Annotated in this window: 43 protein-coding genes; all 43 read left to right on the forward strand. The window is 67.6% G+C overall.

Going from position 1 to position 44,468, the window contains the following annotated elements:
- On the forward strand, positions 1 to 871 hold an 871-nt coding region (locus AC5P78_RS20105; RefSeq protein ID WP_495217344.1), incomplete at its 5' end, for a flagellin.
- Between the two features lie 440 nt (positions 872 to 1,311).
- The gene (gene fliD, locus AC5P78_RS20110) at positions 1,312 to 2,730 is read left to right on the forward strand and encodes a flagellar filament capping protein FliD (RefSeq protein ID WP_043033573.1); all 1,419 of its coding nucleotides are present in this window, start codon (positions 1,312 to 1,314) and stop codon (positions 2,728 to 2,730) included.
- Positions 2,731 to 2,858: 128 nt separating this feature from the next.
- Entirely contained in the window at positions 2,859 to 3,275 is a 417-nt protein-coding gene (gene fliS / locus AC5P78_RS20115; RefSeq protein ID WP_049448908.1) for a flagellar export chaperone FliS, read from the forward strand.
- Positions 3,272 to 3,565, forward strand: a complete 294-nt coding sequence (locus AC5P78_RS20120) for a hypothetical protein (RefSeq protein WP_005413263.1) — start codon at positions 3,272 to 3,274, stop codon at positions 3,563 to 3,565. The genes fliS and AC5P78_RS20120 overlap by 4 nt, the downstream gene beginning before the upstream one ends.
- Positions 3,562 to 4,140: a PilZ domain-containing protein gene (locus tag AC5P78_RS20125; RefSeq protein WP_495217345.1), complete on the forward strand. Its 579-nt coding sequence runs from the start codon at positions 3,562 to 3,564 to the stop codon at positions 4,138 to 4,140. The genes AC5P78_RS20120 and AC5P78_RS20125 overlap by 4 nt, the downstream gene beginning before the upstream one ends.
- Positions 4,141 to 4,232: 92 nt before the next feature.
- Positions 4,233 to 4,865 (forward strand): response regulator, encoded by a 633-nt coding sequence (locus tag AC5P78_RS20130; RefSeq protein ID WP_005413261.1) that lies wholly within the window; start codon positions 4,233 to 4,235, stop codon positions 4,863 to 4,865.
- A 438-nt stretch (positions 4,866 to 5,303) separates the two neighbouring features.
- Positions 5,304 to 6,713 (forward strand): RNA polymerase factor sigma-54, encoded by a 1,410-nt coding sequence (gene rpoN, locus AC5P78_RS20135; protein WP_065184137.1) that lies wholly within the window; start codon positions 5,304 to 5,306, stop codon positions 6,711 to 6,713.
- Between the two features lie 14 nt (positions 6,714 to 6,727).
- Complete coding sequence (locus AC5P78_RS20140) at positions 6,728 to 7,105, forward strand: response regulator (protein WP_005409556.1); 378 nt, start codon at positions 6,728 to 6,730, stop codon at positions 7,103 to 7,105.
- On the forward strand, positions 7,102 to 8,607 hold the full coding sequence (locus tag AC5P78_RS20145; protein ID WP_012480113.1) for a sigma-54 dependent transcriptional regulator: 1,506 nt from the start codon (positions 7,102 to 7,104) through the stop codon (positions 8,605 to 8,607). The genes AC5P78_RS20140 and AC5P78_RS20145 overlap by 4 nt, the downstream gene beginning before the upstream one ends.
- 140 nt (positions 8,608 to 8,747) lie before the next feature.
- Positions 8,748 to 9,227 (forward strand): hypothetical protein, encoded by a 480-nt coding sequence (locus tag AC5P78_RS20150; RefSeq protein ID WP_012480112.1) that lies wholly within the window; start codon positions 8,748 to 8,750, stop codon positions 9,225 to 9,227.
- Positions 9,228 to 9,404: 177 nt separating this feature from the next.
- Positions 9,405 to 9,821 carry a hypothetical protein gene (locus AC5P78_RS20155; RefSeq protein ID WP_044570072.1) on the forward strand — a complete coding sequence of 139 codons (417 nt, stop codon included), beginning with the start codon at positions 9,405 to 9,407 and terminating at the stop codon, positions 9,819 to 9,821.
- Positions 9,822 to 10,297: 476 nt separating this feature from the next.
- A complete protein-coding gene (gene fliE, locus AC5P78_RS20160; RefSeq protein ID WP_005409552.1) occupies positions 10,298 to 10,663 on the forward strand; it encodes a flagellar hook-basal body complex protein FliE in 366 nt (121 codons plus the stop codon).
- A gap of 13 nt (positions 10,664 to 10,676) precedes the next feature.
- The gene (gene fliF / locus AC5P78_RS20165) at positions 10,677 to 12,323 is read left to right on the forward strand and encodes a flagellar basal-body MS-ring/collar protein FliF (RefSeq protein WP_012480110.1); all 1,647 of its coding nucleotides are present in this window, start codon (positions 10,677 to 10,679) and stop codon (positions 12,321 to 12,323) included.
- 7 nt (positions 12,324 to 12,330) lie between these two features.
- Positions 12,331 to 13,317, forward strand: a complete 987-nt coding sequence (gene fliG / locus AC5P78_RS20170; protein WP_024958226.1) for a flagellar motor switch protein FliG — start codon at positions 12,331 to 12,333, stop codon at positions 13,315 to 13,317.
- On the forward strand, positions 13,314 to 13,955 hold the full coding sequence (locus AC5P78_RS20175) for a FliH/SctL family protein (protein ID WP_012480109.1): 642 nt from the start codon (positions 13,314 to 13,316) through the stop codon (positions 13,953 to 13,955). The genes fliG and AC5P78_RS20175 overlap by 4 nt, the downstream gene beginning before the upstream one ends.
- Positions 13,952 to 15,337 (forward strand): FliI/YscN family ATPase, encoded by a 1,386-nt coding sequence (locus tag AC5P78_RS20180; protein ID WP_138970236.1) that lies wholly within the window; start codon positions 13,952 to 13,954, stop codon positions 15,335 to 15,337. Before AC5P78_RS20175 ends, AC5P78_RS20180 begins: the two co-directional genes overlap by 4 nt.
- A 3-nt stretch (positions 15,338 to 15,340) precedes the next feature.
- On the forward strand, positions 15,341 to 15,808 hold the full coding sequence (gene fliJ / locus AC5P78_RS20185) for a flagellar export protein FliJ (protein WP_005413256.1): 468 nt from the start codon (positions 15,341 to 15,343) through the stop codon (positions 15,806 to 15,808).
- On the forward strand, positions 15,808 to 16,965 hold the full coding sequence (locus AC5P78_RS20190) for a flagellar hook-length control protein FliK (protein WP_138970237.1): 1,158 nt from the start codon (positions 15,808 to 15,810) through the stop codon (positions 16,963 to 16,965). Before fliJ ends, AC5P78_RS20190 begins: the two co-directional genes overlap by 1 nt.
- A 222-nt stretch (positions 16,966 to 17,187) precedes the next feature.
- Positions 17,188 to 17,703 carry a flagellar basal body-associated FliL family protein gene (locus AC5P78_RS20195; RefSeq protein WP_062606966.1) on the forward strand — a complete coding sequence of 172 codons (516 nt, stop codon included), beginning with the start codon at positions 17,188 to 17,190 and terminating at the stop codon, positions 17,701 to 17,703.
- A gap of 10 nt (positions 17,704 to 17,713) precedes the next feature.
- The gene (gene fliM / locus AC5P78_RS20200) at positions 17,714 to 18,718 is read left to right on the forward strand and encodes a flagellar motor switch protein FliM (protein ID WP_005409544.1); all 1,005 of its coding nucleotides are present in this window, start codon (positions 17,714 to 17,716) and stop codon (positions 18,716 to 18,718) included.
- Complete coding sequence (gene fliN / locus AC5P78_RS20205; RefSeq protein WP_005409543.1) at positions 18,715 to 19,050, forward strand: flagellar motor switch protein FliN; 336 nt, start codon at positions 18,715 to 18,717, stop codon at positions 19,048 to 19,050. The genes fliM and fliN overlap by 4 nt, the downstream gene beginning before the upstream one ends.
- The gene (gene fliO / locus AC5P78_RS20210; protein WP_005409542.1) at positions 19,047 to 19,466 is read left to right on the forward strand and encodes a flagellar biosynthetic protein FliO; all 420 of its coding nucleotides are present in this window, start codon (positions 19,047 to 19,049) and stop codon (positions 19,464 to 19,466) included. The genes fliN and fliO overlap by 4 nt, the downstream gene beginning before the upstream one ends.
- 1 nt (position 19,467) lies before the next feature.
- Complete coding sequence (gene fliP / locus AC5P78_RS20215) at positions 19,468 to 20,247, forward strand: flagellar type III secretion system pore protein FliP (protein ID WP_049404621.1); 780 nt, start codon at positions 19,468 to 19,470, stop codon at positions 20,245 to 20,247.
- Between the two features lie 82 nt (positions 20,248 to 20,329).
- Positions 20,330 to 20,599, forward strand: a complete 270-nt coding sequence (locus tag AC5P78_RS20220) for a flagellar biosynthetic protein FliQ (RefSeq protein WP_005413254.1) — start codon at positions 20,330 to 20,332, stop codon at positions 20,597 to 20,599.
- A gap of 13 nt (positions 20,600 to 20,612) precedes the next feature.
- The gene (gene fliR / locus AC5P78_RS20225) at positions 20,613 to 21,404 is read left to right on the forward strand and encodes a flagellar biosynthetic protein FliR (protein WP_005409539.1); all 792 of its coding nucleotides are present in this window, start codon (positions 20,613 to 20,615) and stop codon (positions 21,402 to 21,404) included.
- A 164-nt stretch (positions 21,405 to 21,568) separates the two neighbouring features.
- Positions 21,569 to 23,704, forward strand: a complete 2,136-nt coding sequence (locus tag AC5P78_RS20230; protein WP_138970238.1) for a putative bifunctional diguanylate cyclase/phosphodiesterase — start codon at positions 21,569 to 21,571, stop codon at positions 23,702 to 23,704.
- A 116-nt stretch (positions 23,705 to 23,820) separates the two neighbouring features.
- Complete coding sequence (locus AC5P78_RS20235) at positions 23,821 to 26,070, forward strand: CocE/NonD family hydrolase (protein ID WP_138970239.1); 2,250 nt, start codon at positions 23,821 to 23,823, stop codon at positions 26,068 to 26,070.
- 85 nt (positions 26,071 to 26,155) lie between these two features.
- Positions 26,156 to 27,286, forward strand: coding sequence for a flagellar biosynthesis protein FlhB (gene flhB, locus AC5P78_RS20240; RefSeq protein WP_099561911.1), 1,131 nt, complete (start codon positions 26,156 to 26,158; stop codon positions 27,284 to 27,286).
- Positions 27,287 to 27,330: 44 nt separating this feature from the next.
- Complete coding sequence (gene flhA, locus AC5P78_RS20245) at positions 27,331 to 29,391, forward strand: flagellar biosynthesis protein FlhA (protein WP_169449112.1); 2,061 nt, start codon at positions 27,331 to 27,333, stop codon at positions 29,389 to 29,391.
- A gap of 145 nt (positions 29,392 to 29,536) precedes the next feature.
- Positions 29,537 to 31,153, forward strand: coding sequence for a flagellar biosynthesis GTPase FlhF (gene flhF / locus AC5P78_RS20250; RefSeq protein WP_099561910.1), 1,617 nt, complete (start codon positions 29,537 to 29,539; stop codon positions 31,151 to 31,153).
- A complete protein-coding gene (locus AC5P78_RS20255; RefSeq protein ID WP_005409532.1) occupies positions 31,140 to 32,027 on the forward strand; it encodes a MinD/ParA family ATP-binding protein in 888 nt (295 codons plus the stop codon). The genes flhF and AC5P78_RS20255 overlap by 14 nt, the downstream gene beginning before the upstream one ends.
- Positions 32,024 to 32,767, forward strand: coding sequence for an RNA polymerase sigma factor FliA (locus AC5P78_RS20260; RefSeq protein ID WP_005413248.1), 744 nt, complete (start codon positions 32,024 to 32,026; stop codon positions 32,765 to 32,767). Before AC5P78_RS20255 ends, AC5P78_RS20260 begins: the two co-directional genes overlap by 4 nt.
- Before the next feature lie 57 nt (positions 32,768 to 32,824).
- Positions 32,825 to 33,217 carry a chemotaxis response regulator CheY gene (cheY, locus tag AC5P78_RS20265; protein WP_005413247.1) on the forward strand — a complete coding sequence of 131 codons (393 nt, stop codon included), beginning with the start codon at positions 32,825 to 32,827 and terminating at the stop codon, positions 33,215 to 33,217.
- A complete protein-coding gene (locus tag AC5P78_RS20270) occupies positions 33,217 to 33,822 on the forward strand; it encodes a protein phosphatase CheZ (protein ID WP_012480099.1) in 606 nt (201 codons plus the stop codon). Before cheY ends, AC5P78_RS20270 begins: the two co-directional genes overlap by 1 nt.
- Positions 33,823 to 33,824: 2 nt before the next feature.
- Entirely contained in the window at positions 33,825 to 35,654 is a 1,830-nt protein-coding gene (locus tag AC5P78_RS20275; protein WP_043035731.1) for a chemotaxis protein CheA, read from the forward strand.
- A gap of 101 nt (positions 35,655 to 35,755) precedes the next feature.
- On the forward strand, positions 35,756 to 36,496 hold the full coding sequence (locus AC5P78_RS20280) for a flagellar motor protein (RefSeq protein ID WP_005409527.1): 741 nt from the start codon (positions 35,756 to 35,758) through the stop codon (positions 36,494 to 36,496).
- Position 36,497: 1 nt separating this feature from the next.
- Positions 36,498 to 37,514, forward strand: a complete 1,017-nt coding sequence (motD, locus tag AC5P78_RS20285) for a flagellar motor protein MotD (RefSeq protein WP_138970240.1) — start codon at positions 36,498 to 36,500, stop codon at positions 37,512 to 37,514.
- Between the two features lie 4 nt (positions 37,515 to 37,518).
- On the forward strand, positions 37,519 to 38,301 hold the full coding sequence (locus AC5P78_RS20290; RefSeq protein ID WP_099484538.1) for a ParA family protein: 783 nt from the start codon (positions 37,519 to 37,521) through the stop codon (positions 38,299 to 38,301).
- On the forward strand, positions 38,298 to 39,512 hold the full coding sequence (locus AC5P78_RS20295) for a chemotaxis protein CheW (protein WP_065183654.1): 1,215 nt from the start codon (positions 38,298 to 38,300) through the stop codon (positions 39,510 to 39,512). The genes AC5P78_RS20290 and AC5P78_RS20295 overlap by 4 nt, the downstream gene beginning before the upstream one ends.
- Positions 39,513 to 39,798: 286 nt before the next feature.
- Positions 39,799 to 40,107 carry an STAS domain-containing protein gene (locus tag AC5P78_RS20300; RefSeq protein WP_005409522.1) on the forward strand — a complete coding sequence of 103 codons (309 nt, stop codon included), beginning with the start codon at positions 39,799 to 39,801 and terminating at the stop codon, positions 40,105 to 40,107.
- Complete coding sequence (locus AC5P78_RS20305; RefSeq protein WP_005409521.1) at positions 40,104 to 40,469, forward strand: response regulator; 366 nt, start codon at positions 40,104 to 40,106, stop codon at positions 40,467 to 40,469. The genes AC5P78_RS20300 and AC5P78_RS20305 overlap by 4 nt, the downstream gene beginning before the upstream one ends.
- 45 nt (positions 40,470 to 40,514) lie before the next feature.
- The gene (locus AC5P78_RS20310) at positions 40,515 to 42,506 is read left to right on the forward strand and encodes a chemotaxis protein CheA (RefSeq protein ID WP_005409520.1); all 1,992 of its coding nucleotides are present in this window, start codon (positions 40,515 to 40,517) and stop codon (positions 42,504 to 42,506) included.
- Positions 42,507 to 42,875: 369 nt separating this feature from the next.
- A partial coding sequence (locus tag AC5P78_RS20315; protein ID WP_495217347.1) for a HAMP domain-containing methyl-accepting chemotaxis protein occupies positions 42,876 to 44,468 on the forward strand: 1,593 nt, incomplete at its 3' end.

A 44,468-nucleotide genomic window follows, 5' to 3' on the forward strand; every position in this document is an offset into this window, starting at 1 on the left:
CCAGCTGGTCAGCGAAATCGACCGCGTCGCCAAGCAGTCGGACTTCAACGGCACCAAGCTGCTGGACGGCTCGTTCTCCAGCCAGCTGTTCCAGGTCGGCGCCAATGCCGGCCAGGCCATTGCCATCGACAAGACCATCGATGCCAAGGCCAATGCCCTGGGTGGTGCGATGTTCGATTCGGTCAGCTTCACCATCGCCGCTCCGGCAGACGGCGCAACCGGCGTGAAGGTCAGCGGCATGACCATCACCAACGGTGCAGGTTCGGCAATCAGCATCGCCGACATCGACGTGGCCGCCCAGGGCGGTGCCGATGGCACCAAGACCCAGGACGCCGCCACCAAGGCCATGGTCGCTGCGATCAATGCCAAGATCGGTGAGACCGGCGTCCTGGCCGAGGTCGACGCTGCCGGTGGTGGCAAGATCAACCTGAGCTCGGTCAAGGACAGCGTCGACAAGAATGGCGCCTTCCTCGGTATCGCCGTGGAAACCGGCACCTGGACCGGCATCGCCACCGGCCCGGGCGACATCACCGCCAGCACCACCGCAGTGGCCAAGAGCTTCGCCGACAAGATCGACGTGTCCACCGTGAAGGGCGCGCAGCAGGCGATGGAAGTGGTCGACAAGGCCCTGGGCGCGATCAACAGCACCCGCGCTGACCTCGGCGCCGTGCAGAACCGCTTCACCTCGGTGGTGGCCAACCTGCAGACCTCGTCGGAAAACCTGTCGGCTTCGCGCAGCCGCATCAAGGACACCGACTTCGCCAAGGAAACCGCAGAGCTGACCCGCACCCAGATCCTGCAGCAGGCCGGTACGGCCATGCTGGCCCAGGCCAACCAGGTGCCGCAGGGCGTGCTCAGCCTGCTGCGCTGATCCACGGCAAGAAGGCGCCGCTACCGTCGGGTCGAACCGACGGTAGCGGCAACCGGGAAGCCACGATGCACGAAGGCGCGGGCCATGCCCGGCCCGGGATCACTCCCGAACCGGCTTGGCATCGCCCGCTCCTGCGGACCTCTCTTTCAGCGCTGTACCTTTGACTGTACGTACCGGGCGGCTTCGTCTCCCCCCGATTGTCAGTAGCCTGATCCCTCCCCTGCATTGGGGGAGGGCTTTTTGCAGACTCCCGGCAGCCCGCGGTGAACCTACCCGCACCCTGCCCCAGCCTTCCTGCAACCCGCGTGCCAGAACCTGCGCCAGACCATTGGCACGGCACGTGCATCAACGAAGTCCTCAAGACCCAGCGGCGCAGGCCGCTATTTTCGTTGACGACGGGCCACCGCACGACGGCCAGGCCCGGATACCAGGAGAATCACATGGCAAGCTTTGGATACGGTGGCATTGGCTCGGGGCTCAACATCTCGGACATCGTCAACCAGCTGGTCGCAGCCGACCGCAAGCCCGCCGACAACGCGCTGAACCTGCAGCAGTCCAAGGCCAAGATGCAGCTGTCGTCGATCGGCACTGTCACTTCGGCCTTCGACAAGCTGAAGACCGCACTGACCGCACTGAAGGCCACCACGGCCTTCGATACCCGCACGGTGACCGCCACCGGCAAGGCACAGCCCGCCAACACCGACGACGTGCTGACGGCCTCGGTGGCACTGTACGACCTGGGCACGACCAAGGCAGCGGCCTCCAATGGCACGCATCAGGTGGAGGTGAAATCCCTTGCCACCGCGCACAAGCTGATTGCCAATACCTCGGTGGGGAAGACCGACACCTTCGGCGCCGGAACCTTGACGCTGACCGTTGGCGTTGGCGACAAGGCAAAGACGATGAAGGTCGAGGTGGAAGCCGGCGATACGCTGACCACCGTGCGCAACAAGATCGACGCCGCAGGCCGGAAGGAAGGCGTGCAGGCGACCCTGATCGCCTCGGGCGACAACCAGTACCTGTCGATCGCCCAGGAAAAGACCGGCGCCGCCAATGCCATCAAGCTCGAATACGGCGGCAGCGACCCGAAACTGACCGCACTGGTGGGCAGCCTCCAGGAAAACACCGCGGCAGCCGATGCCGAGCTGACCATCGATGGCGTCACGGTGGTCAGCGCCAGCAACACCGTGGCCGACGCCGTGCCGGGGTTGACCCTGAACCTCAAGGTCAAAGGCAAGAGCACCGTCGTGATCAGCACCGATACCACTGCAGCCACCAAGGTGATGCAGGAGTTCGTGACCGCCTACAACGCAGCCATCGCGGCGATCAACACCGAGACCAAGTACGACGCCAAGACCAAGGAAGCCGCCACGCTGACCGGCGACGCGCAGATGCGTGGTGCCTCCAGCCAGTTGCGCTCGGTGATGTCGGGCGTGCTGAAGGAGCTGTCCGCCGATGGCCTGGACCCGAAGACGCTGGGACTGCAGACGCGCGGCTATCCCAACGCCGACGGCAGCCTGGTGCTGGACGCCACCAAGTTTGCCGCCGCGCTGGCCAGCCAGCCCGAGAAGATCCGCTCGGCGATCACCGGCGACACCGGTGGTGCCGGCACGCTGTACACCATGGTCGACGGCTACGTCAGCACCACGGTCGGCAAGGAAGGCGCCTTCGTCGCCCGCACCAAGGGCCTCAACACCACGCTGGACAACATCGACAAGCGCCGCAAGGACCTCGACACGCGCATGAAGAACGTGGAAGAGCGCTACAAGAAGCAGTTCATCGCGCTGGACAGCCTGATGGGCAAGTTGCAGCAGAGCAATACGTCGCTGCAGCAGCAGCTGGCACAGCTGAACCGCTAAAGGACTGCGTGCAACGCTCAAGTTTGGCGTGTAACGCACCGATAACGGACGCAACAGCAATCAACGCCGCACCGCCGGCAACGGTCCCCACGACCCGCCGGCGGCACCCCGCGCAAGGAGAATCACGAATGTACGGTTCCAGCCGTCAATATGCCGAGCAGTACCGCCAGGTGGGAGTGACCAGTGCGGTCGCCGATGCCGATCCGCACAAGCTGGTGGCGATGCTGCTGGCCGGCGCGCTGGAGCGCGTGCGGCGCGCCCTGGCCAGCCTCGAGCGTGGCGACCAGGCCGGCAAGGGCAAGGCGATCGGCGAGGTCTGCGCGATCGTCGGCCACCTCAATGGCTCGCTGGATCATGAGGCTGGCGGTGAAATCGCCGGGAACCTGTCGGCACTCTACGACTACGTGCTGCAGCGCCTGACCGAGGCCAACCTGCACAACGACCGTGCCGCCCTCGATGAGTCCCTGCAGTTGCTGGGCGAGATCGACAGCGCCTGGAATGCGATCCCGATGGAACAGCGCCGCCCGGCTGCGGTGGCCCCATGAGCCTGCACGAACTGCACGCCCAGCTGGACGCCTTCGAAAAGGCCCTGGGCGAAGACGCCCTCGACCAGGCCGACAGCCTGCTCGACGGTCACGACAGCACGCTGCATGCCCTGCTCAGCCAGCCGCTGACCTCGGACGACCACGCACCGCTCAGTGCGCTGTTCGAGCGCCAGCAGAACCTGCTGGGCCTGCTGCGCCAGCGTCGCGATGCGGTGGCAGCACTGATGAATGACGGCCAGCGCTCTCTTCGCGCGGCCCATGCCTACCTGCAGGCAGAATCGCTGGCATGACCCAACTGCCGACAACGTCACTGCACCATCCCGCCGAAAGCGAGCTGTTCGACGAAACGCTCAGCTGCGAGCTGGCACTGCCCGCCGAATTCCAGGCAGGCAGTGGCACCGGCCGTACCGGCAGTGCCGAGGGCCTGCTGCGCAGCCTGGCGCTGGTTGAAGACAGCCGCGTTGACGAGCATGACGACCGCAATGAAGCCAGCCTGCAATTGCAGCGGCTGGAGGCGAAGCTGGATCTGGCGATGGTGTTGCTTGGCCGCCTGGTCCACCAGCAGGGCCAGGAACTGACCCTGCGCCCGGTGCGCTGGTCGCGCCGTGGCATCCGCCTGCAACTGGGCCCGCGCAGTGGCGCCAGCCCCGGCCAGGCGGGCCTGGTCCGTCTGCAGCCCAGTGATTGGCTGCCCGACCATATCGACCTGCCGGTGGAAGTGATTGCCGAAGCGGCCGATGGCGGCGGCGGCCACTATCTGTGGCTGCGCTTCCAGCGCCTTGGCGATGGCCTGGAAATGGCCATGGAGCGCCACCTGTTCCGCCTGCACCGGCGCCAGGTGGCCGAGGCACGCCGGGCGCGCTGAAACCTGCCACCATCACGCTTGGCGGGCAAGCCTTGGCGCGCCCGTTCAGCTAAGTTAAGGTGGACTCCCCTACACGGACCTGCTGCGTGCCTGTGCGAGTTCTCATCGTCGACGATCACACCCTGGTCCGCGCCGGCCTGGCGCGGCTGCTGCAGGGGTTTGCCGACGTGCAGCTGGTTGCAGAGGCCAGCAACGCCGAACAGGCGCTGCAGCTGGCCCTGCAGCACGCCCCGGACGTGGTCCTGATGGACCTGTCATTGCCTGGCCGTACGGGTCTGGAAGCGCTCAGCGATATCCGGCTGCGCGCGCCCGGTACCCGGGTTGTGATGATGACCATGCACGACGACGCCGCGCACGTGCGCGATGCGCTGGATCGGGGCGCGGTCGGGTTCGTGGTCAAGGATGCGGCGCCGCAGGAACTGGAGCTGGCGCTTCGCGCGGCGCATGCCGGCCAGGTGTTCCTGAGCCCGCAGATCTCCGCCAAGATGCTGGCACCGATGCTCGGCCGCGAGAAACCCACCGGCATCGCCGCGCTGTCGCCGCGCCAGCGCGAGATCCTGCGCCGCATCGGCAAGGGCGAGAGCAACAAGGAAATCGCCGCCGACCTCGGCATCAGCGTCAAGACAGTGGAAACCCACCGCGCACGCATGATGGAGTCACTGGGCTGCCGTCGCGCCAACGATCTGCTGCTGTTGGCCGCGCGCCATCAGCACGAGCTGGAGTAAGCGCCAGCCTCGGCGTGACGAAGCGATGGCTGGGTAGAGTGGGCTGCTGGTAGAGTCGACTGTCAGTCGACTTGCGCGCGGAGCGCGGAACTTTTCCTTGGTCTGATCGGAGAGCAGTCGACTGACAGTCGACTCTACCGGTGATCGTCTCTATCGACAGCCGACGCAGCCAACCCGCACCCGGCGTCGAATTCCCGTCATCCCGACACTCCCCGACAGGAATCCGTACACGGTGCAGCCCGATCAATCCCGGCCTTGCACCGGAAATCAGCAACTTAGCAGCGATCATCGTCAACATTCCGCACCGCTGTAGGGAATATCCCTACACGCCGTCAGGAAATTCACGAAGCTCCTCAGGAACCCCCCGATTCCGCCACCGCCGGATCAAAAGCAAGATGCGTTCCACAAGGCGCCGGGGAGCGGCGCCGGGGAACTACGATGAAGGCTGCACTCTCGACCCAGCTGGGCCAACAACTTCACCTCACCCCGCAGCTGCTGCAGTCGATCCGGCTGCTGCAGCTTGATGGCCTGCACCTGGAACAGGAAATCCAGCGCCTGCTGGACTCCAATCCCCTGCTGGAAATCGAAGAACCCGAAGCACCGGCCGCCGACGCCACCGACGTTGCCACCCCGACGCTGGAAACCGCCGCGTTCGACGAGCTGCCCGAGTCGTCGATGTGGGACGTGGCCGGCGCCAGCTGGCAGGACGGCGACGACGACCGCATGGCGCGCATCGCCGCCGGCGAATCCACCGACCCGCAGCTGCGCGTGCTGCAGCGCCTGTCGCTGGACATGGATGATCGCCAGCTGGCAGTGGCCGCATTCTGGCTGGACCACTGCGACGAGGCTGGCTACCTGCAGGCGCCACTGGGCCAGCTGCAGCTGCTGGCCAGCGCCCAGTTCGACATCGACGCCGACGGCGTCGAAGCCATCCGCCAGCAGCTGCTGCACGGTGAACCGGCCGGCATGGCCGCCCAGGACCTGCGCGAGGGCCTGCAGGCGCAGCTGCGCAGCCTGCACGGCGCGGTGCCCGCCCGCCACCTGGCCACGCGCATCCTGGACGGCGCACTCGATGCGCTGGCCGCACATGATTACCCCGCCCTCGCCCGCCAGCACGACGCCGAGATCGACGACGTGCGCGAAGCGGTACGCCTGATCCTGTCGCTGCAGCCACGCCCAGGCGACAGCCTGCTGCCGGAACGCAATGCCGTCGTGGTTCCGGATGTGGTTGCCTGGCACGCCGATGGCCAGTGGAAAGTGGCATTGAACCCGGCCACCAGTCGCCGCGTCTCCATCAACAGCCAGTACGAACAGGCGCTGGCAGAGACCAGTGAGGCCGCCCCGGCACTGCGCGAGATGCTGCAGGAAGCGCGCTGGTTCAGCCGCGGCCTGTCGATGCGCTACGACACCCTGCTGCGCACCGCGCGGGTAATCGTCGAGCGCCAGGCCGCGTTCCTGGTGCGTGGCGAGGAAGCCATGGCACCGCTGACCCTGAAGGAAGTGGCCGAGGAAATCGGCATGCACGAGTCCACCGTCTCGCGCATCACCACCGGCAAGTTCCTGCAGACCCCGCGCGGCACCTTCGAACTGAAGCATTTCTTCGCCGTCCGACTGGAAGGCGCCAGCGTCTCCGGGCAGGCGGTCAAGGCCATGGTCCGCCGCCTGATCGACGCCGAACCGGCCGGTCGGCCACTGGCCGATGAGGCGATCGCCGGCCTGTTGTCACGCCAGGGGGTGAACATTGCCCGCCGAACCGTCGCAAAATACCGGGAACAACTGGACATCGCCCCGGCCCGTGAACGGCGCCGGCTCGGCGCCAGGCAACCACAGCTGGCCCGGGTGGGCTGAAAAGGATGTTGCACATGAACAAGCTTACCGTCCTGCTGGTCGATGACCACGAGGGCTTCATCAACGCGGCAATGCGCCACTTCCGCAAGATCGACTGGCTGCAGATCGTCGGCAGCGCCGGCAACGGCCTGGAAGCGATCGAGCGTTCGGAAACGTTGCGCCCGCAGGTCGTATTGATGGATCTGGCAATGCCTGAGATGGGCGGCCTGCAGGCCACCCGCCTGATCAAGTCGCAGGACGACGCACCGTACATCGTGATCGCCAGCCACTTCGACGACGCTGAGCACCGCGAGCACGCGCTGCGTGCTGGTGCCGATAATTTCGTCAGCAAGCTGTCCTACATCCAGGAAGTCATGCCGATCCTGGAAGGCCTCAGGGAGGAACAGTCGTGAGCGAATCGCGCATCCTTGTGCTGGACAACGACGCCGTGCGTGCAGAGCGCACCGTTGCCCTGCTGGAGTTCATGGACTTCAACCCGCGCTGGGTCTCCGACGCGGCCGACTTCGATCTGGGCCGGCAGCGCCAGAACGATTGGATGGCAGTGATCGTCGGCAGTCTGGACGACAACGCCGCCAGCGCCGCACTCTACAACTGGCTGGGCGGCAGCAGCCTGCCACCGCCGGTACTGCTGGCCGACGGTGATGCCGCAGCCTTCGCGCAGCAGCACGGCCTGCACGAAGCCAACATCTGGCCGCTGGAGACGCCGCTGCGCCACGCGCAGATGGAAGCCCTGCTGCGCCGCGCCAGCCTCAAGCGCCTGGATGCCGAGCACCAGGCCGGTGCGGCGCAGGAGCAGGGACCGACCGGCAACGGCCCGGCGGTCACCGCGCTGCGCACCATGATCGAGCAGGTCGCCGCGTTCGACACCACCGTGCTGGTGCTGGGCGAATCCGGCACCGGCAAGGAAGTGGTGTCGCGCGCCATCCACCAGCGCTCGCCGCGCCGTGATGGCCCGTTCGTGGCGATCAACTGCGGCGCCATTCCGGCCGACCTGCTGGAAAGCGAACTGTTCGGTCACGAAAAGGGTGCCTTCACCGGCGCATTGACCGCGCGCAAGGGCCGCTTCGAGATGGCCGAAGGCGGCACCCTGCTGCTGGACGAAATTGGCGACATGAGCCTGCCGATGCAGGTGAAGCTGCTGCGCGTGCTGCAGGAACGCAGCTTCGAGCGCGTCGGTGGCAACCAGACCATCCGCTGCAACGTGCGTGTCGTGGCCGCGACCCACCGTGATCTGGAAACCCGCATCGCCGAAGGCAAGTTCCGTGAGGATCTGTTCTACCGCCTCAACGTGTTCCCGATTGAAGTACCCGCGCTGCGCGAGCGTCGCGAGGACCTGCCGGCACTGGTGGAAACCATCGCCGCACAGCTGGCGCGCACCGGCCGTGGCGAAGTGCGCTTCACCCCGGAAGCCCTGCAGGCACTGGCGGGCTACGAATGGCCGGGCAACGTGCGCGAGCTGACCAACCTGGTCGAGCGCCTGGCCGTGCTGCATCCGGGTGGATCGGTGCGCGTACAGGACCTGCCGGCCCGCTACCGTGGCGATGCCGCGCTGGCCGCCGTCGCTACGCCGGCGCCGGCACAGCCCGCCACCAGCGAAGAGCGACTGGACCTGCGCAGCTTCTCGTTCCACACGCCCGGCAGCGGCAACCAGCCGGCGCTGGAGCACGGCATCGCTGTCAATCGCCCGGCGGCACCGGCCGCCCTGCCCGACGAAGGCATGGACCTGCGCAACCACATGGCCAACATCGAACTGGGCCTGATCAACGAAGCACTGGAACGCACCCAGGGCGTGGTCGCCCACGCCGCCCAGCTGCTCGGCCTGCGCCGCACCACCCTGGTGGAAAAGCTGCGCAAGTACGGCATCGAACGCGAGCAGGCCGAACTGGCCGGCTGAAGCGCGCTACCAGCATGAAGGGGGCACGAACGCCTGGGCTTGCCCGGGCGTTCGTGTTTTTGAGATTTACAACTTTTCCCAATGCGTTCTGCTTCGTTACGCAATAGCCTCAAGGGTTGTGATTTCGACCAGGGAATGCCATGAACGGGACCTTCGAAGATTCCATGCAGGAAATACTGGAATCAATGCTGAGCGTTTGCCTGGAGTACGGAGAGCATCGCGTGGATGGGGTCTACCTGTACGGTGCAGCGGAAGATGGGACGTCATCTGCAGACGTCTTCTATGACATTGGCGGTCACCTCTACAGGACCAACCAGTTGAACGACGCTCCCGCGGCCGGAAGTGGTCAGCCGTTTGACCTTTCCGATTCCCGTGGCAGCGCCCTGCTGGATTTTCTCTTGGACGATCTTGATCGCCTACTTGAACTTCATAAGAATCATGATCGAGAACCCCCTACCCAGCTGAAGGCGCACTTCGACGCCGTTACGGAAAAGCTGAGCGTCAAGTTCAGCCACGATCTCCATTTCTCCAATACCGAAGATCTCCTGCCTTCCGATATGTTCGAAGCGTGGCTGCAGGAAGTGAAGGAACGCTCCTCAAATGCCCGAGGCAACGGTTAACCCGAAGCCCATGCGAGGCGTCGAATGCGAGCACGCCGCGCCGACCAGCTGAACGAACTCGCAGGGGTCAAAGTGCCACCTGCGGTAGGGAGCCGAAACTCCCGCGTTTACAAGTCTTCCTAAAGACAGCAGCGCCGAACTGCGGTGCATTGGCAAGGACATCCCAAGGAGGTCCACATGCATCGCTTGATCCTGCTCGCCGTCCTGCTCTGCCCGGCCCTGGCCACCGCGGCCAACTGCATCCTGCCCGCCACGCTCGACCAGCGCCAGTTCACCAACCTCAGCGACCCGCTGTACGCCCCGGACAACCCCAATGCCGGACGCATGGTCCAGGTCAGCTTCGCCGGCAGCCAGTACGTGCTCGACATCCTCGGCACCGACCTGCGCATCGGCGGCAGCTACCGCTACCAGCGCCTGGCCCCGCATATCGCGGAACTCCACATGACCGAGGCCCACCCGGCCGGCCCCGCCCACTACACCCTGCTGCTGACCTGCCAGAGCGACCGCCAGGGTCGCTTCATCTACACCCAGCACGACGGACCCATTGCCCCGCGCCAGCGCCAGAATTCCGGCCGATGGACCCTGCAGCCCTAGGCCAGAAAACCGACGCCGGTTAAATGGCGCCACGACCGGAGTCAGAGCCGGTTGCGTTGCAACGGGATCCGACCCCGTGCCGACCAACGGTCGGCACCCACCATCATCAGAAGCACCATCAGAAGCACCATCAGCAGCAGGTTCCAACAGATCGCGGCCCACTGTCGAAGGCGGGGTGGGTCCGGTTGCGGGGGTGTCCGCGGCATGGATGCCGCGGCCAAGCCCCCAAGGACGGGTTTACGGCGTCCCCCGTAACCGGACCCAGCCCGCCAACCATCAGTAGCCCCGCTTTTGCTGTTGCTTCGGCCGTTGCCGCTGAGGTTGCCGGCCAGCGGCCGGCACTACCGCGGGGAGCGGGGTGCAACCCCGCACGCACATCCAACCTCCTCACTTCACTGAATCGAAAACCGGTTTCGGCACGGCACTTGCACTGGCTACAGCAGACAACCCCATCCCTGTTTCTGGAACCGTTGCAGATGTCCCACTCCGTCACTTCGATCCTTTCGCAGATCCGCTCCTATCAGACCCAGATGGGACAGCCGGCGCTCAACCCGCTGGGCGAAACGCCTCGCAGCAACGCCCTGCCGGGCACGGTGCTGGATGCACCGCAGGCCCAGCCGGCCAGCTTCACCGAAACCCTGCGTGGTGCGATTGCCGGCGTCAACGATGCGCAACAGAAATCCGGCGCCCTCGCCAAGGCCTTCGAAATGGGCGACCCCAGCGCCGACCTCGCCAAGGTGATGGTCGCCTCGCAGCAGTCCCAGATCGCCTTCCGCGCCACCGTGGAAGTCCGCAACCGTCTCGTCCAGGCTTACCAGGACGTGATGAACATGCCGCTGTAAGGAATAGAGACGCATGGCACTGACGCTCTCCAAGGACAGCCTGAACGCCGAAAAGGCCGGGCAATGGTTCGACCGCCTGCAGAGCCTGCAGATCACCCGTCGGCTGGGCCTGATGGCGATGATCGCGGTGGCGGTGGCGGCAGGCCTGTCCGTGTTCTTCTGGTCGCAGAAGCCGGGCATGGTCCCGCTGTACACCGGCCTGGACCAGAAGGCCACCGCTGAAGCGACCGACCTGCTGCGCGCCGCGCAGATTCCGTTCGCGCTCGACCCGGCCACCGGTGGCATCACCGTGCCGGAAAAGAACCTGCACGACGCCCGCCTGAAGCTGGCCGGTTCCGGCCTGACCGACAGTGGCAAGCTCGGCTTCGAGCTGATGGAACGCGACCCGGGCTTCGGCGTCAGCCAGTTCGTCGAAAGCGCGCGCTACCAGCACGCGCTGGAAACCGAACTGTCGCGCACCATCAACACGCTGCGCCCGGTGCGCGATTCGCGCGTGCACCTGGCCATTCCCAAGCCCAGCGCCTTCACCCGCCAGCGCGACGTAGCCAGTGCCTCGGTCACCCTGGAACTGCGTGGTGGCCAGCAGCTGGAACGCAGCCAGGTGGATGCCATCGTGCACATGGTTGCGGCCAGCATCCCGGATCTCGCGCCGGAGCGGGTGACCGTGGTCGACCAGAGTGGGCGCATGCTCAGCATCACCGACCCGAACAGCGAGGCGGCGGTCAACGCTGCCCAGTTCGAGCAGGTGCGCCGCCAGGAAACCTCGTTCAACCAGCGCATCCGCGAGCTGCTGGAACCGATGACCGGCCCTGGCCGCGTCAACCCGGAAGTGAGCGTGGACATGGATTTCTCGGTGACCGAGGAGGCCCGCGAGCTTTACAACGGTGAGCCGCAGAAGCTGCGCAGCGAGCAGATGAGCGAGAACACCACCAGCACCCCTGGCCCGCAGGGTGTGCCGGGTGCGACCAGCAACAGCCCGCCGGGCCAGCAGGCTGCACCGGCCACCGCGCAGACCCCGACCGAAAGCAGCAAGAACGCCACCCGCAACTACGAGCTGGACCGCACCCTGCAGCACACCCGCCAGCCGGCAGGCCGCATCAAGCGCGTCTCGGTGGCGGTGCTGGTGGACAACGTGCCGCGCGCCGGCGCCAACGGCAAGATGAGCCCGCAGCCGCTGTCGGCCGCCGAACTGACCCGCGTCGAAGCGCTGGTCAAGCAGGCCGTCGGCTTCAACGCCGAGCGTGGCGATACCGTGTCGGTGATGAATGCCCCGTTCGTGCGGGATACCACGCCGGTCGAAGGCCCGGCCTGGTGGGAGCTGCCGTGGGTGCACGATGCCGGCCGCATGCTGCTCGGCGCGGTGGTGGTGCTGGCGCTGCTGTTCGGTGTGCTGCGCCCGGCACTGCGTGCGATCACCGGCCAGAACAAGAAGAACGACGAACCGGCACTGGAACCGCACACCGCGGATGTGCAGCTGGTCGATGACGATGGCATGCCGCTGCCGGCGCTGGGCGCCGACCGGGCCAGCCTGGCCGGACCAGACGCACTGGCCCTGCCGGTGGATTCTTATGAGGAACGACTGCGGATGGCGCGTGAAGCCGTGAAGACCGACTCCAAGCGCGTGGCCCAGGTGGTCAAGGGCTGGGTGGCCAATGACTGAGGCACAACTGACCGGCGTACAGCGCGCGGCCGTGCTGCTGCTGTCCCTGGGTGAGCTGGATGCGGCCGAAGTGCTGCGCCACATGGAACCCAAGGAAGTGCAGAAGATCGGCATCGCCATGGCCACCATGACCGACATCACCCGCGAGCAGGTGGAACGGGTGATGGACCAGTTCGGCCAGGAGCTGGGCTCGAAGACCTCGCTGGGCGTGGGCTCGGACGACTACATCCGCAACATGCTGGTGCAGGCGCTGGGCAGCGAGAAGGCCGGCAACCTGATCGACCGCATCCTGCTCGGCCGCAACACCACCGGCCTGGACGCGCTGAAGTGGATGGACCCGCGTGCGGTGGCCGACCTGGTGCGCAACGAGCACCCGCAGATCATCGCCATCGTGATGGCGCACCTGGAAACCGACCAGGCCGCCGACGCGCTGAAACTGCTGCCGGACCGTACCCGCGTGGACGTGCTGCTGCGCATCGCCACCCTCGACGGCATTCCGCCGAACGCACTCAATGAACTCAACGAGATCATGGAGCGCCAGTTCGCCGGCAACCAGAACCTGAAATCGTCCAACATCGGCGGCGTGCAGTGCGCGGCCAACATCCTGAACTTCATGGACAGCGGCCAGGACCAGGCGATCCTGGGAGAAATCGCCCGCATCGATGCGCCGTTGAGCAACCGCATCCAGGACCTGATGTTCGTGTTCGACGATCTGGTCGACCTGGATGACCGCGAAATGCAGCTGGTGCTGCGCGAAGTGAGCGGCGAGCGCCTGGGCCTGGCCCTGCGCGGTGCCGACATCAAGGTGCGCGACAAGATCACCCGCAACATGTCGCAGCGCGCGGCCGAAATCCTGCTGGAAGACATGGAAGCTCGTGGCCCGGTGCGCCTGTCCGACGTGGAAGGCGCACAGCGCGAGATCCTGGCCATCGTCAAGCGCATGGCCGATGAAGGCACCGTCACCATCGGTGGCAGCGCGGAGGCCATGCTGTGAGCAACGTCGTGCGCTGGCTTGCCCCGGACCTGCTGGCCCAGCCCGAACCGGTGCTGGAGCAGGAGGATGGGTTCGAACTCACCGAGCCGGACCCGGAGCACGAGCCGGAGCCGCCGCTGCAGCTGCCGACCCTGGAGGAAATCCAGGCCATCCAGGACAGCGCCGAGAAGGAAGGCTTCCAGCACGGCCATGCCGAAGGTTACGGCCAGGGCCAGGCCGAAGTGCGTCGCCTCGCCGCGCAGATCGAAGGCATCCTCGACAACTTCAGCCGACCGCTGGTGCGGCTGGAGAACGAAGTGGTCGGCGCACTGGGCGAACTGGCGGTACGCATCGCCGGTGCGCTGGTCGGCCGCGCCTATGAAGCTGACCCGGCACTGCTGGCACAGCTGGTCGGTGAGGCCATCGACGCGGTGGGTGGCAGCACCCGCGAGGTCGAAGTGCGACTGCATCCCGATGACATCGCCGCCCTCGCCCCGCTGTTGAGCCTGCCGCCACAACAGCGCCTGGTGCCAGACACCAGCCTCAGCCGCGGCGATCTACGCGTGCACGCCGAAGCCGTGCGCATCGACGGCACCCTGGAAGCCCGCCTGCGCGGCGCGCTGGACGCGGTGATCCGCCAGACCGGAGCCAATGCATGAACCCCGATCCGCAGCCGACGCCGCCACCGGCCGACTGGGCCATGGCCCGCAACCTGCGCCTGGCCCGTCGCCTCGATGGACTGCGCGTGGATACCGCCCATGGCCGTGGCCTGATCCGCGAAGGCGTGCTGCGCCGCGCGGTCGGACTGACCCTGGAAGCCGTCGGCTGCGAGGCGCCGCTGGGTGCCAGCTGCAAGGTGGAAGTGGTCGACGGCGGCTGGGTCGATGCCGAAGTGGTCGGCTTCGCCGGCGAGCGCACTTACCTAATGCCCAGTGCCGAGCTGCATGGCCTGTTGCCCAACGCCCGCGTGGTGCCGTCGGCGCGCCGCGGTGGCGTGGAAGTGGGCGAAGGCCTGCTTGGCCGCGTCATCGACAGCGATGGCGTGCCGCTGGACGGCAAGGGCCCGATCCGCGCCGAAGGCCATGTCGGCATGGCCGGCGTGTCGATCAATCCACTGGCGCGTGAACCGATCACCCAGCCGCTGGACGTGGGCGTGCGCGCGATCAACGCGCTGCTGCCGATCGGCCGCGGCCAGCGTGTCGGCCTGTTCGCCGGCTCCGGCGTCGGCAAGTCGACGCTGCTGGGCATGATGACCCGCTACACCGCCGCCGACGTGATCGTGGTCGGCCTGATCGGTGAACGTGGCCGCGAAGTGCGCGATTTCGTCGAGACCACGCTGGGCGAGGAAGGCCTGCGCCGCGCCGTGGTAGTGGCCAGTCCCGCCGACCGGCCGCCGCTGGCGCGCCTGCACGGTGCCTACCGCGCTACCGCCATCGCCGAATGGTTCCGCGACCAGGGACTGAACGTGCTGCTGCTGATGGACTCGCTGACCCGCTTTGCCCAGGCGCAGCGCGAGATCGGCCTGTCGGTGGGCGAGCCGCCGACCACCCGCGGCTACCCGCCGTCGGTGTTCGCCAAGCTGCCGGCACTGGTCGAACGCGCCGGCAATGGCGCCAAGGGCCGTGGCTCGATCACTGCGTTCTACACGGTGCTGACCGAAGGCGATGATCCGCAGGACCCGATCGCCGATGCGGCGCGCGCGATCCTCGACGGCCACATCCTGCTCTCGCGGCGCGTGGCCGACAGCGGCCTGTACCCGGCCATCGACGTCGAATCGTCGGTCAGCCGCGTGGTCACGGAAATCGCCGACGAGCCGTGGCGCCTGCGCATCCGCAAATTGAAGCGACTGGTCTCGGCCTACTCGGCCAACCGTGACCTGATCGCCATCGGTGCCTACCAGCGCGGCCATGACGCGGCCACCGACGAAGCCCTGGAACGCTGGCCGGAAATCATGGAGTTCCTCGGCCAGGACGTTGCCAAGGCCGCAGATCTCCCGCACAGCCAGGCGGCGCTGCAGCGCCTGGTGGAACAAGAGAGTTAAGCCATGAACCAGTCCAAGCGCATTGATCCCCTGCTCAAGCGGGCCCAGGAACACGAGGACGCGGTCGCCCGCGACCTGGCCGAACGCCAGCGCGTGCTCGATACCCATCTATCGCGACTGGACGAACTGCGCCGCTACGCCGAGGAGTACGCCAACGCACAGATGGCCGCCACCAGCCCGGCGCAGCTGCTGAACCGACGCGCTTTCCTCGACCGGTTGGACAGTGCCGTCGAACAGCAGCAGGCCACGGTCAATGGCAACCGCGAAAAGGTGGAAGCCGAGCGCGCCCGGCTGATCCTGGCCAGCCGTGACAAGGCCGTGCTGGAACAGCTTGCCGCCAGCTACCGCGCGCAGGAAAAAGTGGTGACCGACCGCCGCGACCAGCGCGAGATGGACGATATCGGTGCGCGCCGCGCGCGCCTGGTCCAGGCCGAAGACCAGGACGGCACCGAGCAGGGAGGTCGCTCGTGATGCCCTCCCCACTCGCCGGCAGCGCCAACCCTGCCACGCCGGCCACCAGCAACAGTGCGGCGCGCGCCCCGCGCAGCGAAGGCGGAAAGGACTTCAGCCAGCTGCTGCAGGATGGCGCGCCCTCTGCACCCGCCCCTGCCGGCAGCGCCACCACGCCGTCGCCATCCACGTCGAGCCAGCCGTCGACCACTGACAGCAGTGGCCAGGCACCAGGCGAACGTAGCGACGCCGAAGCGGTAACCGCTGAAGCGCCGCCGCTGCCGCCCGTTGCCGTGACCCCGGCTGCACCCGCTACCGACAAGGACAAGCCCGCCGCGACCGAAGACGCCCCTTGGCCGCCGCTCGGTCTGGCCGGCCTGGTGCTGGCGATGCCGACGCCCGTGGATGCGGCCGCTGCCCTGCCGACCACCGCTGCACCGTCGCAGGCCAGCGACAGCAGCGCACTGCCCGTTGCCCCTGCCGCGAATCCGGCACTGCCTGCAACTGCCCCAGCAGCGGCCGCCGCAGCGACGGCCGACGGCAAACCGGCGGCGACCAGCGCGGGCGATGCCAGCGCGCTGCCACTGCCGGAGATGATCCTGCCCGGCAAGCGCAGCGAGCGCGGCGAAGGCAGTGACGTGGCCGCCGTTGGCGACCGCGCCAGTGCACCACTGCTGCATGCACCGGCGGGGGCCGCCGTACAGGACCTGAAGGCGGCGCTCGCCACCGGCAACGCGATCTTCAATGGCGAACCCACACCGAAGCCGGTGCTGGGTGACGACGGCTTCGACCAGGCCATTGGCGCACGCCTGGGCTGGCTGGCCGACCAGAAAATCGGCCACGCCCATATCCGCCTGAGCCCGGACGACATGGGCCCGGTGGATGTTCGCCTGCAGTTGAACGGCGACAAGGTGCATGCCAGCTTCAGCAGCCCGCACGTGGATGTGCGGCAGGCGCTGGAAAGCAGCCTGCCGCGCCTGCGCGAGCTGCTGGGCGAACAGGGCTTCCAGCTGGCACACGCTGATGTTGGCCACCAGGCCCCGGGGGGCGACGGCAATGCGTCGGGAGCATCTGGCAACGGTGGGACCGCCGGTGACGGAGAACCGTCGCCCGGCGACACCAACGTGTCGTCCGCGCAGCTGATCCGCCAGCGCGGGTTGCTGGACGCCTACGCCTGACTGGCGTGCCAACCAAGGTTGGCACCCACCAGGGCGGGGCGGTTGGCGCCTATCAGGACACCGGGGCAATGGAGCCGCACCGGCCAGTATCGCGTTGGTGGGTGCGGAGCTTGCTCCGCACGGCCCCACCGCCCCCCGACGGAATTCCGTCGCACCCCTCTGCCCCGCCTTCGGCACACCCCTTGCATATCCCGGTGAAGCAACCCTCAGGAGCTTCACCCCGTGGCCGCAGCCGCTGACAAAACCAAGAAGACAGCCGAGAAGGACAAGGCCGCCAAGCCGCGTAGTCCGATCCTGATCACCGCGCTGGTGGCCGTACTGGCCGCCGCTGCCGCCGGTGGCGGCGTCTGGTTCTTCACCCAGTCCAAGCACGAAGACAAGGCCGCGCAGGCCCCGAAGAAGACCGCGACCCCGGCACCGGCCCAGTATTTCGCGCTGGACCCGGCCTTCGTGGTCAACCTCAACGGCCCGGTCGATGGCCCGCGCTACCTGCAGCTGGAAGTGCAGCTGATGACCCGCGACCCGTCCGCGCTGGAAGCGATCAAGACCCATGCACCCGCCATCCGCGCACGCCTGCTGATGCTGTTCTCGCAGGTCAGCCCGGACCAGATCGCCGATGTCGCCGGCAAGCAGAAGCTGCAGGCTGCGTCGCTGGCCGAAGTGCAGAAAGTGCTCAAGGCCGAGACCGGCAGCAATGGTGCCGACGACCTGCTGTTCACCAGCTTCGTGACCCAGTAAGGGCCCACCGATGAATGATCTGTTGTCCCAGGACGAGATCGATGCCCTGCTCCACGGCGTGGACAGTGGCGCGGTCGAAACCGATCCGGAACCGCCGTCAGGCGAAGCGCGCTCGTACGACTTCGCCAGCCAGGACCGCATCATCCGCGGTCGCATGCCAACCCTGGAAATGGTCCACGAGCGTTTCGCGCGCCTGTGGCGGATCGGCCTGTTCAACCTGATCCGTCGCTCGGCCGAGCTGTCGGTGCGCGGCATCGAGCTGATCAAGTTCAACGACTACATGCACTCGCTGTATGTGCCGACCAACCTGAACCTGATCCGCTTCAAGCCGCTGCGCGGTACCGGCCTGATCGTGTTCGAGCCGACCCTGGTGTTCGCCATCGTCGACAACTTCTTCGGTGGCGACGGGCGCTACCCCACCCGCATCGAAGGCCGCGAGTTCACCGCCACCGAAATGCGGGTGATCCACCTGCTGCTGAAGCAGACCTTCGCCGACCTGCGCGAGGCCTGGGCACCGGTGATGGACGTCGACTTCGAGTACATCAACTCGGAGATCAACCCGCACTTCGCCAACATCGTGACGCCGCGCGAATACGTGGTGGTGTGCCGCCTGCACGTCGAACTCGATGGCGGCGGTGGCGACATCCACGTCACCCTGCCGTATTCGATGCTGGAGCCGATCCGCGAGCTGCTCGACGCCGGCATCCAGAGCGACCGCAACGACCGCGACGAGAGCTGGGGCAAGACCCTGCGTGAACAGCTCAACATCGCCGAAGTCACCCTGTCCAGCGTACTGGCCAGCAAGCGCATGACCCTGCGTGACCTGACCCAGCTGAAGGTCGGCGACATCCTGCCGATCGAGCTGAGCCCGCAGGTGCCGGTGTGCGTGGAGAACATCCCGGTGTTCACCGGCGAGTTCGGCATCGCCAACGGCATGAACGCCGTGAAGATCACCGCTACCCATCCGCCGGGCACCCGCCCGCGCGTACCCGTCATCCAGGAAGACCCGCAATGAACGATATCGACGCCCTCGAACCCACTCCGGCCCAGTTCAGCAGCCTGCAGGCCGATGAGGCGAACGGCCCGGACCTGAACCTGGACGTGATCCTCGACGTACCGGTGACGCTGTCGCTGGAAGTCGGTCGCGCGCGCCTGCCGATCCGCAACCTGCTGCAGCTCAACCAGGGTTCGGTGGTGGAACTGGAACGTGGTGCCGGCGAGTCGCTGGATGTGTTCGTCAACGGCACCCTGATCGCCCATGGCGAAGTGGTGGTGATCAATGACCGCTTCGGCGTGCGCCTGACCGATGTGGTCAGCCCGAGCGAGCGGATCCGGAGACTGCGTTGAGCCTGCTGGCCTCCACCCTGCTGGCGGTCGGCAAGACCGCCGCTCCGGCCGGCCCGCAGATCGGCCAGCACGCAGCCGCCGCACCGAGCCTGTTCGGCGCGGTGCTGGCGCTGCTGGCAGTGCTGGCGCTGGTCATCGGCCTCGGCTGGCTGCTCAAGCGCCTGCCCGGCAGTGGTTTCCGCCCGGCCGAAGGCATGAAGGTGGTGGCCAGCCTGAGTGTCGGTGCCAAGGAGCGCGTGGTGGTGGTCGAGGTCAACGGCCAGCAGCTGCTGCTGGGCGTCACCGCCGGCGGCATCAACACCCTGCACACCCTGCCCGAACCGCTGCCGCCGCCCGCGCCCGTGCGCGTGCCGGACTTCAAGAATCTTCCGAATTTCGCCCAGCTGCTGCAGCAGCGGCTGCGCAAGGACCCCTGACATGCGTGTCGCCCGTACCCGTCTTGCCACCCTGATGCCGTGGCTGCTGATGCTCGCCCTGTGCCTGTTGCCGGCACTGGCCTTCGCTGCACCCGGCGCACCGACCACGCCACTGCCGGACATCAACGTCGGCAAGATCGGAGGTGCGCCGGTCAGCCTGCCGCTGCAGACCCTGCTGCTGATGACGGCGATCACCCTGATCCCGTCGATGTTGCTGGTGCTGACCTCGTTCACCCGCATCATCATCGTGCTGGGCCTGCTGCGCCAGGCGCTGGGTACCGGGCAGACCCCGTCCAACCAGGTGCTGCTGGGCCTGGCCCTGTTCCTCACCGCGATGGTGATGATGCCGACCTGGGACAAGGCCTGGAGCACCGGCATGGCGCCGTACCTCAATGGCGAGATCGACTTCCAGACCGCCTGGACGCTGACCACCACGCCGTTGCGCGGCTTCATGCTGGCGCAGATCCGGGAGACCGACCTGATGACCTTCGCCGGCATCGCCGGGCACGGCACCTACGCCAGCCCCGACGCCATCCCGTTCCCGGTACTGGTCGCATCGTTCGTCACCAGCGAACTGAAGACCGCCTTCGAAATCGGCTTCCTGATCTTCATCCCGTTCGTGATCATCGACCTGGTCGTGGCCAGCGTGCTGATGTCGATGGGCATGATGATGCTGTCGCCGATGCTGGTGTCGGCACCGTTCAAGATCCTGCTGTTCGTGCTGGTGGATGGCTGGGTGCTGACCGTGGGTACGTTGGCGGCGAGCTTCAATCCGGCGTGATTGAGAGGCAGTCGGGCATGGCTCGGCTCTACAGAAGCACAGTCGAGCGCGGCTCGACTCCACACAAGCAGATGGACCCCGAATGTCTCCCGAACTTGCCTTGACCGAACTGCGTGGCGGCCTGATCACCGTGTTGTGGGTGGCCGGCCCGCTGCTGCTCACCGTGCTGGTGGTGGGCGTTGTGGTGGGCGTGGTGCAGGCCGCGACCCAGCTCAACGAACCGACCATCGCCTTCGTTGCCAAGGCGGCGGCACTGACCGCGGTGCTGTTCGCGCTCGGCAGCCTCCTGATCGGCCACCTGGTTGAATTCACCACGCTGCTGTTCCAGCGCATTCCACACCTGATCGGCTAGGACACGCGCCTCGATGGACGCCGCCACCCAGATGGCTGCCGACGGCCTGCAGGCCTTCGGCATGATCGGCACCGTGCTGTGGACCATGCTGCGCATCGGCGCGGTGGCCATGGCCATGCCCATGGTCGGCACCCGCGCGGTGCCGGCACGGATCCGCGTGATCCTGGCCGGTACCCTTGCCATCGCGTTGGCACCGCTGCTGCCGCCGGTTCCGGACTGGACCGGCTTCGATGCTGCCACCGTACTGACCATCGCCCGCGAGCTGGCCATCGGCGTGTCCATCGGCTTCCTGCTGCGGCTGGTGTTCGAGGCCGGCGCGATGGCCGGCGAACTGATCGCCCAGGGCACCGGCCTGGCCTTTGCGCAGATGAGCGACCCGCTTCGTGGCGGCACCTCCGGCGTGATCGGGCAGTGGTTCTACCTGCTGTTCGGCCTGCTGTTCTTCACTGCCAACGGCCATCTGGCGCTGATCTCGCTGGTGGTGGACAGCTACCGGGCGCTGCCGATCGGCGCGCCGCTGCCGGACCCGCACGCCTTCTTCAGCATCGCTCCGACCTTCCTGCTGACCGTGCTGCGCGGCGCACTGACCCTGGCCATTCCACTGACCGTGGCGATGCTGGCGGTGAACCTGGCCTTCGGCGTGCTGGCGCGTGCAGCCCCGGCACTGAATCCGATCCAGCTGGGCCTGCCGGTCTCACTGCTGCTGGGCCTGTTCCTGCTGGCCCTGCTGGCCGGGGAAATGGGCCCGCCGGTACAGCGCCTGTTCGATGCCGCCTTCCAGGCTGCGGACGCGGTCACACACTGACCCGATCATCACGTTTTACTGCTTGCCCTTCCCCCGGGTCTGCGCGCTAGAGTGAATGCGCGGCAACCGGGGGGATGCCGCACGTGGCCGCCGCCCTGCGTCGGCCTGCCTCATGCATGCCCCACCGTGGTTTCCGTCGACAGGCAGGTCCGGGAGACTGACGAATGCTGGTAGGCACGTACAACCCGTGGCTGGTGGCGATCTCGTTGCTGGTTGCCGTGATGGCGTCATACACCGCGCTGGCGATGGCCGGGCGCACGGTCACCGCACCCGGCAAGGGCGCGGCCTGGTGGTGGCGCCTCGGTGGTGGCTTCGCCATGGGCCTGGGCATCTGGTCGATGCACTTCATCGGCATGCTCGCCTTCGACCTGCCCATTCCGCTCGGTTACGACCTGCCGATCACCCTGCTCTCCCTGGCCCTGGCCATCGCCTCATCGGTGTTCGCGCTGTGGCTGGTTTCGCTGCGCACCCTGCCGCACCCACGCCTGGCCGGCGGGGCATTGCTGATGGGTACCGGTATTGCCGGCATGCACTACGTCGGCATGGCGGCGATGCGCATGCAACCCGGCATCGACTATGACCCGGGCTGGCTGCTGTTCTCGCTGATCGTGGCGGTCGCCGCCTCATGGACTGCGTTGTATGTGGCATTCCGCCTGCGCGCGCAGCGCACCCGCATCGGTGATCGCCTGGCAGCCGCTGGCCTGCTCGGGCTGGCCATTGTCGGCATGCATTACACCGGCATGGCCGCTGCACGCTTTCCGGAAGGCAGCATCTGCGGCGCGGCGGTCGGCGATGGCCTGCAGAACGAGTGGCTGGCGATGCTGGTAGTGGTGCTGACGGTCGCGATCCTCGCGGTGGTGCTGGTGGTGTCCTGGCTGGACCAGCGGGTGGAGGCGCAGCTGCTGCGGCTGCGCAATTCCATGCTGAGCACTTCGTTGACCGATGCGCAGCAGGAACTGACCCAGGCCGCACTGCATGATCCGCTCACCCGCCTGCCCAACCGCCTGCTGTTGCAGCGCCGCATCGTGCAGGCACTGGCCGAGGCCGAACAGGGCGGCAGCCGCTTCGCGGTGATGTTCATGGACCTGGACGGCTTCAAGCAGGTCAACGATGCCTATGGCCACCAGGCGGGTGACGCATTGCTGGTGGCGGTGGCCGAGCGCACCCGCCAGCTGCTGCGCCCGCATGACATGCTGGCGCGCCTGGGCGGCGATGAGTTCGTGCTGGTGGTGCGCATCGAGCACGATGAGGATCTGCCAACCCTCGCCCGGCGCATCCTGCAGGCGGTCGGCAGTGGGCCGTTGCTGCCGGACAACGAACTGCAGGTAACCGCCAGCATCGGCGTGGCGATCTGCCCGGATCACGCCGCCAGCGAGCGGCAGCTGATGGCCTTTGCCGACGCGGCGATGTACCAGGCCAAGGAATCCGGGCGCAACGCCTTCGTGCTGTTCGCCGACTGGATGAATGACAGCGCCGAACAACAGTTCCGGCTGCTGGCCGACCTGCGCCGGGCCATCGGCAGCGAGCAGCTGTTCCTGCACTACCAGCCCAAGATCCGCGTGGCCACGCAGAAGGTGGCCGGTGCCGAAGCATTGATCCGCTGGCACCACCCGGAGCATGGCCTGATTCCGCCCGATCGGTTCATCCGCCTGGCCGAGCGCAGTGGTGCGATCAACGAGATCGGGCGCTGGGCGCTGGACCAGGCCTGCCTGCAGCTGCGGCGCTGGCACGATGCCGGTCACGAAGGCTGGTCGATGTCGGTGAACCTGTCGCCGGTGCAGTTCAGTTCGCCGCACCTGCTGCAGGATGTGCGCGCGGTGATCGAACGCCACAACATCGCCCCGCGCCACCTGGTGCTGGAAATCACCGAAAGCACGGTGATGCGCGATACCGACACCAGCCTGCGCCTGCTGCAGGCGCTGTCGGCGCTGGGCGTAGGCATCTCCATCGATGACTTCGGCACCGGCTATTCCAGCCTGCTGTACCTGAAGCGGCTGCCAGCCACCGAGATCAAGATCGACCATGCGTTCGTGCGCGACCTGGAACACAGTGCAGAGGACGTGGTGATCGTCTCGGCGATCGTGGCGCTGGGCCATGCGCTGGACATGGACATCGTCGCCGAGGGCGTGGAGACCGCCGCCCAGCGCGCCTACCTGGAGCGCCTGGGCTGCGACTACCTGCAGGGCTACCTGCTGGGACGGCCGGTCGATGCGGCGCGCTTCATGCAGCTGCACGACCTGCCCCGGCCGCGGGTGGAACTGGCGCAGAGCCCGCCGCCCAGTGACAACGCGCCCCTGTAGCGCCGAGCCTGCGCTCGGCTCCCGCCGGACACGGCCCGGCGCTACCATTGGTTGGCCTTCGGTAGATCCACGCCATGCGTGGATGGGCCGTTCCACCCTCATCCAAGGAAGCGCCCGTGGCCCTACGCACCACTCTTGCTGGCCTGTTGCTGGCCCTTGCTGTTGGCCACGCTGCTGCCGCTGATCTGCCGTGGTCATTGCCAGCCGATGCTTCCCCGGCCCAGGTCGACGCTGCCCTGCAGGCCCTTGGCCAGGGCGTGCTGAAGTCGCCCAGCCTGACCGATGCACAGCGCGGCCACGCGTTGGTGGCGATGGGCCAGACGGCCGAAGCGCGGCGATCGATCCAGCAGGCACGCGCATCGCTTGCAAGCGACGGCGACACCGCGGCGATGCTGCGCTGGCTGCCGATGCTGCTGCTCGTCACCGCCGGCGAGCAGGACGCAGCGGAGTATGCGCGCGCCTTCCACGCCACCTTCGCCGCCCTCGACGACGTTGCCGCGGTGCAGGCCGGTGCCGCACTCTCGGTTGAGCCAGCCCCGGTGCGCGCCCAGCTGGAGCAGGCCGTCGCGGCACAGGCGGGGGCGACGACCATTGCCGAGGCTGTCGCTTTGGAACTGCTGCGTCTGCGGGCAGTACTGCGTGCGCAGACCCTGGCCGCTGCCCTGGCCCCTCCGCTGGTCGCGGAGGAAGAGCAGCGCCGCTTCGCCATCGACGACGCATTGCGCATCCCCGTTGGCGATGGCGTCGTGCTGTCGGCGCAGCTGGCCCGCCCTCGCGCCGCATCGGCGCCCCTGCCTGCGGCCATGCTGTTCACCATCTACACCGATCCACCCAAGAACCGGCAGAAGATGCTGCTGGCCGCCGCGCATGGCTACGCCGGCATCGTGGTCGATGCGCGCGGCAAGGGCCAGGGCAGCGGCACCATCGCCCCCTACGAGCATGACGGCGCGGACGCCAACGCGGCCATCGACTGGATCAGCCGCCAGCCATGGAGCGATGGCCGGGTGGCCATGTATGGCGGCAGCTACGAGGGCTTTACTGCCTGGGCGGCGGCGCGCCATCACCATCCCGCATTGAAGACCATCGTGCCCTACGTTGCCGCCATCCCCGGCCAGGGCCTGCCGATGGAGAACAACGTGTTCCTGAGTGCCAACTACGGTTGGGCGTTCTATGTGGCCAATGGCCCGATGCTGGACAACGACACCTACAACCAGAACGAACGCTGGTCACAGCTGCCCCGCCGCTGGTATGCCTCCGGCCGCCCTTACCGGCAGATCGACCAGATCGACGGCACGCCCAACCCCTGGCTGCAGCGCTGGCTCGATCACCCGACGTACGATGCCTACTGGCAGTCGATGGTTCCCTATGGCGACCAGTTCGACGACATCCGCATCCCGGTGCTGACCATCACCGGGTACTACGACGACGGCCAGATCTCGGCACTGCAGTACTTCAAGGACCACCTGCGGCACCGCCCCGTTGCCGACCATGCCCTGCTGATCGGCCCCTACGACCACCGCGGTGCGCAGTCGGCGCTCAAGCCGATGCAGCTACGTGGCCATGAGCTGGATCCTGTCGCGCAGTTCGACACGCCCGCACTGACCTTCCAGTGGCTGGACCATATGCTGCGCGGCGCCCCTCGCCCGGCGCTGGTGCCCGACCGCGTAAACTACCAGCTGATGGGCGCCAACCGCTGGGGGCATGCGGCAACACTGGACGCCGCCGCGGGTGCCCATCGCCGCTACCACCTGTCGGCCGCACCCGCTTCGCCCGATGGCTACCACCGCCTGCAGGAACAGCCGCCAGCGCCGGGCCAGCTGGAGCAGACCGTGGACATGGCCGACCGCAACGAAATGCGGCACGGCTACTACCCGTTCCCCATCGTCGCAGCACAGGATGAAGCCGACACCGCGCTGGCCTATGTCTCGGAACCCTTCACCGGACCGATGGATCTGGTGGGCAGCTTCTCCGGCGACCTGAAGGTGCGGATCAACAAGCGCGACTTCGATTTCACCGTCACCCTGTACGAGCTGATGGCCGATGGACACCGGATGCAGCTGTCCTATTACATGGGCCGGGCCAGCCACGTGCGTGACCCGGGCACGCGCCAGTTGCTGCAGCCCGGCCAATGGACCCACCTGCCCTTCGATCGCACGCGCATGGTCGCCCGCCGCCTGGCTGCCGGCAGCCGCCTGCTGGTGAAGGTGGATGTGCTGAAGGACGCCATGCACCAGGTCAACCACGGCAGCGGCCGCGATGTCAGCGACGAATCGGCCGCTGATGCGGGCACCCCGCTGCAGGTGGATTGGCACAGCGACAGTGTTCTGACGATTCCCCTGCGCCCCGCCAGCGACTCCCTACAGTAGATCCATACCATGCGTGGATAGGCAACGGCCCATCACGGAACACTTCTTGCACGCACCCCGGCATCCCCTGCCGTAGTGCCCCGTGATGTCCGAGAACGAATCCGCCGGCGAAAAGACCGAACAACCTACCGAAAAACGCCTGCGCGACGCCCGTGAACAAGGCAACCTGCCGCGCTCGCGCGAACTTGGCACCGCCGCCGTCTTCGGTGCCGGCGTGCTGGCAGTGATGGCCATGAGCGGCTCGATCGGCCGTGGCGCCACGGCCTGGATGAAGCAGGCGCTCAGCCCGGAACAGAGCCTGCGGCAGAACCCGAAGGAACTGTTCGGCCACTTCGGCGACCTGCTGCTGCAGTTCATGCTGGTGATCGCACCGCTGGTGCTGGTCTGCCTGCTGGCCAGCTTCGTCGCCCCGCTGGTGATGGGCGGCCTGCGCTGGTCGCAGAAGGCGTTGCTGCCCGACATCAACCGCATGAACCCGATGAGCGGGCTCAAGCGCCTGTATGGCCCGGAGGCCATTGCAGAGTTCACCAAATCGCTGCTGCGCGTGGCCTTCGTCGGCGTCGCCGCCGGGCTGGTGGTCTGGACCGGCTTCGACACCCTGCGCGGGCTGATCCACCACCCGCTTGAAACCGCCATCACCGATGGCCTGGGCTTCACCCTGCGCCTGCTGCTGGCCACCGCCGGCGCGATGCTGGTGCTGGCCGCCATCGATGCGCCCTACCAGCGCTGGAACTGGATGCGCAAACTGAAGATGACCCGTGAAGAGCTGCGCCGGGAAATGAAGGAAAGCGAGGGCAGCCCCGAGGTGAAGGGCCGCATCCGCCAGCTGCAGCAGCAGATGGCCAACCGCCGGATGATGGAGGCGGTACCCACCGCCGACGTGGTGGTGGTCAACCCGACGCACTACGCGGTGGCCCTGAAGTACGAGGGTGGGACCATGAATGCTCCCACCGTGGTCGCCCTGGGCGTGGACGAAACCGCCCTGCGCATCCGTGAGGTGGCCGACGGCAACAAGGTCGCGATCGTCTCCGCCCCGCCTTTGGCACGCGCCTTGTATCGGGAAGGCCAACTCGGAAAGGAAATCCCCGTGAGACTGTATTCGGCCGTCGCCCAGGTCCTGTCCTACGTCTACCAGCTGCGCGCCTGGCGCACTGGCCCGATGCCGGACGCCCCGCACATCCAGGTGGATGAATTCGGCAAGGGGGGCCGCCCGTGAGCGCCCAGCCCTCCGCCGGCTTCAATACCCGCCGCGCCCTGGAAATGATCCGCCAGGGCCTTGGCGCGCCACTGATCGTGCTGGCCCTGCTGGCCATGGTCGTGGTGCCGCTGGCCGCGCCGGTGCTCGATGCGCTGTTCACCTTCAACATCGCCATCTCGCTGATGGTGCTGCTGGCGGTGGTCTACGTGAAGCGCCCGCTGGACTTCACCATCTTCCCGATCGTGCTGCTGATCACCACCATGCTGCGGCTGGCGCTGAACGTGGCGTCCACCCGCGTGATCCTGCTCAACGGCCAGAACGGCCACGATGCCGCGGGCAAGGTCATCGCCGCCTTCGGCGAATTCGTGATCGGCGGCAACTATGCGGTCGGCATCGTGGTGTTCGCGATCCTGACCATCATCAACTTCGTGGTGATCACCAAGGGCGCCGGCCGCGTCTCGGAAGTGACCGCGCGCTTCATCCTGGACGCAATGCCCGGCAAGCAGATGGCGATCGACGCCGACCTCAACGCCGGTTTGCTGACGCGTGAAGAAGCCAAGCTGCGCCGCGAGGAAGTGCGCGAGGAAGCCGACTTCTACGGCGCGATGGACGGCGCCAGCAAGTTCATCCGCGGTGACGCCATCGCCGGCATCCTGATCCTGTTCATCAACATGCTCGGCGGCCTGGCCGTGGGCGTGCTGCAGCATGGCATGCCGTTCGGCGAAGCCGCTGCCACCTACACCCTGCTGTCCATCGGTGACGGCCTGGTGGCGCAGCTGCCGGCCCTGCTGGTCTCCAGCGCGGTGGCGATGCTGGTGACCCGCGCCTCGCGCTCGCAGGACATGGCCCAGGCGATGACCGGCCAGGTGTTCGGCCAGTACCGCGCGCTGGCGATCACCGCCGGCATCATCGGCGTGGTCGGCCTGGTGCCGGGCATGCCCAACGTCGCTTTCCTGACGCTGGCCGCGATCCTCGGCTTCATCGCCTGGAAGGTCTACCGCAAGGGCAAGGCCGCAGCCACCGACCCGGCAGCCGCCGGCAATGACGCGGCCGCACTCAACGCACTCGGCCGCCCGGCGGCACCTGCGCCGACCGCCGAACTGAGCTGGGACGAACTGCGCCCGGTCGATCCGCTGGGCCTGGAGGTCGGCTACCGGCTGATCCCGCTGGTGGACAGCAACCAGGGCGGCGAACTGATGGCGCGCATCAAGGGCGTGCGCCGCAAGCTGACCCAGGACGTCGGCTTCCTGATTCCGTCGGTGCATATCCGCGACAACCTGGAACTGCCCGCCAACGGCTACCGCGTGCTGGTGCACGGCGTGCCGGTGGCCACCGCCGAGATCCACCCCGACCGCGAACTGGCGCTGGACCCGGGCAGCGCGCTGGGCACCCTGGAGGGCATTGCCGGCAAGGATCCCGCGTTCGGCCTGGATGCCACCTGGATCCAGCCGCACCAGCGTGCCCAGGCTGAAACGCTGGGCTACACCGTGGTCGACCCGGCCACCGTGGTGGCCACCCACCTCTCGCACCTGATCCGCGAACATGCGCCGGAACTGCTCGGCCACGAGGAAGTGCAGCACCTGCTGGCCAACCTGGCCAAGAGCGCGCCCAAGCTCGTCGAAGATCTGACGCCGAAGGCGCTGCCGCTGTCGGCGGTGGTGCGCGTGCTGCAGAACCTGCTGGTGGAGCGCATCCCGATCCGACAGCTGCGCAAGATCGCCGAGGCGCTGGTCGAACACGCGCCCAGCAGCCAGGACCCGGCGGTGCTGACCGCTGCCGTGCGCACCGCGCTGGGCCGCTTCATCGTGCAGGAGATCGCCGGAATGTCGGCGGAGCTGCCGGTGTTCACCCTCAACCCGCAATTGGAACGTGTCTTGCAGGAGTCCACGCAGGGCAACGGCGCCGCGCTGGAACCCGGACTCGCAGAGCGACTGCACCAGAGCCTGGCCGAATGTGTCAGCAAGCAGGAAGCGCGAAACGAGCCGGCGGTCGTGCTGGTACCGGGCCCGGTGCGCGCCGCGCTGGCGCGCCTGGTCCGCCACAGCGTTCCGTCGTTGTCGGTCCTGGCCTACAGCGAGGTGCCGGAGGACAAGCGCCTGAAGCTGGTCGGAACGATCAGCTGACGCCGCCCACCGATGCGCCAGAAAACAGACACCACCTTCGAACCAACGCAACATACAGATACCAAGGGGAACCCGCACCGTGCAGACCACCGACCACCCGAGTTCTCCGACCGCCACCCCGCCGTCTTCGTCCCGTGACCACAGCATGAAAATCAAACGATTCGTCGCCGCCGACATGCGCTCGGCCATGAACCTGGTGCGCAAGGAACATGGTCCTGACGCCGTGATCCTGTCCAACCGCCGGATCGAGGAAGGCATCGAGATCGTCGCCGCGGCCAACTACGACGAGAGCGCCGTGCAGCGTGCACTGGAAGCCTCGCGCCGTGATGTCGCACCGCCGCCGGCACCCAAGCCGCGCACCGCCGCCGACGCGGTGATCGCCGCGGTCACCCGCCGCCGCAGCAGCACCCCGGCGCCGGAACCGGTCGCCGCCACCACCTCGGCGGTGGCCGCCCTCGCCCGTGCGGCCGTTGGGGCCACCGGCCGTACCCTGGACAGCGCCGACGAGATCGTGCCGACCCGTGGCAGCACTGGCTTCGCCGCCACCCTGGCGCGCGCCGCCGTCAACGAACCGGCGCTACCCGAACAGAGCTTCGCCCCGTTCGCCGAGGCCATCGTTGCACCGGCCGCTACCGTGCCGGCCAACCGCGCCCGCTTCCAGATCGACCCGCCGCACGACATGCATCACGAAAGCGTGGCCCCGGCCGTGCAGCCGCCGCCGCTGCCGACCGCTGCCGTGACCGAAGCGCAGCCCGGGATCGCCGCCAGCGAACCGGCAGCGGTCGAAGCCGCCGGCGAAGCCAGCCCGGCCCCCATGCTGGCCCCGGCACCGACGCTGACCGTGGTTGCCCAGGACGACGCCGAGATCCGCCAGCTGCGCCAGGAAGTGGCCGGCATGCGCCAGGTGATCGAGCGCGAGATGAACCGCTTCACCGACGAGCGCCTGCGTGGCAGCCCGGTGCGCGCCACCGCGCTGGACCTGATGGACGAGTACGGTTTCGACGCCGGGCTGGCCCGCGACGTGGCCATGCAGATCCCGCTGGAGACCGAAGCCCATCGTGGCCGCGGCCTGATGCTGGGGCTGATCTCGCGCAAGCTGCCGATCGCCCCGGTCGACCCGCTGGAAGAAGGCGGCGTGATCGCCCTGGTCGGCCCGACCGGCGCCGGCAAGACCACCACCATCGCCAAGCTGGCCTCGCGCTTCGCCGAGAAGCATGCGCCGCGCGACGTGGCCCTGGTGACCACCGACACCACCCGCATCGGCGCCCGCGAGCAGCTGTACGGCTACGGCCGCCAGCTCGGCATCGCGGTGCACGAGGCCAACAGCGGCACCGACCTGGACCAGCTGCTGGAACGCCTGAAGGACTACAAGCTGGTGCTGATCGACACCGCCGGGCTGGGCCCGCGCGACCGCGCGCTGGCCGCGCAGCTGCAGTGGCTGCGCGCCGCCCGCCAGGTACGCACCCTGCTGGTGCTGCCGGCCAACACCAGCTTCGGCGACATGGACGAGGTGGTCCGCCGCTTCGGCGCCGCCAACCTGCAGGGCCTGGTGTTGAGCAAGCTGGACGAGACGGGCCGCTTCGGCAACGCCCTGTCAGTGGCCGTGGACCACGCCCTGCCGATCACCTGGGTGACCGATGGCCAGGACGTTCCGGACGACCTGCACCGGGCCAGTGCAGCCAATCTTGTACTTCGCCTTGAAGATTTGCGCCGAGCGGCCGATATGCCCTGCAACCCGGAGTTGAACCATGCCGTCGCGTGAGTACGCCAAGCTGACCAAGACCTTCCCGCTGTCGGCCACCCGCAGCGAGCCGCTCGGCCCTGTGCGCACCATTGCCGTCACTGGCGGCAAGGGCGGCGTGGGCAAGACGAATGTGTCCGCCAACCTGGCGGTGGCACTGGCCGGGATGGGCAAGCGCACGCTGCTGCTGGACGCCGACCTGGGCCTGGCCAACATCGACGTGATCCTGGGGCTGAACCCGACCTTCACGCTGGCCGACCTGGTCGCCGGCCGCTGCTCGCTGGACGACGTCATCGTCGAAGGCCCGAACGGCGTGCTGGTGGTGCCGGCCGCGTCCGGCCGCCGGCACATGGCCGAGCTGGCCCCGGCCGAGCACGTCGGCCTGGTCAACGTGTTCTCCGAGCTGGAACGCGAACTGGACATCATGGTGGTGGACACCGCCGCAGGCATCACCGACGGCGTGCTGACCTTCTGCCAGGCCGCGCAGGACACCGTGGTGGTGGTCTGTGACGAGCCGGCCTCGATCACCGACGCCTACGCGCTGATCAAGGTGCTGTCGCGCGAACGCGGCGTGGACCGCATCCAGGTAGTGGCCAACATGGTGCGCGACCCCAACGAGGGCCGCGTGCTGTACGAAAAGCTGACCCGCGTCTGCGAGAAGTTCCTCGCCGATGTCTCGCTGAACTACCTGGGCTGCGTGCCGCAGGACGACTGGCTGCGCCTGTCGGTGCAGCGCCAGCAGCCGGTGGTGAAGGCCTACCCGTCCAGCCCGGCCGCGCTGGCGATCACCGAGATCGCGCGTCGCACCGCACGCTGGCAGGCGCCGACCGAACCGCGTGGCGGCGTCGAGTTCTTCCTCGAGCGCATCCTCAAGCAGCGCGGGGTGGCCGCATGAAAGGCGCAGCCCAGTACAGGGAAGTCCAGCGCTCGGCGGCCAACGAGGTCATCGCCCAGCATTCGGACCTGGTGCGGCGCATCGCCCACCACCTGGCCGCGCGGTTGCCGGCCAGCGTTGAAGTGGACGACCTGATCCAGGCCGGCATGATGGGCCTGATAGAAGCGTCGCGCAGCTACGACGCCGACCAGGGCGCCTCGTTCGAGACCTATGCCTCGATCCGCATCCGCGGTTCGATGATCGACGAGATCCGCCGTGGCGACTGGGTGCCGCGCTCCGTGCACCGCCGTGCACGCGATGCCGCCGCCACCATCCGCCGCCTGGAACAGAGCAGCGGCCGCGCCGCCAGCGCCACCGAAGTGGCCGCCGCGATGGAGATGCCGCTGCCCGAATACCTGCGGTTGATGGAAGACGCCGCACGTGGCCAGGTGCTGAGCCTGGAGTCGCGCATCGAGGACCAGGGCGAGCTGGACACCGTCGCCCAGGGCGGCCCGACCCCGCAGCAGGTACTGGAGCGTGGTGAGTTCGGCCGCGAGCTGGGCAAGGCCATCGGCCACCTGCCCGAGCGCGAACAGCTGGTGCTCTCGCTCTACTACGAGCAGGAACTGAACCTGAAGGAGATCGGCGCGGTGCTCGGCGTGAGCGAGTCGCGGGTCTGCCAGATCCACGGCCAGGCGGTGCTGCGCCTGCGTGGCCGGCTCAAGATTTTCGAGGCGGCGGACGCCGGCCTGGAAGAATGAACATGCCCGAGGCGGCTGCCCCCGGCCGCCCGGAATGAACAACAAAGGAACTCTGCTTTGAACAAGAACATGCGCATCCTGATCGTCGATGACTTCTCGACCATGCGTCGGATCGTCAAGAACCTGCTGGGCGATCTGGGCTTCACCAATACCGCCGAAGCCGAGGACGGGCATGCCGCGCTGTCGCTGCTGCAGAGCCAGCCGTTCGATTTCGTGGTCACCGACTGGAACATGCCGGTGATGACCGGCATCGAGCTGCTGAAGGCGATCCGTGCCGATGCCAAGCTGAAGACCCTGCCAGTGCTGATGGTCACCGCCGAAGCCAAGCGCGAACAGATCATCGAAGCCGCCCAGAACGGCGTGAACGGCTACATCATCAAGCCGTTCACTGCGCAGACGCTGGAAGAGAAGCTCGGCAAGATCTTCGAACGCCTGGCGGCCAGCGCCTGATGGATACCACGGTCGACAAGAGCGCCCTCTCCCTGCGCCTGCAGGAAGCCCTGGACGCACTCGAGTCCGGTGACGAGGCCGCCTGGCGGCAGCGCATCGACGGACTGGTCGCGCTGCGTACGCAGCCGATGATGAGCGGCCTCTCGCGGCTGGCCCGCGAGCTGGGGCAGGCACTGGGTGAGCTGCCGACCGTGCCCAGCGAGGCCGGTGAGCTGGACGACGCCTGCGCACGCCTGGACCACGTGGTGGCCATGACCGAACAGGCCACGCACCGCACCCTGGACCTGGCCGAGGAATGCCGCAGCCTGACCGAACAGCTGCGCGCTGAAGGCCTGCAGCCGGGCCAGGACGCGCAGCTCGAGCGCATCCGCCACAACCTGACCGAGATCGCCCTGACCCAGAGCTACCAGGACCTGACCGGGCAGATCATCCGTCGCGTGGTCGGCATCGTCCGCCGCGTGCACGAGGGCTTCGGCGCACTCGGCCTGCCGCCGGAACAGCATCGCACCGACCCGGAACTGGCCGGGCCGGCACTGAAGGGACTGGACCGCCACGCGGTCTCGCAGAACGACGCCGACGACCTGTTGTCGGATCTGGGGCTGTAAGCATGAGCGCGGTATCCGACGACATCACTGCCGATTTCATCATCGAGGCACAGGAAATCCTGGATCGCCTGGGCGAACAGCTGGTGTCGCTGGAGCAGGCACCGCAGGACACCGAGCAGCTCAACGCGGTGTTCCGTGGATACCACACGCTCAAGGGCGGTGCCGGCTTCCTTGGCGTCACTGCGATGGTCGAGCTGTGCCACGCCGCTGAAGAGGCCCTGGGCATCGCGCGTGCCGGGCAGGCGGTGCTGCAGGCCCACCACTTCGACGCCGCCCAGCAATCGCTGGACTACCTGCAGTCGATGCTGGACGCCGTGTCCTCCGGCACCGAGCCAGGCTATGCGCCGCCGGACCTGATCGCGCAGTTCGACATGAACGGTGGCACTGCCGCGCCGGTCGCTGCGGCCGCCCCTGCGGCAGCTGGCAGCGACCTGATCACCGACGACGAATTCGAGGCCCTGCTCGACCAGCTGCATGGCGGCAACGCACCGACCGCGGTCGCGCCGGCCAGGAAGGCCGACGACGGCCTGATCAGCGAAGACGAGTTCGAAGCGCTGCTGGACCAGCTGCACGGCGGCGCTGCGCCAGGCGCGAAGCCTGCTGCCACCGTCGCGGCGGCACCTGCCGCTGCACCGCGCCCAGCGCCCGTACCGGCGCCCGCAGCCAAGCCGGCGGCCAAGCCGATGGCCGAGGCCGAGCACACCGTGCGCGTGGACACCAAGCGCCTGGATGCGATCGTCAACCTGATCGGCGAACTGGTCCTTTCCCGCAACCGCCTGAAGACCCTGCGTGCACGCCTGCGCGACGAGGAGCTGGACCGCGCCGTATCGACGCTGGACATCGCCACTGCCCGCCTGCAGTCGGCGGTGATGCGTACCCGCATGCAGCCGGTGGGCAAGGTGTTCTCGCGCTTCCCCAAGGTCGCCCGCGACGTCGCCCGCTCGCTGAAGAAGGAAGTGGACCTGGAGCTGGTCGGCGCCGAAACCGAACTCGACCGCAACCTGGTCGAAGCACTGGCCGATCCGCTGGTGCACCTGGTCCGCAACGCCATCGACCATGGCGTGGAAATGCCCGACCTGCGCGAAGCACAAGGCAAGCCGCGGATGGGCCATGTACGCCTGTCGGCGCAGCAGGAAGGTGACTACGTCAGCATCGAGGTGCAGGACGATGGCGCCGGCATCGACCCGGAGAAGCTGCGCGCGAAGGCGCGTGAGAAAGGCCTGATCGATCCGGAAGCCGCCGCCCGCCTGAGCAGCGAGGAATGCCTGCACCTGGTGTTCCTGCCCGGCTTCTCGACCAAGCAGCAGGTCACCGACATCTCCGGCCGTGGCGTCGGCATGGACGTGGTGCAGTCGCGCATCCGCGAACTGAGCGGCCAGATCCAGATCCAGTCGGAACTGGGTCGTGGCAGCCGCTTCCTGATCCGCGTGCCGCTCACCCTCGCGATCCTGCCGACCCTGCTGGTGCAGGCCGGCGAGGACGTCTACGCGCTACCGCTGGCACGCGTGATGGAAGTGCTGCACGCGCCGCGCACCTCGCTGGGCTGGTTCGATGGCCGCGCCGTGCTTGATCGCCGCTCGCACACCCTGCCGCTGGTCGACCTGCGCCAGTGGCTGGATGTGACGCCGGCCGCGTCAACCCTGCTGACCATCGTGGTGCTGCAGGCCGGCGAAGCGCGCTTCGGCCTGGTCGTGGACCAGGTGCGCGGGCGCGAGGAAGTGGTCATCAAGCCACTGCCAAAAGCCCTGCGCGGCCTGCGCGGTTATGCCGGTGCAACGTTGATCGGCGATGGTCGCATGGCACTGATCCTGGACGTGGACGGCATACGCTGAACGCCGCCGGGCATGGCCCGGCGACCCGAAAACTGTGACTACCGTCTGTACGCATTCTCCCGGTGTCTCAAGTCCCATTCATACAAGCCGATACCGGAACCATGGATAGACTCAGCCTCATTGGACTCTTTCTCGCCCTGGCCTCGCTGGTCGGTGGCAGCATCCTCAAGGGCGCTGGCCTGGCGTCGTTGTGGTCGCCTGCGGCGTTCGTGATCGTCATCGTCGGTACCGTTGCCGCGATCCTGCTTCACACCTCGCCGGCGGTGTTCAAGCATGCGTTCAAGATCGTGCGCTGGGTCGTGCGCCCGCCGCACAGCGATCGCCGCGAACTGATCCAGCAGATCGTCGAGTGGAGCAACATCGCCCGCCGCCAGGGCCTGCTGGGCCTGGAATCGCAGGTGGAAGCGCAGCAGGACCCGTTCCTGCGCAAGGGCCTGCAGCTGCTGGTGGACGGCGTTGAACCCGAATCGATGCGTCACATGCTGGAGATCGAACTGGGCAGCCAGGAGCACCAGGACCAGGCCGGTGCCAAGGTCTTCGAAGCGATGGGCATCTACGCGCCCACGCTCGGCATCATCGGTGCCGTGCTCGGCCTGATCGCGGTGATGAAGAACCTGGCCGACCCGAGCAAACTCGGCCACGGCATCGCCGCCGCGTTCACCGCCACCATCTACGGCATCGCCTCGGCCAATCTGCTGTTCCTGCCGATCGCCGCCAAGCTCAAGAGTGTGATCTCGCACAACACCCGCGACCGCGAAATGGTCATCGAAGGCCTGATTTCGATCGCCCAGGGCGAGAACCCGCGCAACATCGAAACCAACCTCTCCGGCTTCCTGCACTGACATGGCCCGCCGCAAGCACCACGAAGAGCACGCCAACCATGAAGCATGGGCGATCCCCTATGCCGACCTGATGACGTTGCTGCTCGCCTTCTTCGTGGTCATGTACGCGATCTCCTCGGTCAACGAGGGCAAGTACCGGATCATGGCCGACGCGCTCACCGATGCCTTCGGCGGCGCACCGCGCACCATCAACCCGGTGCAGGTGGGTAACAAGCAGGTGCAGGGTGGCGGCTGGGACAGCCCCTCGGTGATCAAGTCCGGCACCAAGATCGGCCCCTCCGCGCCCGCGCCGTCGCACGACCCGACCCTGCTGCCGTCGATGGCCTCGCAGATGCGCATGCCGGTCTCCGTGCACAACCAGGAACAGATCGCCCGTGCCGAGCGCCAGCTCAACAGCATCGCCGACCGCCTCACCGCGGCACTGGCGCCGCTGATCGACCGCGGCATGATCAGCGTGCGCCGCACCGAGTTGTGGATCGAAGTGGAGATCAACAGCGACATCCTGTTCCCCACCGGCTCGGCCGCGCTGGACGTGCATGCACGGCAGACGCTGGCCAGCCTGGCCGAGGTGCTGCGCGACGTGCCCAACAGCGTGCGCGTGGAAGGCCATACCGACAACGTGCCGATCGCCACCGCCACCTTCCCTTCGAACTGGGAACTGTCGGCCGGACGCGCCGCCAGCGTGGTGCACCTGTTCGCGGACCAGGACGTGCAACCATCACGGCTGGCGATGGTTGGCTATGGCCAGTTCCGTCCGCGCGAAGAGAACGACAGCGCGCAGGGGCGCAACCGCAACCGCCGGGTGATGGTCATCATCCTGGCCGACACCTCGCATTCGGTGGATCCGCTTGGCCAGCGCCTCAACGCGGCCACCGGCGCCGTCGACGACAGCACCACCGAACAGGCCGCCGCAACTCCGGCTACCGCCCCCACCTCCCCCATCGCACCGGTGAAGTTGCCGCCGGTGCCGGCTGGCAGCCGCGTCGGCGCCGCCGTTCCCCCGGCAATGAAGGAGTAAACCGATGCGCATCTGGGCAGTCGCCAACCAGAAGGGCGGAGTCGGCAAGACCACCACCACCCTCGCCCTCGGCCGCGGCCTGGCCGCGCTTGGCCATCGCGTGCTGCTGATCGACCTCGATCCGCATGCCTCGCTCAGCCGCGCCTTCGGCGTGCCGGTGGATCCGCCACCGGCGGGCGTGCTGGAACTGTTCGGCGCCCCGCCGGCCGATCTTTCCAGCCTGTGCCATGCCAGCAGCATCCACGGCCTGGACTACGTCTGCGCGCAGTCGGCGCTGGCCACGCTGGAGCGCCGCAGCGCCAACCAGCCCGGCCTCGGCCTGGCCCTGCAGAACGCACTGGCGCGTCACCAGGGCCAGCACGACTACATCCTGCTGGACTGTGCCCCCACCCTTGGCCTGTTGATGATCAACGCGCTGGCCGCTGCCGACCGCCTGATCATTCCCACCCAGGCCGAGCCACTGGCCCTGCATGGCCTGGACGGCATGGTCCGCACCGGCGAGATGGTCGAGCGCTCGCGCCGCCGCCCGCTGCCGATCTCGATCCTGCCGACCCTGTTCGACCGCCGCACCCGCGCCGGCAACGAGTCGCTGCGCACGATGCAGGATCGCCATGGCACCCGCGTGTGGGAAGACGCCATTCCGATCGACACCCGCATCAGCAATGCCGCAGGCCTGACCCTGCCCAGCGCTGGTGAGGACTATCCGGGCCGCGGCCTGGCCGCCTATCGCCGCGCACTGAACTGGATCCTCGGTGAGGATGCCCGTGCCCTGGAGCAGGCCGCATGAACAGCACCGGCGTACTGGACGACTACCTGGACGAACTGCTGGGCGAAGCGATCGCCCCGGCGGCCGTCGTGCTGCCAACGCCGCACAGCGCCGCCCCGGCTCCGGACAGCACATCGGAACCGGAACGCGAGCCGACCTGGGATGACCTGCCGGCCGAGGTGATCTACGAAACCGACACCGTCGCCGCGGGGCCTGCCGTGGACAACGCCACGCTCGAAGCCGCCTTCGAGGCGGCCACAACGGCCGAGCGCGAGCCCACCTGGGACGATCTGCCCGCTGAAGTGATCTATGAGACGGACGCTGTTGCCGTTGCCCCGGCACAGGACGACGCAGCACTGGAAGCCGCCTTCGAGGCCGCCGCAATGCCGGTCGCCGCTCCGGAGCGCGAACCGACCTGGGATGACCTGCCTGACGAGGTGATCCACGAGATGGCCCCGGCCAAGGCCGGCCCGGAGCCCACCTGGGACGACCTGCCCGACGAAGTGATCTACGAGACCGACGCGGCCGACAGCCATCAGCTCGCCCACACTGACAGCCCCGGTCTGCAGGCTGCGTTCGAAGCCGCTGCGGGTGGCGAGGATGTCCCCACGCCGCCACCGGCCGTGGTTGCGCCCCCGGCACCGCGCCCTGCACCCGCGCCCGCCCCGGCCGCGCGTGCTGCCGCCGCGCCGCCGCCCCGCGTCGCCCTGGATGCCCCGGCCACCAACCGTCCCGGTACCTGGCAGGAGCTGCAGGCGCAGGCGCACCAGCCCGCCAGCAGCCCGCACCCGCAGAACCGCCGCGCCGGCGAGCGCACCTCGCGCTGGCTGCGCCTGCGCTGCGGGACCCAGGCCTATGCGCTGGAACTGCTGAAAGTGCAGGAAGTGGTGTTGCCGGTGCCACTGCTGCCGTTGCGTGGCACGGCACCGGCGATGCTCGGGATCATGAACCTGCGTGGCCAGGTGGTGCCGGTGATGGACCTCGGCCTGCACCTCGGCGCCGCAGCGGCAGAAGACGATGCCCAGACCCGCATCGTGGTGCTGGAAGAGGACGGCGAGACCATCGGCCTGCGCGTGTCGGCAGTGGAAGATGTCGCCAACCTCACCGATTCACAGATCGAACCCCCGGATACCGCCCGCATCTGCCAGATCTCCAATGATCTGTTCCGCGGCGTCGCCCGGGTCAGCCAGCGCCCGATGATCCTGCTGGACGCCACACGGCTGTTGAGTTGATCTGGAAAAAAGGGGACGGAGGGGATTAAGTCGCAAGTGGCTCGGCGCTTTGCGCCGACGCGGTGCCTGTCGGGGACGCAAGGAGTTGATCCGTTGGATCAACACCTTACGTCCCCACTGCGCGGTCGCCGCTGCCGAGGGGGCTGCAGTAGAGCCAGGTCGCTTGCGACTTGATCCCCTCCGTCTCCTTTTCAGCTGCGACCGCATCGACGCACCGCGTCGATTCCTCTAAAGAACCCCGCCGGGGTGCCGTTATGGATCACGGAACCGTTTGTCCGGAGCAACGATGAGCACTGTCGAACTGGGTGAGGATCTCGGCATCGAGAGCAGCACCGAGCTCAAGAACCGCCTCGCCCCGCTGGTGGCGCAGGCAGGCGAGCTGACCCTGGATGCAAGCCAGGTCGCCCGCATCCACACGGCCGCCGTGCAGGTGCTGTGTGCATTCGTGCAGGCCCGCCGCGAGGCAGGCCTGGGCACCGGCTTCCACGGTTGCACCGCAACCTTCCGTGACGCCGCACGCCTGCTGGGCGTCACCCAGGCCCTGGGCCTGGACGTAACCCATGACAACCTGAAATCTGTGGAGAACGCTGCATGAGCGCACGTATCTTGGTGGTGGACGATTCGGCGTCGATGCGCCAGATGGTTTCCTTCGCCCTCACCTCGGCCGGTTTTGCCGTCGAAGAAGCCGAAGACGGCGCGGTCGCGCTCGGTCGCGCCAAGGGCCAGCGCTTCAACGCGGTGGTCACCGACGTCAACATGCCGAACATGGACGGCATCGCGCTGATCCGCGAACTGCGCCAGCTGCCGGACTACAAGTTCACCCCGCTGCTGATGCTGACCACCGAATCGGCCGCCGACAAGAAGTCCGAAGGCAAGGCCGCCGGCGCCACCGGTTGGCTGGTCAAGCCGTTCAATCCGGAACAGCTGGTCGCCACCGTGCAGAAAGTGCTGGGCTGATCGCCCCGCACCGCTCCCCTTCTTCGCTTCCGGACCACCACTGCCATGAGCATGGACCTGCAACGCTTCCACGCCACCTTCTTCGAGGAGAGCCGCGAAGGCCTCGACGCGATGGAGGCTGGCCTGCTGGCCCTGGAATCGGGGCAGCAGGACGCGGAGATCATCAATTCGGTGTTCCGCGCCGCCCACTCGATCAAGGGCGGCGCCGGCACCTTCGGCTTCGATGCCATCGCCGGCCTGACCCACGTGCTGGAAACGCTGCTCGATGAGCTGCGTGCCGGCAAGCGGGCCCTGGAAGGCCATGCCGTCGATGCCATGCTGTCCTCGGTGGATGTACTGCGCGCCCTGCTGCGCGAAGCCGAACATGGCCAGGCCGCAGACCCCGCGGCGGTCGCCGCAGTGAAGGCGCGCCTCGAAGCCGTTCTCTCCGGCCAGGCCGCACCGAGCGCGCCGGCCGCTGCCGCAGCCAAGGTGGACGATACGCCGGAAGCCTGGCAGATCGGGTTCACCCCGGCACCCTCGCTGTTCATGAGCGGCAACGACCCGTTGCGCATCATCCGCGAACTGGAACACCTCGGCTCGCTGCAGGTGGCCGCGCGCATGGAACGCCTGCCGGGCTTCGCCCAGCTCGACCCGCTCGAGGCCCACCTGGCGTGGGACCTGGGCCTGGTCGGCAAGGTGCCGCGCAGCAAGATCGAAGACACCTTCGCCTGGGTGCTGGACGACTGCGAGCTGGACATCCGTCCGGCCGCGCCGCCGAGCCTGGCGACCCAGGCCCCCGTTGCTGCATCCCCTTCCACACCTGCTGCCGTCGTGCCGGCAGCGCCTGCTGCGCCTGCCGCCGGCGGTGCTGCCACCCAGGAAGCCGAAACGTCGATCCGCGTCAGCGTCGACAAGGTTGATGCGCTGATCAACCTGGTCGGCGAACTGGTCATCACCCAGGCCATGCTCAAGCAGGTCTCGCACGCGCTGGACCCGGTCCACGCCGAGAGCCTGTTCGCCGGCCTGGACCAGCTGGAACGCAACACCCGCGACCTGCAGGAAGCGGTGATCGGCGTGCGCATGCTGCCGGTCGACGCGGTGTTCCGCCGCTTCCCGCGCCTGGTCCGCGACCTGTCCAGCCGCCTCGGCAAGCAGGTGCGCCTGCGCACCGTCGGCGAGGGCACCGAGCTGGACAAGGGGCTGATCGAAAAGATCGCCGATCCACTGGTGCACCTGGTGCGCAACTCGATCGACCACGGCCTGGAAATGCCCGACGTGCGTCGCGGCGCGGGCAAGGACGAAACCGGCACGATCACCCTGGCCGCTTCGCATCAGGGCGGCCATATCGTCATTGAAGTGAGCGACGACGGCCGCGGCCTGGATCGCGCCAAGATCCTGGCCAAGGCCACCGAACGCGGCCTGGCCGTACCGGACAACCCGACCGATTCGCAGGTCTGGGACCTGATCTTCCAGCCAGGCTTCTCCACTGCCGATGCGGTCACCGACCTGTCCGGGCGTGGCGTCGGCATGGACGTGGTTCGCCGCAACATCCAGGCACTGGGCGGTGAGGTCCAGATCGAAAGCAGCCTGGGTACTGGCACGCGCACTCTGATCCGCCTGCCGCTGACCCTGGCCATCCTCGACGGCATGACCGTGGCGGTTGCCGGCGAAACCCTGATCCTGCCGCTGGCCTATGTGCTTGAGGCGTTGCAGCCGCAGGCCGAGGATATCCGCAGCATGGCCGGCGAAGGCCGCGTGCTGCGCGTACGTGGCGAGTACCTGCCGATCCTCTCGCTGAGCGAGTACTACGGCTACGGCAACCGTGCGCCGGGCAGTGAATCGCTGGTGGTCGTGGTCGAAGGCGATGGCCAGAAGATCGCACTGGAAGTGGATGAACTGGTCGGCCAGCAGCAGGTGGTGGTGAAGAACATCGAGAACAACTACCGCCGTATCGGCGGGGTGTCCGGTGCCACCATCCTTGGCGACGGCCGCGTCGCGTTGATCGTCGACATCGGCGGACTGGTGCGCTCGTTGCGTATGCCGCAGGCCGCCTGATCCACGCTGCATGCGTGTACTGGACCGCCGCCCTTCGGGGCGGCGGTTTTTGTTTGTGCGCGCTCTGCCAAGGGGTCGGATCCCTTTCCGCAGGAAAGGGATCCGACCCCATCCCTTCTGTGAACTCCGTCGCCATGATGGTTGCGGGCGCAACTACTTCATCCAAGCGAAAGCACGCCGCTGCAACGCTTTCGCGCTGTCATCCCTACGCAACCGAATGTGATCTGCGTCCATAAAGTCCACGCGGACGGCGCCGTTATTTCGCAATGACGGTCGTCACCGAACCCCACCGGGCACCCCCGTTCGCTCTGCAACCACCCCCGAACCGGCGCACAGACGCCGGCACTCTGCCCACCTGGAGCACCCTGCATGAAGTGGTTCCAAGATCTGCCCATCGCCCGCAAGCTGGCCGTGGGGTTCACCCTCACCACCTTGATGACCCTGATCCTCGGCGCCTTCGCACTGCTGCGCCTGAGCGAAGCCAACGCGCAGTTGCGCGAGATGGCTGGCAACGACATCCCCTCGGTCCAGCACCTGGGCGAGGCGCGCTCGCAGCTGGGGGAATTCCGCACCTATGAACTTGCACAGCTGAGCATGCTCGACCAGCCGGAGAAGGTCGCCGACTACAACAAGCGCATGGACGACACCGCCAAGGCCGTGCATGACGAGCTGGCGGCGTACTCGGCGCTGCCGGCGCTGGCCAAGGAGCGTGAACTCTATCGCGCGGCCAGCGCACAGCTGGACCGCTACTTCGCCGCCAACAAGGCGATGCGCGACGCCGTGGCCGCCGGTGATGGCGCTCGGGCACAGCAGATCTCCGACTTGCAGTCGCGCCCGGCGCGTCGCGACCTGTTCGCTGCGATGAAGGCCCTGGGCACCCACATCGCCGGCCAGATGGACGGCAAGATCGCCGACGCCAACGCCACCCATCGCAACAGCATGATCGCCATCATCGGCTGCATCGTCCTGCTGTCCCTTGTGGCCGCTGCGCTGGCCATCGTCATCTCACGTGCAGTGACCGGTCCCCTGGGCAAGGCCGTGACCGCCATCCAGGCCGTCGCACGCGGCGACCTCAGCGTCACCACCCAGAGCACCGGCAAGGACGAGGCTGGCCGCATGCTGGCGGCCACCGCCGACATGACCGCGATGCTGCGCCGCTTCAGCGAACAGACCCAGTTGATGGCACAGATGCATGCCGGCCCGGACATCAGCCACCGCATTCCGGAAGACTTCCCGGGCGTCTACGGCCAGCTGGCCAGCGGCATCAACACGGTGATCTTCGAACACCTCGATGCGATCGTCGATGCCATTGAAGTGCTCAACCAGTACGCCATCGGCAACCTCGCCCCGGACGCCCGCCGCCTGCCCGGCAGCCGCGCGATCCTGCACGAGTCGATGGACGCGGCCAAGGCCAGCCTGCTGGCCATCAACACGCAGATCCAGCAGCTGGCCTCGGCCGCCGCCGCCGGCGACTTCAGCCAGCGCGGTGATGCGCAGCGTTTCGATCACGATTTCCGCGTGATGATCGAGCAGCTCAACAGCATGATGCAGGTGGCCGACGGCAACCTCAGCCAGCTCTCGCAGCTGCTGCAGTCGATCGCCGCCGGCGACCTGACCGCACGCATGGACGGCCAGTTCAACGGGGTGTTCGCGCGCATGCGTGACGACGCCAACACCACCGTCGCACAGCTGACCCAGATCGTCGGCCAGATCCAGGCCAGCGCCTCCAGCATCACCCTCGCCGCTGGCGAGATCGCGTCCGGCAACAGCGACCTGTCGCGCCGTACCGAGCAGCAGGCCGCCAACCTGGAAGAAACCGCTGCCTCGATGGAGGAACTGACCTCCACCGTGCGCCAGAACGCCGAGCACGCCCGCCAGGCCAACCAGCTCGCCATCGGCGCGCACGGTGTCGCTTCGCAGGGCGGCGAGGTGGTCGGCCAGGTGGTCACCACCATGTCGGCC

The sequence above is a fragment of the Stenotrophomonas sp. YJH_SMC_133 genome, from assembly GCF_059370655.1.

What these genes read in the sequence shown, in the direction of transcription:
- AC5P78_RS20300 (WP_005409522.1), top strand. Translation starts at nt 39,799, where the DNA reads ATGAGCACTGTCGAACTGGGTGAGGATCTCGGCATCGAGAGCAGCACC.
- AC5P78_RS20260 (WP_005413248.1), top strand. Translation starts at nt 32,024, where the DNA reads ATGAAAGGCGCAGCCCAGTACAGGGAAGTCCAGCGCTCGGCGGCCAAC.
- AC5P78_RS20305 (WP_005409521.1), top strand. Translation starts at nt 40,104, where the DNA reads ATGAGCGCACGTATCTTGGTGGTGGACGATTCGGCGTCGATGCGCCAG.
- AC5P78_RS20125 (WP_495217345.1), top strand. Translation starts at nt 3,562, where the DNA reads ATGACCCAACTGCCGACAACGTCACTGCACCATCCCGCCGAAAGCGAG.
- AC5P78_RS20280 (WP_005409527.1), top strand. Translation starts at nt 35,756, where the DNA reads ATGGATAGACTCAGCCTCATTGGACTCTTTCTCGCCCTGGCCTCGCTG.
- AC5P78_RS20295 (WP_065183654.1), top strand. Translation starts at nt 38,298, where the DNA reads ATGAACAGCACCGGCGTACTGGACGACTACCTGGACGAACTGCTGGGC.
- flhA (WP_169449112.1), top strand. Translation starts at nt 27,331, where the DNA reads ATGATCCGCCAGGGCCTTGGCGCGCCACTGATCGTGCTGGCCCTGCTG.
- fliN (WP_005409543.1), top strand. Translation starts at nt 18,715, where the DNA reads ATGAACGATATCGACGCCCTCGAACCCACTCCGGCCCAGTTCAGCAGC.
- AC5P78_RS20310 (WP_005409520.1), top strand. Translation starts at nt 40,515, where the DNA reads ATGAGCATGGACCTGCAACGCTTCCACGCCACCTTCTTCGAGGAGAGC.
- fliE (WP_005409552.1), top strand. Translation starts at nt 10,298, where the DNA reads ATGTCCCACTCCGTCACTTCGATCCTTTCGCAGATCCGCTCCTATCAG.
- AC5P78_RS20140 (WP_005409556.1), top strand. Translation starts at nt 6,728, where the DNA reads ATGAACAAGCTTACCGTCCTGCTGGTCGATGACCACGAGGGCTTCATC.
- AC5P78_RS20190 (WP_138970237.1), top strand. Translation starts at nt 15,808, where the DNA reads ATGCCCTCCCCACTCGCCGGCAGCGCCAACCCTGCCACGCCGGCCACC.
- fliJ (WP_005413256.1), top strand. Translation starts at nt 15,341, where the DNA reads ATGAACCAGTCCAAGCGCATTGATCCCCTGCTCAAGCGGGCCCAGGAA.
- fliR (WP_005409539.1), top strand. Translation starts at nt 20,613, where the DNA reads ATGGACGCCGCCACCCAGATGGCTGCCGACGGCCTGCAGGCCTTCGGC.
- fliS (WP_049448908.1), top strand. Translation starts at nt 2,859, where the DNA reads ATGTACGGTTCCAGCCGTCAATATGCCGAGCAGTACCGCCAGGTGGGA.
- AC5P78_RS20270 (WP_012480099.1), top strand. Translation starts at nt 33,217, where the DNA reads ATGGATACCACGGTCGACAAGAGCGCCCTCTCCCTGCGCCTGCAGGAA.
- fliM (WP_005409544.1), top strand. Translation starts at nt 17,714, where the DNA reads ATGAATGATCTGTTGTCCCAGGACGAGATCGATGCCCTGCTCCACGGC.
- AC5P78_RS20220 (WP_005413254.1), top strand. Translation starts at nt 20,330, where the DNA reads ATGTCTCCCGAACTTGCCTTGACCGAACTGCGTGGCGGCCTGATCACC.
- flhB (WP_099561911.1), top strand. Translation starts at nt 26,156, where the DNA reads ATGTCCGAGAACGAATCCGCCGGCGAAAAGACCGAACAACCTACCGAA.
- AC5P78_RS20155 (WP_044570072.1), top strand. Translation starts at nt 9,405, where the DNA reads ATGCATCGCTTGATCCTGCTCGCCGTCCTGCTCTGCCCGGCCCTGGCC.
- AC5P78_RS20290 (WP_099484538.1), top strand. Translation starts at nt 37,519, where the DNA reads ATGCGCATCTGGGCAGTCGCCAACCAGAAGGGCGGAGTCGGCAAGACC.
- motD (WP_138970240.1), top strand. Translation starts at nt 36,498, where the DNA reads ATGGCCCGCCGCAAGCACCACGAAGAGCACGCCAACCATGAAGCATGG.
- AC5P78_RS20120 (WP_005413263.1), top strand. Translation starts at nt 3,272, where the DNA reads ATGAGCCTGCACGAACTGCACGCCCAGCTGGACGCCTTCGAAAAGGCC.
- fliD (WP_043033573.1), top strand. Translation starts at nt 1,312, where the DNA reads ATGGCAAGCTTTGGATACGGTGGCATTGGCTCGGGGCTCAACATCTCG.
- AC5P78_RS20150 (WP_012480112.1), top strand. Translation starts at nt 8,748, where the DNA reads ATGAACGGGACCTTCGAAGATTCCATGCAGGAAATACTGGAATCAATG.
- AC5P78_RS20255 (WP_005409532.1), top strand. Translation starts at nt 31,140, where the DNA reads ATGCCGTCGCGTGAGTACGCCAAGCTGACCAAGACCTTCCCGCTGTCG.
- flhF (WP_099561910.1), top strand. Translation starts at nt 29,537, where the DNA reads ATGAAAATCAAACGATTCGTCGCCGCCGACATGCGCTCGGCCATGAAC.
- AC5P78_RS20180 (WP_138970236.1), top strand. Translation starts at nt 13,952, where the DNA reads ATGAACCCCGATCCGCAGCCGACGCCGCCACCGGCCGACTGGGCCATG.
- fliF (WP_012480110.1), top strand. Translation starts at nt 10,677, where the DNA reads ATGGCACTGACGCTCTCCAAGGACAGCCTGAACGCCGAAAAGGCCGGG.
- rpoN (WP_065184137.1), top strand. Translation starts at nt 5,304, where the DNA reads ATGAAGGCTGCACTCTCGACCCAGCTGGGCCAACAACTTCACCTCACC.
- AC5P78_RS20230 (WP_138970238.1), top strand. Translation starts at nt 21,569, where the DNA reads ATGCTGGTAGGCACGTACAACCCGTGGCTGGTGGCGATCTCGTTGCTG.
- AC5P78_RS20275 (WP_043035731.1), top strand. Translation starts at nt 33,825, where the DNA reads ATGAGCGCGGTATCCGACGACATCACTGCCGATTTCATCATCGAGGCA.
- fliP (WP_049404621.1), top strand. Translation starts at nt 19,468, where the DNA reads ATGCGTGTCGCCCGTACCCGTCTTGCCACCCTGATGCCGTGGCTGCTG.